Origin of the sequence: Sphingomonas alba, from assembly GCF_023516555.1 — a bacterium.
Lineage (GTDB): Bacteria > Pseudomonadota > Alphaproteobacteria > Sphingomonadales > Sphingomonadaceae > Sphingomicrobium > Sphingomicrobium album.
In genome coordinates, this window is sequence record NZ_JAMGBD010000001.1 from 1,494,651 (window position 1) to 1,549,353 (window position 54,703).

The following is a 54,703-nucleotide window of genomic DNA, read 5'->3' on the forward strand; positions in this document are numbered from 1 at the left end:
GCTGGCCGGGGCGATCCTGTTTCCGCGCGCGCAATTGCCGTTGCACATCTTTGAGGATCGCTATCGCTCCATGGTTGAAGACGCGTTGGCCGGTAGCGGACGCATCGCCATGATCCAGCCGCTGGACGAGAGCGAGCGGCCGCCGCTCTACAAGGTCGGCTGCGTCGGCGAACTGGTCGGCGTCGAAGAACTCGAGGACGGCCGTTACAACATCATGCTGCTGGGCTCGAACCGGTTTCGGCTGATCGCTGAAGCGGACGTGCCGACGGTTTACCGCCAGGCCGATGTCGATCTCGCCGCCTTCGACGATGACGAACCGCCGGCGCTCGCTAGTATTCAACGCGCGGAAGTTGAACGGGAGGCCCGCAAGTTCGGCGACGCCCTTGGCCTGGCGGTCGATTGGGAAGCGGTCAGCCGCCTAGATGACGAAATGCTGGTCAACGCCATTGCCCAGGTCGCGCCGTTCGACACCGGAGCCAAGCAGGCGCTGCTGGAGGAAGTCAGCCTCGCGGGACGGGCCGATCTGGTCGTCCAATTGATGCAGTTCCAGCGCCTCGCCCCGGGCGGCGCCGACATGGGACAGACCCTGCAATAATCAGATAGGCAGGCCGCGCAGAAGCAGCGGCAAGTCGCCGCTGGTGCCGCGCGCTTCGCTCATTAGACGTTCCCGAAGCGGTTTGATGCGACCCGTGACTGCCATTCCGAACCGGCGGACGGCCGAAGGCAGCTTGCCGGGAACTCCGTAGATACGGGTGAGGCCATCGGTGGCGGCGGCCACCATCAACGTGTCGAGGCTGCGCCAGCGCTGGTAGCGGTCCATCAGCTGGCGGTCGCCAAGATCGAGGCCGAGCCGCGCACCTTCGACCAGGACCTGCGCCAAAGCGGCGGCGTCGCGGAAACCGAGGTTCAGACCTTGCCCTGCGATCGGATGGATAGCGTGGGCGGAATCGCCGACCAGCGCCATTCGCCGATCGGTGATGCGCGCGGCATGGTGGAAGCCCAACGGATAGGATTGCCGCGGCGCCAGCAGCTCGATCTTGCCGAGAAAGCCACCCATCGCCGCCTGCGCCTCGGCTGCGAACTGCTCGTCGCTGAGTGCGAGGAATCCGGCGGCATCCTCCTTCTGCACCGACCAGACGATGGCAGAGCGGTGGCCGCCCTCGTCGTCCGTCATCGGCAGCAAGGCGAACGGACCCGTGGGATAAAAGATTTCCCAGGCGATATGCTCGTGCGGCTGTTCGTGACGGAGCACGGATACGATCGCCGCATGGTCATATTGCCAGCGGGCAATGCGAATGCCGGCCTCCTCCCGACTCGGGGAGTTGCGGCCTTCGGCCACGGCCAGCAAGGGCGCGCGTATTTCGCCACCGCCCTGCAATCGAACCATGACGCCATGTTCGCCGCGATCGATGTGGGCGGCGCGCGATTTCCACCGGAGGTCGATCTTGGCGCCTTCCTCCGCGCGAGCCCGCAACGCCTCTCGCAAATGCCGGTTCTCATGCATGAAGCCCAAAGGCTCATCGTCGTCCTCGGGTGCTTCGAAAGCGAGATGGCCCGGCTTGAGCCCATCGGCGACGCGGATGGTGCGGATTGGACAGCCTGGTTGCGGGAAGCGCGCCCCGACGCCGATCGTATCGAGCATCCGCCGGGAGGAAGAGGATACGGCGCTGGTGCGGCCGTCGAACTTGGCGTCCTTCCAGGCTTCCGGGTCGACAGGATCGATCACGGTGCAGGAAAGGCCGCTGGAATCCAGCGCCGCGGCCAATGCGAGGCCGATCAATCCGCCGCCGAGAATGATGACGTCCGACCGTGTCATGGTTGCCGCGCTTAGCGGCTAATCAGCGACGGGGCGAGTGCACTCTCGCTTGACCGGTGAGTCCACGAGAGCGCATTGTGCGTCAAAGACTTACCGGGGGAAGACAATGGCGACCGCTGCCGAGCGGGCCCGCAAGCGGGACCTGGGGCCCGACTGGAGGGAAAAGCTCCGCGATTCCGTTCGCATGTTTGCAGTACGGACGATCGGCACGCTGCTGTTGGCAGTCAGCCTGGCCCTCGCCGTAGCTTTGGCCACCCACCACAGCGTCGATCCAAGCTTTTCGACCGCGGCTGGCGGACCGCCGGTCAATTGGGTCGGCACGCCAGGGGCCTATGCGAGCGACCTCCTGCTGATCCTGTTTGGGCCGGCGTCGGGATTATTCCTGCCGGTCCTGGCGCTCGCGGGTTTGAGGATGATGCGCGGCGATGGCGCCGGGCGGCTTGGCCGCTCTTTGTTGTTCACCGGGATCGGCATCTTCCTGGTTGGAGTCGCTCTATCGATGGTTCGCGACACGGCCGTGTCGGGACTTCCGGCGGGATGGGGCGGCGCTTTGGGATTTGCCGGGGCGCACGGGATCGACGCAGGCGTAAACCTGATCGGCGACCGCAATATCGCCGGGCCATTGCGCATGGCGCTGATGGCGGTGCTGGCGCTTGGCGGCCTGATCATCACCTGGTTCGCCCTCGGCCTGCGCGAGGAAGAGAAGGGCTGGGTCGGCGGATTGTTCAAGCGCGATCCCGACCGGATCGTCCGGCCGCCGCGCCGTACCGTCGAAGAGCGCGAGGCGCGCGATATGCCTGCGGCCCCGCCGCGCTCGCGGCCCGCCGTCGCCGTCGCCGAGCCCGCCAAGGCCGTCGCGCCCGCAACCCAGCGCAAGGCCGACGGCCGCAAGCGGAGCCCTCATCAGGCGAGCCTCGCTTTGGGCGACGACTACGTCCTGCCCTCGCTTGACCTGCTCAACGCCCCACCGCCGCATGGCAAAACCCAGGTTGACCGCGCCGGGCTGGAGCGCAACGCTCGCCTGCTTGAAAGCGTGCTTGAGGACTTCCATGTCCGCGGCGACATCGTCGAGGTCCGCCCCGGGCCGGTCGTGACCATGTACGAACTGGAGCCGGCGAGCGGCATCAAGGCCAGCCGCGTCATCCAGTTGGCCGACGACATTGCCCGCAACATGTCGGCCTTGTCGGCGCGCGTGGCGACGATCCCGGGCCGCAGCGTCATCGGCATCGAATTGCCGAATCCCAAACGCGAATCCGTCAGCCTGTCGGAACTCATCGGCAGCCAGGCGTTCGAGGACCAGGCGATGTCCTTGCCGCTCATCCTCGGCAAGAACATCTCCGGCGACCCGGTCATCGCCGACCTTGCACCTATGCCGCACCTTCTCGTTGCCGGCACTACGGGGTCCGGCAAGTCGGTCGGCCTCAACTGCATGATCCTGTCGTTGCTCTACCGGATGAGCCCGGACGAGTGCCGGATGATCATGATCGACCCGAAGATGCTGGAGCTCAGCATCTACGACGACATTCCGCATCTGCTCTCCCCGGTCGTTACCGAGCCAGGCAAGGCGATTCGCGCGCTCAAGTGGACGGTCGAGCAGATGGAGGAGCGCTATCGCATGATGGCGAGCCTCGGTGTCCGACAGCTCGCCAGCTTCAACGCCAAGGTCCGTGACGCCAAGGCCAAGGGCGCGCAGCTCGGGAGGCGGGTGCAGACCGGCTACAATGCCGACACCGGCCAGCCGGTTTATGAGACCGAAGAGCTGGAGTATGAGGTGCTGCCGCAGATCGTCGTCATCGTCGACGAGCTCGCGGACCTGATGATGACGGCGGGCAAGGAGGTCGAGTTCCTAATCCAGCGTCTGGCGCAGAAGGCGCGCGCCGCCGGCATCCACTTGATCATGGCGACGCAGCGGCCGTCGGTCGATGTCATCACCGGCGTCATCAAGGCCAATCTGCCGACCCGCATCAGTTTCCAGGTCACCAGCAAGATCGATTCGCGCACCATCCTCGGCGAGCAGGGCGCCGAACAGCTGCTGGGCAAGGGCGACATGCTCTACATGCCGGGCGGCAAGCAGATCGTCCGTGTGCACGGCCCCTTCGTGTCCGACGAGGAAGTCCGTCACGTCGCCGAGCATTGGCGGCGGCAGGGCGTGCCCGACTATATCCAGGCCGTCACCGAGGAGCCCGAAGACGGCGGCTATCTGTTCGACGGCCAGCCGACCGGCGATGACGATCCGGAGACCCAGCTCTACCGCAAGGCGATCCAGATCGTCGCCGAGAGCCAGAAGGCCTCGACCTCCTACCTGCAGCGGCAGCTGCGCGTCGGATACAACAGCGCGGCCCGCCTCATCGAACGGATGGAGAAGGACGGTTTGGTCGGCCAGCCGGACCATGTCGGCCGCCGCGAAGTGCTGATCGACACCGACGGTCACCCCCTCTAACGGCCGTTTTGAACCCTGAACGAACGGGAACCCACGGGTTCAGTCCGCATTCAATGGCGAAACGCCACCACCGGCGGCAAAATTTTCCAGGAGTTTGTGACCATGGCTTTTCCGACCCTTCTTGCCCGCGCGCTGGCGCCCGCCGCCGCCATCGCCATGCTGGCCGGCCCCGCGATTGCAGCGTCGGCGGGCGAGTTGGCGCAGGTCGAACAGCATCTTGCGGCCGCCCAGTCGATGACCGCCAACTTCGTCCAGACGGACAGCAAGAACCACCAGTTGGCCGGCACCATGCAGTTGAAGCGCCCGGGCCGGATCCGCTTCGAATATGGCCGCGGCGCCAACATGTTGCTTGTCGCCAACGGCAAGACCCTAACGTTTATCGACTATGACGTCGGCCAGAAGTCGAGCTGGGCGATCGCCAAATCACCACTCAGCGTTCTGCTGTCGGGCAATCCCGATCTCGACCGTATCGCCCGCGTCCTACCGAGCGCCGACAGCCGTATCCTGCTGGTCCGCGCCCGCGATTCGCGGCGGCCGGAATTCGGGACGATGATACTCGCTTTTGTGAAGACCCCCGGTGCCCCGGCCGGCCTGCGCCTTGAAGGTTGGACGGCGATCGACGCGCAGAACAAGCGCACGACGGTCAAGCTGGACGGCCAGCGTTACAACGTTGCGGTGGCTGAAAGCGCCTTCAGCTACGCCGAGCCCGCCAAGAAGGCGAAACGTTAAAATACGTAGCAAAGTAAAACTGTTCATCATGCGGTCAGCATCGCGCGCGTAAAGCGGCCTGGATTGCTGCACTTAGCCGGGGTTTCCCCCTGTTACCCGGGCAGCAGCAATCGCCTTGCGTGACGAACGCTTGGTCGGCCCTCGCTCCAATGCCCCCGGAGCGGGGGCCTTTTGGCATTTAGGAACATTCGGCTAAGCGGACTCGCGTGACCAACCTCAAGATCGCCTCCTGGAACGTCAATTCCGTCCGCGCGCGCATCGGCATCGTCGAGCGGCTACTGCACGAGGAGGCGCCGGACATCCTCTGCCTCCAGGAGACAAAGGCCGAGGACAAGTCATTCCCGTCCGACCTGTTCCGCCAGATGGGTTACGTCCACCAGAAGCTGACCGGCCAGCGCATGCATCATGGCGTCGCCATATTGTCGAAACTGCCGCTGCACGACGAAGGCCGGCACGACTGGCAGGACAATGGCGAGGCCCGCCATGTCGGCGCCCGCCTCGACTGCGGCATCCGGCTGGAAAATGTCTACGTTCCGGCCGGGGGGGATATTCCCGACCGCACGGTCAACCCGAAATTCGGTCAGAAGCTCGACTTCATCGAGCGCATGACGCGCTGGTCGGAAAAGTTGGCTGAGCCGACTTTGATCGTCGGCGACTTCAATGTCGCTCCGCTGCAATGCGACGTCTGGAGCCACAAGGCTTTGCTCGACGTCGTCAGCCACACGCCGATCGAGGTCGATGCCCTCACCAGGCTGCAGCAGGCCCATGACTGGGTCGACATCGGCCGCGCGCATATTCCGGCGCCGGCGCGCAATTTCACCTGGTGGAGCTACCGTTCGCCCGACTGGACGAAGAACGACCGTGGCCGGCGCCTCGACCATATGTGGTGCAGCCCTGAGGTGGCGTCGCTGGCGGTCGCCCATCGCGTCCTCGAGCCGTGCCGCAATTGGGAGCGGCCTTCCGACCATGTGCCGCTGATCGTGGAGCTCGCCGTTTGACGGCCAGCCCGGTCGAGCGCGCCGTTGCCGCCCTTCGGGCCGGCCGCCCGGTCGCGGTCGGCTCGGCAACCATCCTCTCCGTCGAGACCGCCACTGGCGCGATACTCGACCTGCTAGACCCGCAAGCCAAGGCACCCCTGCTGTTATCGGGTGAACGCGCGGCGGCCCTGGGTCTCGGCAATTTGCGTGAGGTCGGCGATCTCAAGCACGCGGTGCAGGTTCATCGTGCGCCATGGCTCGACCGCGAAACGGCGCGCTCGCTGGCGGACCCTTCCCGCGACTTCGACCGCGGCCCGATCGGACCGCTGGGCGCCGAAGCGGTACGCTGTCCGGGCGAGGCCGAAGCCATACTGACTCTGCTGCGGCTTGCCGGCGTATTGCCGGCGGCGTGGCTGGTGGGGGTCGAAGCGGAAGCGAAGGTAGGCGTGGAGGCAATCATGGCCGCCGTTCATGCCCCTCAGGTACAGCTCGTCACCCGGGCGAAGCTCCCGGTCGAGGGACTGGAGGGCACGCAAATCGTCGCCTTCCGCGACACCGGAACCGGCGAGGAACATGTGGCGCTCGTCGTTGGAGCCTTCGGCGGTCGCCCGCCGTTGGTCCGCCTCCACAGCGAATGCCTGACCGGCGACGTCTTCGGCTCCCTGAAATGCGACTGCGGGCCGCAACTGAAGGAAGCGCTGCGGCTGATCGGCGCTGCAGGTGGCGGGGTGTTGCTCTATCTTCGCCAGGAAGGCCGCGGCATCGGCTTGGCCAACAAATTGCGTGCCTACGCACTCCAGGACCGCGGGCTCGACACGATCGAGGCCAATTTGCGCCTTGGATTCGCCGACGACGAGCGCGGCTATGGCGTGGCGGCGGCGATGTTGAGGGCGCTGGGTGTGGATAGTGCCCGGCTGCTGACCAACAATCCAAACAAGGTCGCGGGGCTTGAAGCGGCGGGGGTCCACGTCGTCGAGCGCGTCGCGCATCATATGCCGACCAACCCCCACAATGCCGATTACATCGCTACCAAGAAGGCCAAGAGCGGCCATCTCGATTAGGCTTCGAAAAGCGCACTCCCGACTCTGACCGCCGTCGCGCCCAAGCTAACCGCCACTTTGTAATCGCTGCTCATCCCCATGCTGAGCCCGGTGACGTCATGACGCCGCGCCAGTTCCGCAAGCAAGGCGAAATAGGGATCCGGCTGCTGCTCGTCGGGCGGGATGCACATGAGCCCGGCCAGCGGCAGCGGCGAGGCGCAGACCTCATCGAGGAACGGCCCGAGTTCAGCGACGGCGACACCGCCCTTCTGGTCTTCGGCACCGATGTTCACTTGTACGTACACCGGCGGGAATCGACCCGCCTTCTCGCCAGCCTTGACCAGGGCCGCCAGCAAGGACGGACGGTCGAGCGAGTGGATGACGTCGAACAGGGCCACCGCCTCGTCCGCCTTGTTCGACTGCAGCTGGCCGATCATGTGCAGCAGGACATCCGGATAGCGAAGGCGCAGCGCGTGCCATTTGGCTCTGGCTTCCTGCACGCGGCTCTCGCCGAAATCGCGTTGACCCGCCTTCAGCAGCGGCTCGATCTGGTCTGCGCTCCGGCCCTTGGTCACCGCAATCAGTGTCACGTCTTCCGCTTTACGGCGCGCGACCTTGCATGCCTCGGCAATGCCGTTGCGAATTTCAGCTAATCTGGAAGCGGAATCGAGCGTCAGAACTTGAAAGCGGTCCCGACGTAGACCGCCTGGCTGTCGCGGCGCTCGTCGCGGGTGGCGGAGACGCGGTCCTGCTCGATCTTGTAGCGAACGCCGCCGGTGACCGCGATGCTGCGGGTCAGGTTGTACGCACCGCCGACATCGAGGGCATAGCCGCGCTCGCGGCCGATAACCGGGGCCTGGGTGCCGTCACTGCGCTCTGCGGTTGCGGCGAGGCGGCCGGTAAAGCGGTTAAGCGAGTAATTGACGCCGACCACTGCGGTTTCACGCCCGCCCAGCGCCAGGTTGGTGCCGCTGGTCTTGGCGACATCGCCGGTTACGGCAAAGCGGCGCCAGCCGACAGCGACGCCGAGGTTATAGGTTGATGGAGCCAATGCTCCGATCGCCGAATTGGCGGAGGCGGAGGCGAGATCGGCATTGCGGCCCGCGGCGGCATCGGCACCCCGGGCTCGGATCGCAACCCGGACCTGCGACGGCCGGTTCTTCGGCGCTGCAGGCGTGAATTTGAAGTCGGCGACTGCCGGCCGATTACCGAATTCCGCGGCAAGGCGAGGATCTGCAGTGGCTGGCGTGAAACTGGTCACCCGGTCGAAAGAAATCGCGACCGCAGGCGGGCGCTTCTTCGCCTCAGGTTTGGCCATGGCGATGGCGGGGACGAGCAGCAGGGCGCCCGCAGCAAACGCTGCAGCGACCGTTCCGCTGTTCTTGCCCCACTTCAACACCGACTCACACTCCTTCGCACGAAGGATATAGCGATTCACCCGCTTTGGTTCCAAGGGTCCATCAGGATTCCCCCGATGCCTGTTGCGATAAGAGCACAACCCTGTCCCACGGCTGAACAGTGATGCCCCCGAAACGAGGTGCCGTTCAGGTACGAGACAGCGCTTGCGGGCCTTGGGTGAGTGCCTATAACGGCCTCAATTCTTGCCTTGGACGGGAAACCCTATGCTCCGCCTGCCGATCACTACCGTGGCTGTCCTTGCTGTTGCGCTGAGCGCCTCGGCCTGTTCGCGTAACAAGGAAGCGCCGGTCAATCTGGCTCCTTCGCGCATGACCTCGATTGGCGTGAACGCCTATCTGTGGCGCGCGGCCGTCGATACCGTCTCGTTCGCCCCACTCCTGCAGGCCGATGCCAACACCGGCATCATCATCACCGACTGGTATTCCAACCCCAAGTCGCCGGGCGAGCGCATCAAGCTGACCGTCACCATCCTCGACCAGGACCTGCGCGCCGATGCCCTTCGCGTCGCCGCTTCGCGGCAGGTCAACCAGTCGGGCGTTTGGGTCGATGCGCCGGTGGCCGCCGCCACCGTCCAGAAGCTTGAGGACATCATCCTCACCCGCGCCCGCGACCTTCGCCGCACCACCGTCGCCGGGTAGAGCTATCGGGACATGACCGACCGCTTTGATCCGGCGGCTGCCGACCCGCGCTGGCAGAAGCGCTGGGAGGAAGCGAAGAGCTTTTCCGCCGACAGCGCGTCGCCGAAGCCCAAGACCTACGTCCTCGAGATGTTCCCCTATCCCTCGGGGCGCATCCACATGGGGCATGTTCGTAACTACACAATGGGCGATGTCCTCGCCCGCTATCGCCGGATGCAAGGCTTCGAAGTGCTCCACCCGATGGGTTGGGACGCGTTCGGCATGCCGGCCGAAAATGCGGCAATGGAAAAGGGCGTCCATCCGGGCGGCTGGACGCGGGCCAACATCGCCACCATGCGGGCGCAGCTGAAGCGCCTCGGCTTCGCGCTCGACTGGGACCGTGAGCTCGCCACCTGCGAGCCTGATTATTACGGCCACGAGCAGGCGCTGTTCCTCGACCTGATGGGGGCCGGCCTCGTCACCCGCAAGGAAAGCGAGGTCAATTGGGACCCAGTCGACATGACCGTGCTCGCCAACGAGCAGGTGATCGACGGCAAGGGCTGGCGGTCCGGAGCTCCCGTCGAGCGCCGCAAACTCAGCCAGTGGTTCCTGAAAATCACCGACTTCGCCGACGATTTGCTCGAAGGGCTCGAATCCCTCGACCAATGGCCAGACAAGGTACGGTTGATGCAGGAAAACTGGATCGGCAAGAGCCGAGGCTTGCAATTCTGCTTCCGCTTCGTCGGCACCCCGCCCGGCGGAGCCTGCGACGTCGAGGTCTTCACGACCCGCCCGGACACCATTTTCGGCGCGAGCTTTGTCGCCCTGTCGCCGGGCCATCCGATCGCCGAAGCCCTCGCCGCACAGGATCCGAAAGTCGCCGAATTTATCGCCAAATGCGCGGCCGGCGGCACCAGCGAAGCCGATATCGAAACCGCTGAAAAACTCGGCTTCGATACCGGGCTGGAGGTCGTCCACCCGTTCGATCCCGAATGGCGCCTTCCGGTCTGGATCGCCAACTTCGTCCTCATGGAATATGGCGCGGGCGCGCTTTACGGCGTCCCCGCCCACGACGCGCGCGACTTCGAATTCGCGGTCAAATATGACCTGCCGATCCGCCGCGTCGTCGCCGCTCCGACCCAGGACGGCTTCACGCCGGTCACTGAGGCCGAGACCGAGCATGGCGTCGCCGTCAACTCGCGTTTCCTCGACGGACTCAGTACCGCCGAGGCGATGACCGCTGTCATCCGCCGCGCGGAGGAGGCCGGCTGGGGCAAGGGCACCACCCAGTATCGCCTGCGAGACTGGGGCGTTTCACGGCAGCGCTACTGGGGCACACCGATCCCCGTGATCCATTGCGACAAGTGCGGCCCGGTCGGCGTCCCGCGCGACCAATTGCCGGTTGTCCTCCCCGAAGACGTGACCTTCGACGTTCCGGGCAATCCGCTCGACCGGCATCCGACCTGGAACAAGGCCAACTGCCCGAAGTGCGGTGGCGCGGCCCGGCGCGAGACCGACACGCTCGACACCTTTGTCGATTCGAGCTGGTACTTCCTGCGCTTCGCCAGCCAGCCCGCCGACAAGCCGTTCGACCGCCGCGAGGCCGAGCAATGGCTGCCGGTCGCGCAATATATCGGCGGCGTCGAGCATGCGATCCTGCACTTGCTCTACGCCCGTTTCTGGACCCGCGCCCTGGAACACATGGGGAAGGTCGGTTTCGCCGAGCCGTTCAAGGGCCTTTTCACCCAGGGAATGGTGACCCACGAGACGTACAAGTCGCAGGACGGCCGCTGGTTGTCCCCCGACGAGGTCGAGGCCGGCGAGGGCGGAAGCCTGCTCGAGCGCGCAACCCATTCGTCGGTCCAGCGCGGCCGCGTCGAAAAGATGTCGAAGTCGAAGAAGAACACCATCGACCCGGAGCCGATCGTCGACCGCTACGGCGCCGACGCAGTGCGCTGGTTCATGCTCTCCGACTCACCCCCCGAGCGCGACCTCGAATGGTCGGAAAGCGGCATCGAAGGCGCGGCGCGCTTCACCCAGCGCGTCTGGCGGCTGGTGCAGAGCGTTTCCGGCGCATCCGGCGCATCCGGCGAGGATGAGGAACTCGATCGCAAGGTCCATCGCGCCGTCGCCGCCGCCGGCGCCGCGATCGAAGGCCTGCAGTTCAACAAGGCGGTTGCGGCTCTCTACGAACTGACCAACGCCATTGAGCGCGCCAAGCCCTCGGCAAGCCGCGACGGGGCGATCCGGACTTTGGTCCTGCTGGCCGCGCCCATGGCCCCGCACTTGGCCGAAGAGGCTTGGGTCGCGCTCGGCGAGCAAGGCATGATTGCCGACGCCGATTGGCCGAAGCACGACCCGAGCCTTCTGATCGACGAGACTGTGACCTTGGCCGTGCAAGTCAACGGCAAGCTCCGCGACACGATTCCGGCCGCCCGCGGCCTCCCCAGGGAGGAAGCTGAGGCGCTGGCGCTCGCTTCGCCGAAGGTGCAGGCGCAGCTCGGCGGCAAGGCTCCGCGCAAGGTGATTGTGGTTCCCGACCGGCTAGTGAATATCGTCGCATGATGCGGTTCCTGCTCCTCGCCTGCGCTCTCACCCTTTCGGCGTGCGGCCTGAGGCCGATGTACGCAGGCGGCGAGTCTGGCGTCGCCGCGACGTCGCTGCGCTCGATCCAGGTGCAACCAATCCCCGGCAAGGCGGGGTGGCTGGTGCACAAGGCCCTCGTCCAACGGCTCGGCGAGCCGGGGAGAGGCGCGGCCACCTACCGCCTTGAGGTTGAGCTCGACGACAATATCACCGGTTACGGTATCCGCGGCGACAGCGCCGCCACCCGCGAGCGCCGGACGTTGCGGGCGCGATATCGCCTGGTGGATTTGTCGACGGGCGGAGTCGTGCTCGACGCGACCGCCGGGTCGGACGCCGGTATCGATGTCGTTTCGTCGCAATATGCGACCGTCGCCGCCGAGCAGACAGCGCTCGAGCGGCTTTCCGAAGTGGTTTCCGACCAGATGGTCGGCCGCCTCGGCCTCTACGTCACACGGACCCACGGCGCGCGGTGAAGGCGCAGCGCGGATCCATAACCCGCTCGGTCGAACAGCCCGACCGCTCAATCCGCTTCTACCTCCTCTATGGACCCGACGATTCGGGATCGCGCGGACTGGCGAACAAGCTCCTGAAGGCACTGGATGCGGAGAAACTGGCTCTGACCGGCGCAGCCGTGAAAGCCGACCCCGCCCTTTTAGCCGCGGAAGCCGGTGCCATCTCGTTGTTCGGCGGCGCGCGGCTGATCTGGGTCGATCCCGCCGGCGATGATATTGTCGAGGCGGTCGAGGGGCTGCTGGAGGCTCCCGCAGTGGAAAGCCTGGTGGTCGCTATCGGCGGAGCGTTGCGAAAGACGTCGGCGCTGGTGAGACTGGCCGAATCCCATGGCGCTGCGCTCTCTTATGCTTCTTATGCCCTTGAAGGCCGCGACGCCGACCGCATGGTGATCGAGCTTGGCCGAGGCGAGGGCCTACAGATGGATCCCTCGGTCGCTTCGGCCGTCGCAGCTGCCTGTGACGCCAACCAGTCGATCGTCGCGCACGAGCTGGCGAAGTTCGCCCTCTATCTGGGCGCCTCGGCCGATCGCCCAAAGGAACTCACCCGTGAGGTGGTCGACCTGCTTGGCGCGGAGTCTGGTGAAGGCGACATGATGCGGCTGGGCGATTTGGCCCTCGCGGGTCAGGCAAACAAGTTGTTCGAGGAACTGGACCGCGTCGCACTCAGCAACAGTGAGGCGATTCCCGTTATCCGGGCGCTCCAGCGACGGCTAATCCAGTTGACCGGTCTTCGTGCCCAGATTGACCAGGGCAAGGGCGTTGATGCCGTCATGACGTCGATGGGCAAGGCACTGTTCTGGAAGGATAAAGCTCTGATGCAGCGGCTCCTGTCCGGTTGGACGTCGGAGCGGCTGGCGGCGATGCTCGAACGCAGCTCGGCGCTGGAAAAGGCAATCTTCTTTTCCGACGAACCACCTGTGGCTGCGCTTGAAGAAGAGCTCGTGACCATCGCCCGCGCTGCCCAGCGGCGCGGTTAGATCGGTTCGCCGCTGAGGCGCTGGCAGATCATGTCGAGCTGATCGAGGCTCGAGTAGGTCAAATTGACCGTTCCACCCTTGCCGCCATGCTTCACCTGGACTTTGAGTCCCAGCATGTCACTCAACTGGCGCTCAAGTGCCGCGAGGTCGGTGTCGACGGTGCGCGCATTGCGGGCCGACGCTCTTGCGATGTCATAGCCCGCACCGGGCTTGACCAGCTTGGCAAGCTCTTCGGCCTGGCGAACGCTGAGGCCCTTATCAGCGATTTCCGCAGCGAGAGCTTCTGGCTCTTCGGCAGTCAAAACCGCCCGCGCATGCCCCATACTGATATCGCCTCGCATCAGCATTTGTCGGACAGAATCAGGTAAACCCAATAATCTCAACAAGTTGGCGACGTGGCTGCGAGACTTGCCGACCAGCTTGGCGACATTGTCCTGGGTATGACCGAAGCGGCCGATGAGGGTCTGGTAGCCCTCAGCCTCTTCGATCGCATTAAGGTCCGCGCGCTGGACATTCTCGATCAGCGCCAGCTCGGCGCTCGAACTATCGTCATGCTCGCGGACCAAGGCAGGAATCGTGTGCAGCTGCGCCCGCTGCGACGCCCGCCAGCGCCGCTCGCCGGCGATCAGCTCGTAACCGCCCTCGACGGGGCGCAGAAGGATCGGCTGCAGCACGCCATGCTGGCGGATCGATTCGGCCAATTCGGCCAGCGATTCCTCGTCAAAATGCTGGCGAGGCTGGGCCGGGTTTGGCCTGATCTGGGCAATATCGACTTCGCGGACGCTGTCACGGCGCCCTTGTGCGTCCTCGGCAGGCCGCGGCGCATCCCCGAGCAACGCGCTAAGGCCCCTGCCCAGTCCCTTCTTCTGCTCGCTCATGCAGCCACCGGTTCGGCGCGCAGCCGGTTCAGCTTCGCCATGACCTCCCGAGCCAGGCCGATATAAGCCTCCGAGCCAGGGCATTTGAGATCGTAGATCAGAGCCGGCAGGCCGTGACTGGGCGCCTCTGACAGCCGGACGTTGCGGGGGACGATCGTTTCGAACACCGCATTCCCCAGGCAGGCGCGGACATCTTCCGCCACCTGGCTCGACAACCGGTTGCGACGATCGAACATGGTGAGGACGACGCCGAGAATCGACAGGCCCGGATTGAACGCCACTCGTACGCGCTCAACTGTTTGTAAAAGCTGGGAAAGTCCTTCCAGAGCGAAGAATTCGGTCTGGAGCGGCACCAGTAATTGCTGGGCGGCGACCATGGCATTGAGGGTCAGCAAGCCGAGCGAAGGCGGGCAATCGATCAGGCAGACGTCCCACCGACCCGGAATCGCTTCGTTGAGCGCATGTTCGAGCCGATGCGTGCGGTTCTCGAGGTCGACAAGCTCGATCTCGGCCCCCGACAGGTCGACTGTCGCCGGCACGAGATCCAGTCGCGGTACGCGTGTCGCCACTGCTGCCTCGCTGACGCTGGCGCGACCGATCAGCAAGTCGTAGCTGCTGCGAACTCGCGCCGACTGGCCGACTCCAAGCCCGGTCGAGGCATTGCCCTGCGGGTCGAGATCGACCAACAACACCTTCCAGCCGATCGCGGCCAGGGCCGTCGCCAGATTGATGGCGGTCGTGGTTTTTCCCACTCCGCCCTTCTGGTTGGCGACCACAATTCGGATCATCCCCGTCCCTTTCGCCGGACTTGCGAGGCAACCAAGATGGCGGCCTCGTCGCTCGTCACACTCGGAACGAGCTGGAAGCTACCCTGCCATGACCGCTTCGCTTCCTCCAGTTCCAACTGCGCGCTTTTCCCCTTTGGGAACAGCCACAGCGTTTTATCTGTGGACAGATGGCGGGATATGCTGAGCAAAACCTCGAGTGAGGCGACCGCCCGGGCAGTGATGACATCGAACTTGCCCGTGATTCGTTCTGCTTTCGCGACGCGGACTGTAACGCGCCCACCAAGACCCAAAGCCTCCGTCGTACGCTGCAGGAATTCCGCGCGTAGCTTGCGGGGTTCCACCAGAGTCACCGGACCCTCTGTCAGTATCGCGATCACCAACCCAGGAAGACCCGCCCCTGAACCAATGTCCAGCCAACTTGAGTCGGGTCGTGGCGCGAAGCGGACGAGTTGGGCGCCGTCGGCGATGTGGCGCTCCCATATCTCTTCGGTTGTGGACTTTGAGATAAGGTTTTGGCGCTCGTTTTCCTCTAGCAGGAGGGCCACGTAGCGTTTTAGCAGGTCGAGTGTTTCACGTGGAACATCGCGGCCGACAGCCGCTTCTATCAACTCGATCATGCCGCCCGACGCGCGGCGGCGACGTGAAGCGCGGCAAGCGCAGCCGGCGTAATCCCAGCGATTCGCGATGCCTGGTCGAGGTTCTCGGGACGCGCGGACGTGAGTCGCTCGACCGCCTCGTTCGACAGGCCCGGTACGACGCCGAAATCAAAGTCCGTGTCCAAGAGCACCGAAAGATCGCGCTGCACCGCCGTCCACTCGCGCCGTTGCCGTTCAAAATAGGGGGAATAAAGGGTGTCTGCCTGCCCCTCCTCAGTTTCGCCCCATGCCGGCGTCTCACGCAGATCCAGATGCGCTTCGATCTGGTCACATCGCCGGCTCGTCACACAGCCAGCCGCGAGTGCCTGAGGCCCCAGTCTGCTAGTCGCGTTGTCCGCGCGCAGGTAGAGGCGATATTCTGCACGCGCAGTCATCATCCGATACGGCTCGTTCACCCCCTGCAAAGTGAGGTCGTCTATCATCACACCAATGTAAGAGCTGCGTCGGTCGAACCGGACTTCCTCCAGGCCAAGCGCGTGCGCCGCTGCATTGAGTCCGGCGGCGAGCCCTTGCGCCGCCGCTTCCTCGTAGCCGGTGGTGCCATTGATCTGGCCAGCCAGGAAAAGGCCTTCGACGGCTTGGTGTTCCAACGTCGAACCCAACTTCCGCGCATCGGCATATTCATACTCGACCGCATAACCGGGACGGACGATCTCGGCCCTTTCCAAACCCTCGATAGTCCGCAGAAAACCTAGCTGAACATCCGCAGGCAATGAGGTGCTGATCCCGTTCGGATAAACCACATGAGTGTCCAGCCCTTCCGGTTCCAGGAAGATCTGATGACCCTCCCGGTCGCCAAAGCGGCGGATCTTGTCCTCAATCGAGGGGCAGTAACGGGGTCCCCGCCCCTCGATCGCGCCCGCAAACAGCGGAGAGCGATGGAAATTGTCACGAATGACGTCGTGCGTAGCGTCATTTGTGCGCGCAATGGCGCAGGCCAGTTCCGGAGGCCGGACTTGTGGCACGATAACGGACATCGACCAATCGTCGCCGTCGCTCGGTTGTGGCTGCAGCCGTGCCCAGTCGATCGTTCGGCCATCAAGGCGTGGCGGCGTCCCCGTCTTCAGCCGTCCTTGCGCGACACCCCACTCCCGGAGCTGCGACGCAAGCGCGACAGATGGCTTTTCCCCGGTGCGGCCTCCCGCAACGCGTTCCATCCCGCAAAAGAGCGCCCCATCTAGAAAGGTCCCAGTGGCAATGACCACCGCGGCCGCCGCGATCGTGTCCCCATCGACGACGACACCCTCCACGTGGCCGCCCCGGACGGCTAGCTCGGTCGCCTCGCCGACCAGAACTTCGACGCCGGACTCTCCAAGCAGTTCAACGACGCCCTTGCGATACAGCATCCGGTCGGCCTGGACACGCGGCCCCCAAACGGCGGGACCCTTGCTGCGATTGAGCATGCGCCGGTGGATTGCGGCGCGATCCGCCGCGCGGGCCATCAGCCCGTCAAAGACGTCAAGCTCCCGGACTAGATGACCCTTGCCCACACCGCCGATCGACGGATTGCAGCTCATCTGGCCAATGTCTTCGGCGCGGAAGGTTACCAATCCAACACTCGCGCCACGGCGCGCCGCTGCAGCAGCAGCTTCGCAACCGGCGTGGCCGCCGCCAATGACGATAACGTCGAACATTGCGTCGCCTTAGCCGAAAGCACCTTGCAGCGAAACGGCTGGCGTCCCGGCCGGTGTTTCACGTGAAACATTCGGCCATCGTCTAATAGATTCAATCACTTACCCAGGCAGAAACGTCCGAACAAGGCATCGAGGACATCTTCCACGCCAGAACGCCCACCGAGCCGATCGAAGGCCGAACGAGCCGAGCGCAACCCTTCCGCCAACATGACCAGATCGGCGCCTCCGGCTCCTGCCAGTCCTTCGCGGGCCAGTTCGATCTCCTGCGACTGGCGTCGATTGAGGGCCAGTTCTCCTTCGGCGGGCAATATCGCCCTGGCGGCCGCCACGATCGCCTGAACAAGGGCCGCCAACCCTTTGCCGGTGACACTTGAAACAGGGAGCGACCCTTCGGGCCCATCGCCCCTACCCGGATCGTCGGCTCGCGCGTGCACCCGGATGACCCGTGGCAGGTCCGGTGCGGATGCCGGTTCTCCCAGCCATAGAATCAGGTCCGCGCATTGCAATTGGCCCTGGGCGCGATCAACGCCGATGGCCTCAACCGCATCCCTGCTCTCCCGTAAGCCGGCGGTGTCGACAAGGACTATCGGAATACCGTCAATAGCCAGCGGCACCTCAATCACGTCGCGAGTCGTGCCGGCAACATCCGTGACGATGGCTTTCTCGGCCTCCGCCAAGGCATTAACCAGGCTGGACTTTCCCGCATTAGGAGGGCCCGCCACGACGACCCTGACGCCTTCCCGTAATGGCTCAGCACGCGGTCGAGCCAGCCACAGCGCCAATTCGGCCGCCAGCTCCTTCGCTTCCTGGCCGAGCACATGCTCGTCGGCCGCTGTCTCGTCCTCATCCCCAACATAGTCGATGGCCGCCTCGGCTCGGGCCGACAGGTCCACCAGCCGCTGCCTCCAGGCTTCGATCTGCTTGCGAAGGCCGCCCTCGGCCATCAGCAGCGCCGCCCGTCTCTGGCTCTCGGTCTCGGCCTCGAGCAGATCAGCAAGGCCCTCAGCCTCCGTCAGGTCTATCCGGCCATTGGCGAAGGCCCGCCGCGTGAACTCGCCCGGTTCGGCTTGCCGCATGCCGGGAAGTGACGTCATGACGCCAAGCAATGAGTCGACCACGGCGCGGCTGCCATGACACTGATATTCAACGACATTCTCGCCAGTAGCCGACTTCGGCCCGTCAAACCTCAGGACGAGTGCCTGATCGATCTCTTCTCCGCTTTTCGGCGAACGTAATGTCTTCAGCACCGGCCGTCGCGGAGCCGGCAACCGCCCCGCGATTGCCTCACAGGCCGCGAACGCCTGCGGTCCGCTGGTGCGGATGATCGCCACGGCCGCCGGCGGTCGGCCGCTCGACAAGGCAAAGATGGTGTCGCCGCTCAACATAAGCGGCCTCTTGTCAGCTTATCGTCGGGAAGCCCAGCACCGGCGCGACATTGTGATAGCCGTCCCAGATCATCTTCAACGCCACCCACAGGATGACGACGAGGCCGAGATAAGCGATCCACCGGTAGCGCTCGATGTATTTGGCGATGACATTGGCGGCGACACCCATCAGCGCCACCGACAAAATGAGACCGACAATCAGGATGCCGGGATGCTCTCGGGCTGCGCCGGCGACAGCGAGGACGTTGTCCAGGCTCATGCTGACGTCGGCAATGGCAACGGCCCAGGCGGCCGAGGCGAAGGACTTGGAAGCGGAGATACCGCTGTCTTCGTCGCCCTCGACCTCGGGGGATCCCGGGCTCTCGTTGTCGTCACGGATCTCGCGGTACATGCGCCATGCGACCCAGAGCAGCAGCAGGCCGCCCGCAAGGATGAGGCCGACGATCTGCAGCAACTGGCTGACGACAAGTGCGAAGCCGATGCGCAGGACCAGCGCGGCAACGACGCCAAGCAGGATGACCTTCTTGCGCTGCTCCGCCGGCAACCCGGCCGCCAATGCGCCAACGACGATAGCATTGTCGCCCGCCAGCACCAGGTCGATCATCAGGACCTGGGCGAACGCCGCCAGCGCGCCTGCCCCGAACGTTCCCAAATTGGAAAAATCGTGGACGATGGCGTTCCAGATTTCGGCAGGACTGCCGAGGCCTGCCGAATGGGCTACGACCAGAAGCAGGTTGTCGAGCAAGTGATCCCCCTCGCGCTCCGTCGATCTCGTTCAGCGCCCGACGAGCAGCGCGGTCATTGGTTCCTTGCTAGCCGAGGTGGAGGGCGGTCCTCAACCCCAGCACATGCTCGCCGCCGACCCAGCCTTCGTAAATCATCGTGGCCGCGACATAGAGAATGACCGCAAGACCGATGTAGTTGATCCAGTGGTAACGCTGGATGAGCTTGGCGACGTAGTTGGCGGCGATCCCCATGAACAGGACCGAAAAGGTCAGCCCGATGAACAGCAATGCCGGGTTCTCGCGGGCGATCGAGGCGACGAGCAAGACATTGTCGAGGCTCATCGACAAGTCCGCGACCATGATCTGGACCGCGGCCCGGAAGAACGTCTTGGTCGCCCTCGGGCCCTCGACTACCTCCGTCTCCGGATCGTCGTAGGTCACTGAATCCGTTGGCGGATGCAGCTCTCGGAAGATGTTGTACGCTACCCACAAAAGTAGCAGCCCGCCCGCGAAGACCAGCCCCGTGACCTTGAGCAACTGGGTTGCCAGCACCGCGAAGGTGATGAGGAAGACGAGCGCCATGGCGACGCCCAGCAGCAGTACCTTCTTGCGCTCGCGGTCGGGCAGGCCGGACGCCAGCGAGCCCATGATGACGACATTGTCGCCGGCCATGGTCAGGTCGCCAATGATGATCTGGCCAAGCTTGGCCATTCCACCGGCTGTAAAAATCGCCTGGAAGTTGAGGCTGGCGAGCATCGGCCTTGAACGCTCCTAGGCCCTCAACGGCCCATTACTGGTTCATCGAAGCGAAGAAGTCTTCGTTCGACTTGGCGTCCTTCATCTTGTCGAGCAGGAACTGCATCGCGTCGACCGTGCCCATCTGCATCAGGATGCGGCGCAGGACCCACATCTTCGAAAGCGTGCCCTGCTCGACCAGCAGCTCTTCCTTGCGGGTGCCGGACTTGCCGACATCCAGGGACGGGAAAATGCGCTTGTCGCTGACCTTGCGGTCGAGGACTATTTCGCTGTTACCGGTGCCCTTGAACTCTTCGAAGATGACCTCGTCCATCTTGGACCCGGTGTCGATGAGTGCGGTGGCGATGATGGAAAGCGAGCCGCCTTCCTCAATGTTGCGGGCGGCGCCGAAGAAGCGCTTCGGCCGTTGCAGGGCGTTGGCGTCAACACCGCCGGTCAGAACCTTGCCCGAACTCGGCACGACCGTGTTGTAGGCGCGACCGAGGCGAGTGATGGAGTCCAGGAGGATGACGACATCCTTCTTGTGCTCGACCAGGCGCTTGGCCTTCTCGATCACCATTTCGGCGACCTGCACGTGGCGCGAAGCCGGCTCGTCGAAGGTCGAGGAAATCACCTCGCCGTTCACCGAGCGCTGCATGTCGGTCACCTCCTCGGGACGCTCGTCGATGAGCAGGACGATGAGGAAGACTTCCGGGTTGTTGTCGGTGATCGCCTTGGCAATGTTCTGCAGCAGCACCGTCTTGCCGGTGCGCGGCGGAGCGACGATCAGCGCGCGCTGGCCCTTGCCGAGCGGTGCGACGATGTCGATGACGCGCGCCGACTTGTCCTTGATGGTCGGGTCGAGCGTGTCGAGCTTCAGCTTCTCGTCCGGATAGAGCGGCGTCAGATTGTCGAAATTGACCCGGTGCCGGACGGTTTCGGGATCATCAAAGTTGATCGAGCTCACGCGGGTCAGCGCGAAATAGCGCTCGCCCTCCTTGGGGCCGCGGATCTCGCCTTCGACCGTGTCGCCGGTGCGTAGGCCGAAGCGGCGCACGAGGCTCGGCGCGACATAAATGTCGTCGGGGCCAGCCAGATAATTGGCCTCGGGGCTGCGCAAGAAGCCGAAGCCATCGTTCAGCACCTCGATCGTGCCCATGCCCATGATCTCGGCGCCAGCTTCGGCGCGGACCTTGAGGATGGAGAACATGAGGTCCTGCTTGCGCATCGTCGATGCGCCTTCGACGCCCATCTCCTCGGCCATGGCGACCAGGTCAGCGGGGCTTTTTTGCTTTAAGTCTTTTAAATGCATAGGATTATTCGCTTGAGTACGATTGGAAATTTGGTTCGTGCGGCAGGACGCCGCAGAAAATCGGATGGGGACACACCGGCGAAGGGGAATACGGGCCGGCGCGGCCGTTTGAATCGGGCGTTAGGTCTGGCTCAACCCTGAGTCAATCGGGACAGGCCGTCAAAACGGACGAACAATCACCAACACTGCGATCAGCGCCACGGCAATGCCGGGAATCTCGTTCATGATCCTCAGAGTCCGGTTCTCGAGCGGCCGCATGCCATTGGCCAGCTTCTTGCCATAGGCGCTGATCCAGCCCTGGTAGCCCGACAGGCCCACCACCAGTGCGAACTTGGCGATGAACCAGCCCTGGTGGAACGCATCCACATGGACGGCCAGCATCAGGCCCAGGACCCAGGTCACCAGCATAGCAGGGCCAAGGATGATGGTCCGCGCCCGGTCCTCACGCTCGATCCAGGCGCGGTCCTCGGCTGAGCCGGGGGTCGTCGCATGGTGGTAGACGTAGAACCGTGGCAGCAGGAACAGGCCCGACATCCAGAAGATGACGAACGTGACGTGCGCCGCCTTCACCCATGGATAAGCCGCGCCCAGGAAGCCGATGAACTGACTCATTCCCCGCCCTTCACCTGGCGCATCAACTCCTCGACATGGGCGAGAGGGGTATCCTGCTGAATGCCGTGCCCCAGGTTGAATATGTGGGGGCGGCCGGAAAAAGCGTCAAGGACGCGCTGCACCGCGTCCGAAAGTGGCGCGCCGCCACCGATCAGCGCCAACGGGTCGAGGTTCCCCTGCACCGGCATGCCTTGCGGCAGTTCGCGGTTCGCCCAATTGGGGTCCGCAGTCTCATCCACGCCGATCGCATCCACGCCAGTCTCGCGCGCATAGGCTCCGAGCTTGCCCCCGGCACCTCGCGGGAAGCCGATCACCGGGATCTTGGGATGGCGCTTTTTGAGCTCCGCCACGATCCAGGCAGTGCGGGCGATGACGAAGCGCTCAAACTGTGCCGGCGCGAGGCTTCCCGACCAGCTGTCGAATAATTGCACCGCATCGACGCCCGCTTCGATCTGGCCGCTGAGATAATCGACCGTCACCATTGCGATCATATCGAGGATGGCATCGAACTTGCCGGGATCGGAATAAGCCAGGCGCCGCGCTTCGGCCTGCTCGCGGCTGCCCTGGCCGGCGATCATGTAGGTGGCGACGGTCCAGGGACTGCCGGCAAAGCCCAGGAAAGTCGTCTGGGGCGACAACTCCGCCTTCACCCGTCGCACCGTCTCATAGATGGGCTGGAGGCGCTCCATATGCGGTTCCAGGTCCCGCATGCGCGCATCGAGCATCGTCGGCGCCAGTCGCGGCCCTTCGCCGGCGACGAAGCTCAGTTCCTGTCCGATCGCGAACGGGACGATGAGAATGTCGGAAAACAGGATTGCGCCGTCGAGCTGGGGGTAACGACGCAGAGGCTGGAGCGTGACCTCCGCCGCCGCCTCACTGTCATAGACGAGGTCGAGGAAGCCGCCCTTGTCGGCCCTCAACGCGCGATATTCGGGCAAGTAGCGGCCGGCCTGTCGCATCATCCAGATGGGTGGCGGGTCGCGGCGCTCACCCTTGAGCACGGCGAGCAATGGCTTGTCGCTCGGGCTGGGAGGAACGGACTCTGGCAAGGGCGCCAACCTCTTTCTTTCTTAGATATATATTTAAAGGAGAGATGATGTTGTTGATGGGGCCGAAGTCGCGGGGTTTAAGCAGGCCTCCGCGATTTGCCAACAGAGAGGCAAAAGGCGCGAATCGCGCGATTCCGGCGAGTCGCGTGGCGCCACTCCCATGATTCACAGCTTGGGGGCGATTCCTCTCTGCCTGTGGGCGGAATCGGGAGCCGAACCCGGCTTATGCTGCGGCGCACGCAGGTTTGGAGCGTCCCCACTTCCGCGCTAGGGCAGCGCACTGGCTTATCCACAGGGTTATTCCTCTCGCGCCATGACACTGATCCTTGCCTCTTCCAGCGCCATAAGGCGTGCCCTGCTGGAGCAAGCGGGCGTCTCCTTTAGGGTCGAGCGACCCGATGTCGATGAAGCGCGGATCGAGGCGACCCATGCCGGCCATGACTTCGAACTGGCATTGTCGCTCGCCGAAGCCAAGGCCGCCGAGGTCAGCACCAGGCACTCTGGCGACTGGGTCATCGGCGGCGATTCCGTTGTGTCGGTCGAAGGCCGGCGCTTCATGAAGCCGCGGGATCGTGACGATGCGGCCGACCATCTCCTTCACTTCTCAGGAAAGGCGATGCGGCTGGTGAGCGCCGTCGCGCTGGCCCGCAATGGCGAACTCGAGTGGAATCATATTTCGGATGCCGTCTTGCACTTCCGACCACTGAGCGAGGAATTCATCCAGGCCTACCTGGACGCGGAATGGCCCGATGTTTCCTATTGCGTCGGCGTGTTCCGAATGGAGGGACTCGGCGTCACCTTGTTCGACGAGGTCGAGGGCGATCATTTCACGATCCTTGGCCTGCCGCTACTGCCTCTGCTCGGCGCGCTGCGCGAGCGCGGCCTGATGGCGTCATGACGTCAAACCTTGGGTTCGCTGAGGTCATTGGCGATCCGATCATCCAGTCGAAATCGCCGGCGATCCACAATTTCTGGCTCGCGAAGCTGGGACTGGCAGGCGAATATAGATCGACGAGAGTCACCCGTGACGGGCTCGAGGACTTCATCGCCGGTCGCCGCCAGGATCCGGCGTGGCGCGGTTGCAATGTCACCATGCCGCTGAAGCTGGACGCTATCATGCTGGCGGAGGAAGCCAGCGACCGGGCAATCGCGGCCGGCGCCGCCAACCTGCTGGTTGCCAAGGAGGGCAAGCTGCTGGCCGGCAATACCGACGTCGGCGGCGTACTGCAGGTCCTTGGCACGCGGATGAAGCAGGGTGTTCCCGGCGGCATTACCCTGCTCGGCAATGGCGGAGCAGCTCGCGCCGTGCTCGTTGCGGTGCGCACTTTGGGATACACGGGCGTCAGGATTCAAGCACGGGACATGTCAGCGGCTTACAAGCTCGCAGTCGAATTCGGGCTGGCGATCGAGCCATCGCCTTTCGACCGGCCGATCGACACCGAGGGTCTCATCAATGCCACCCCGCTCGGAATGGTGGGCGTCGAGCCCTTCACCATCGACATTTCGCGCATGCCGGCCAAGGGCTTCGTCTTCGACCTGGTGACCGACCCGGTCGAAACGCCGTTGTTGAAGTCGGCACGCGAGCGTGGGCTGGCGGCGACGGACGGGATCGCCATGCTCGTCGAGCAGGCCGCGGCGAGTTTCATGCTATTATTCGGGGCTCAGGCGCCGCGGCAGTTCGACGGCGAGTTGGTGAAGGCACTCAGGCCATGATCAAGATTGCGCTCACCGGCTCCATCGGCATGGGCAAGTCGACGGTCGCGGCGATGTTCGCCGAAGCGGGAATTCCAGTTTTCGATGCCGATGCGGAAGTGCGCCGCATGCAGGGCCCGGGCGGTAGCCTGGTCGGACCGATCGGCCAGCGTTTTCCCGACTCCGTGGTTGACGGCGGCGTCGACCGGGAACGGCTTTCGGCACTGGTGCTGGCCGACCGCGACGAGCTGGCTGCACTGGAATGTATCGTCCACCCGGCGGTGGCGCAGGCTCGCGAGGACTTCATCGAGGCGAACCGACATGCGCCGGCTTTGTTGTTCGAAATTCCACTGCTGTACGAGACTCACGGCGAGAGGGCCTTCGACAAGGTGGTTGTCGTCTCCGCTCCGGCCGAGGTTCAGCGCGAACGCGTCATGCAGCGCGACGGCATGACCGCCGCCAAGCTTGAAGGGCTGTTGGCGCGACAGCTTCCCGACGAGCAAAAGCGCGAGCGAGCGGACTTCGTGGTCGACACCGGCGTCAGCCACGAGGAAACCCGCAATCAGGTCAGGACTATCCTTGCTTGCCTCGGCCTCTCCGGAGCGCGATAAGCACGATATGCGGGAAATCATTTTCGACACGGAGACCACCGGCCTCAACCCGGCGGGTGGCGACCGACTGGTCGAAATCGGCTGCATCGAAATGATCAACCGAGTCGAGACCGGCCGCACGTACCATGCCTATTTCAACCCGCAGCGGCCGATGCCGAGCGAAGCTGAGGCGGTGCACGGCCTCTCCGACATTTTCCTCTCCGACAAGCCACTCTTCGCCGACAAGGCGGAGGAGCTGCTGGAGTTCATCGCCGATTCGCCGCTGATCGCGCATAACGCGAGCTTCGATTTTGGCTTCCTGAATCACGAGCTGGAGCGCTGCGCCCGCGATCCCGTCTGTCTCAGCCGCATGATCGATACTCTGGTCCTGGCGCGGTCAAAGCATCCTGGCGCCAAACACAGTCTCGATGCCCTGTGCACGCGTTTCGGCGTCGACCGCAGCCAGCGCGTCAAGCACGGCGCCCTGCTCGATGCCCAGCTGCTCGCCCAGGTCTACGTAGAGCTCACGGGCGGCCGTCAGATCGGCCTGTCGCTTGGTGCGACGACCGCTGCTGTCGAGATTGAATCCGTCGCGACCGTGCAAGTGGAACGAGTCGTGCGTGAACCGCGCCCGCATGCGCCTTCGGAAGAGGAACGGACGCGGCACCGCAGCTTTATAGCTAAGCTGACCAGTCCTTTGTGGGAGCGTTTCCTCGCTCCGATTTGACGGCAGCGCGGACGGCGGCTTTTTCGCCGCCCGCTGGACGCAGAAAGGAACGCAAAAGGTGCAGGTTCGAGTGGCGGGCCATCAGGTCGAAACCGGCGAAACTTTGCAGTCGAGGGTGAACGAGCGGATCGAGGCGATTGCCGACAAATATTTCGATCGCGCCATCACCGCCAACGTCACGTTCGGAAAGGGCCCGTACGGCGATTTCACCTGCGAAATTGTCGCACCTGTTCCCCAGGGCGTGGTGTTGAAGGCATCGGGTCGGGCGGACGAAGCCCGCATTGCTTTTGAAGGTGCCGCTGAAAAGATTGAGCGGCAGTTGAGCCGCTATATGAAGCGCCTTCGCGAGCGCCGAAACGGCAATGACAACGCCGTTCCCGAACTGGTCGAGGATGCCGGCTACACCATCTTCGCGCCGCCGCAGCCGGCGGAAGAACCGCCGACGAGCCCGGCGATCATAGCCGAGACTCGGGTCGACATTCCCGACGCTACGGTATCGGACGCGGTGATGATGCTCGACCTCAGGAACACCAATGCGCTGATGTTCAAGAACATGAAGAGCGGCGCACTGAACATGGTCTATCGCCGAGACGATGGCACGATCGGGTGGGTCGAACCGCGCACGGAATGACATTCCGCCACGTCGGTCCTAAATGACGATCCGGCGCGTTATTGCCGGTCCTTTGAAGAATGTCCTGAACGATGCATCTCACCGACTTTCTCGACTTCGAAGCCATTCGTGTCGGACTGCCAGGCGGCAACAAGCGCAAGCTGCTGCAGATGCTTGGCCAGATGGCGGGAACGCGCCTGGAACTTGAACCGGACGCGATCATCGAAACGGTCGCGGAACGCGAGCGCCTGGGCTCGACTGGGTTCGGCAATGGCGTCGCCATTCCGCACGGCAAGGTCGACGGACTGAAGCGTATCTATGCGATGGTCGCGCGCCTGTCCGAACCACTCGATTACAAGGCGATCGACGGCCAGCCTGTCGACCTTGTCTTCCTGCTGTTGTCGCCGCCCGAAGCGGGGGCAGAGCATCTGAAGGCGCTGGCCGCGGTCAGCCGCGTCGTACGCCACGGACCGACACTGGAGAAACTGCGGGGCGCACGCAGCCGGGACGCTTTCGCGGCCGTGCTCATGGGTGCCGACGAGCGCGATGCCGCCTGAAGCGACGGGCGCCGAGGCCCATTTGCGCGCGCTCGAGGCGCTTTATGATTCGGCGCCGATCAACCACCTGTTCGAATCGCGGATCGAGCTGCCCAAGGCGGGCCAGTCCCTGATCAAATTTGAGGTGAAGGGCGACGCTTTTCACGCCGCCAACGCCGCGCACGGCACCCTCTATTTCAAGATGCTGGACGACGCCGCCTTTTACGCGGCCAATGGCCTGGTCAGCGACCGGTTCCTGCTGACGACCGCCTTCAACTTGCACTTCACAAAGCCGTTGAAGGCAGGCGGGGCCGTTGCAGAGGGCCGCTGGATTTCGGGTCGCCGCCGCGTATTTGTCGCCGAGGCGCGGATTGTCGATTCCTCAGGTGAAGAGTGCGCACGCGGTACCGGCACATTCCTCCGCTCGCACATCGCGCTGACCAGCCTCAAGGGATATCGCGCGTCTTGAGTGAGCGGCTGCCGTCCGGGGTGGAGGTGTCGGCGCTGATCCGCCGCGTGCAGGGAGAAGGCGGGTTCGCTTCCATCCTCCACAAAGGGGATACTGATCGCGGCACCATCAGCCTTTTGATCGCAGAGCGCGGCGAAATGCGGGCCCTGCTGGAGCGACGCATGGCAGCCGACTTTTCCTATCGCTGGACGGAAGTTCCTTCATCTGTCGTGGAAGAAGGCTCGGATTGGCGCGAATGGGTGAAAAAAGCGTCCCAGATCGACCCGGATTGCTGGATTCTGGAACTGGACATCGCGGATGCGCAACGATTCATCGCTGAAACGACCGCTGCGGGTTGATACTTAGGGAATGCCAGCCGAAACGGGGGCAACACCAGAGCGGGGGGCACCCATCCGGCAATTCGGCCTTTGAGGTGCCACGCAGACGGTAAGACGCCCAGGCGCACAAAAGGGACGCGTTAGATTGTCCCAGCGCTAGTCGGGCCGACGACCGCCACAAAGATCAAGCTTAATGACGTTTTCCATCCGGTCGGCCATCACCGTGCTCGCCGCGCTGTCCGCTTCATCGGTCGCGCCGGCACAGGTCACTCAGGACGCTGAGCCGCTGATCGCAGCAGGTTCCGGCGTGATGCCCGTCCCGGCTGTCGTCCAGACGCTCGACAATGAAATGCTGACATCGCCCGATCCTCTCGCTCCGTTGGCGAAGGAGGACGGCGACGATTCGGACCAAGACAATGACACGGCCAAGCCGAGCATGGATTTGGCCAGCCTCGTCGCCCAGTACCGCAATGACGATCCCGGCAGCCGCGAACGCGAGTGCCTGGCCGTCGGCATCTATTTCGAATCGAAGAGTGAGCCGCTGGCTGGCCAGCTGGCCGTCGGCGAAGTGATCGCCAACCGCGCGCACAGCGGCGGCAGGTTCCCCTCGTCTTATTGCGGAGTGCTCTTCCAGCGCGGCCAGTTCAGCTTCGTGTCCGGGCGTTCATGGCCTGCGATCGCGCGGAGCAGCCGCCAATGGCAAAATGCGGTTGCGATCGCCCAGATCGTCGATCAGGACCTGAAGGATTCGGCAGCTCCCGGCGCCTTGTTCTTCCACGCCAAGCGCGTGTCGCCGCACTGGCGCCTGACTCGCGTTGCCAGCATCGGCAACCACGTCTTCTACCGCTGATTGAGGGCTAAAACGGGGACTCGCTAATCCTCTCGGATTGGCTGCGTTCCCGTTTTATTCTAATCAGGGCGTATGAGTTCCGCCCCGATTCCCGATTGCTTCGTCGACCAGCCTCCCGTCGCCGCCGAAGTTGCGCGCGGCGTCACGCGGCTGTTTTGCCGGCGTGACTGGTTCGCCATGTGCGAGGTTCCGCTGCCAAACGGCCGGCGCGCGGACCTCATGGCGATCGACTCGAAGGGCCAGCTGGCGATCGTCGAAATCAAGGTCAGCAAGGCGGATTTGGTCGGCGATGCCAAATGGCGGGACTATCTCGACTATTGCGATCGCTTCTTCTGGGCGGTGCCGGAACACCTCTGTGCGATCCTCGAGAGCGAGCATTTCCTGCCGGGTGAGGCGGGGTTGCTTGTTGCCGACCGCTATGACGCGGTCATCCTCCGCGAAGCCATGGACCGCCCGCTGGCGCCGGCCCGGCGAAAGGCGGAGACCTTGCGCTTTGCACGCCGTGCAGCACGGCGCCTGTCGGCGCAGATCGATCCGACGCTCGGCGAAGGAAGCTAGGGCCTAACCGGACCTACGGTCGCCTTCTTGGCTGATTTCACGGTCTCGATCAGCGTAACGATGTCTTTCGACCGATTGTCGCGTTTCGCATATTCGCGAGCAGTGTAGCCGCTCGCATGGTCCGCCAGGTCCGGGTCCGCGCCGGCCTCGAGGAGCATCTTGACGATTGGGGACTGGCGGGCCTGGACCGCCACGATCAGCGCCGTCTCTCCAAGCTTGTTGGTCTTATCCACCTGCGCATGTTTCATCAGCATGCGCGCCGCGCCTTCGGTAAAGCCGATGCGCGCGGCAATGATCAGCGGCGTGTCGCCATTCTTGTCGCCGATGTCTGGATCGGCATCCTTTGACAGCAGGAAGCCCACCCAATTCGGGTTGCGATTGTGCATGGCGATGTGGAGCGCGGCATCGCCGTCGCCGCCACGGTAATTGACCACGGTCGAGCCAGGCTTGTTGATAAGCTCGAGAGCCTTGCCGCCATCGCCGTCGTGCATTGCCTTTACGAACGCCTCGCCGTCGGATCCCCCATATTGTGCAGCGGTGGGGGCCGACGCCAGCAAAGCCCCGGCTATGACGAAAGATCGGACGAGACGATGCATACTTACCAAACCCCGTTTGCTCTTGATTGCGCTTCCTTGGCACCGCATGGCTACACCGTCGATGAACGAGCGAAAACCCTTTTGGGAAAAGCCCTTGTCCGCGCTCGATCGCGGTGAGTGGGAAGCCCTGTGCGACGGCTGTGGTCGCTGCTGCGTCCATAAGCTCGAGGACGAGGACACCGGCGACCTCTACGCGACCAATGTCGCCTGCGAACTACTCGACCGTCGCAACGGCCGTTGCACCGATTACGCGCATCGCAAGAAGCGCGTCGCCGACTGCGTCGTCTTGAAGAAAGACAAGCTTGAGGAGCTTGAATGGCTGCCATCGACCTGCGCCTACAAGTTGCGTGCGGCGGGAGAACCACTGCCCGACTGGCACTATTTGATCTCGGGTAGCCGCGAGACCGTGCATGAGGCGGGGCAGTCGACCCGTGGCTGGACGGTCAGCGAAGTCGATGCGGGCGACCTGGAGTGGCACCTTGTCGACCGGCCGCTCTGAATCCCTGTTCCACGACCCTCGACTACCATTGCCGATTGCGATTCGGGTTCATCCACGCGCCCGACGCTTGAAGCTGAGGCTGGACGAACGACGCGAGCTGCTGTTGCTGACGGTGCCGCCACGCGGAAGCCGGCGATCCGCGCTTGACTGGGCGGCCAGCCAGCGCGCCTGGGTCGATGCCCAGCTCTCGAACAGAACGGCCCCTGTCGGCTTGGCTCCGGGCGCAATGATTCCCGTGGAGGGTTCGGAAGTGCGGCTCGAATGGATCGACGGCGGGCCGCGCACCCCTGCGTTTGCAGTAGGAAGACTCTCCTGCGGTGGCCCTGTCGAGTCCTTTCCCCAACGGATCGAGCGTTGGCTTCGGACTCGAGCGCGTGACCTCCTCTCGGACGACACCGCGGATTGTGCCCGGCGCGCCGGTGTCAGTGTTCGCCGCGTGAGCATCGGCGACGCTGGGTCCCGCTGGGGCAGTTGCTCAGCCTCGGGCAGCATCCGCTACAACTGGCGGTTGGTGCTTGCCCCGCCAGCGGTTCGCCGCTGGGTGGTCGCGCATGAGGTCGCGCACCGCATTCACATGAACCACGGTCCGGCCTTCAAAGCGTTGGAGGCGGAGCTGTTCGAGGGCGACGCCGAAACGGCGCGGCTATTGTTGCGACGGATCGGGCCGGGGCTGAAGCGGATCGGCAGCGTTTGACGGTGGCTGCTGCTGCGGCGGCGGCGGCGGCGGCCGTTGTTCACGGGGTGGCAGCGGGCTGTTGAAGATCCGGTCCAGTTCGGTCTGGTCCGGCGCGCCCTGCTGGCCAGGCTGAGGCACGGGTGCCAGCGGGTCAGACGGCGGCGCTATGCTCATGCCATTCTCATCGACCTGGGCATTGCCTTCATATTGATAGGGCGCGTCCCAGCCCTCTTCGTCCGGCTCGAGCTGCCAGTCGGGCATGGGAACATTGGTTTCGAACTGCTCGACCGGGCGATTGGCGACGGCGGCGGACATGAAGCTGGCGAACGCGCGCGCCGGTGCGGTGCCGCCCTGCAGGCCAGGGATTGCCTTTGCGTCGTCGCGTCCCATCCAGACGCCTGTTGTAAGTCCGCTGGAGAAACCGATGAACCAGCCGTCGCGGTTCGACTGCGTCGTGCCGGTCTTGCCGGCCACCGGGCGCCCGATGTTGGCGGCACGACCGGTCCCGGACAAAACCGCCGACTGCAGCAAGTCGGTCATACCGGCCGCGACCCACGGCGCGACCAGCACGCGGCCTTCTGATCGATCATGCTGGTAAAGCAGCCGTCCGTCGGCGGTGACCACCTTGCGGATTGCATAGGGCATCACCGAAACGCCGCGATTGCTGACGGATGCAAAGGCTCGCGTCATATCGATCAGCCGGACATCGCTCGTTCCCAGCACCATCGACGGATAGGTCGAAATCTTGCTGCCGATGCCGAAGCGCTGCGCCATGTTGGCGATGGTGCTGAAGCCATATTGCTGGCCGATCTGTGCGCTGATCGTGTTGATCGAGCGGGAAAACGCCTCGCGCAGTGTCACCGTGCCGGCGAAGCTGCGGGTCGAGTTGCGTGGCCTCCAACCATCAATGTCGACCGGTTTGTCGACCATCGTGTCGGTCGGCTTCATGCCGTTCTCGAGCGCGGTCAGGTAAACGAACAGCTTGAACGAGGAGCCAGGCTGGCGCTCGGCCTGGGTGGCCCGGTTGTAGATGGAATCGACATAATCGCGGCCACCGATCATGGCTCGGACGGCGCCGTCCCGGTCGATGGAAACGAGTGCACCCTGCGCCCCACCGGGCGCGAAGCCATTGATGGCGCGGTCCGCCGCCGCCTGCATGCGCGTGTCGAGCGTCGTCCAGACATCGATCGGCTCGGACGAGTCGTCGATCAACGTATCGAGCTGGGGTAGCGCCCAGTCGGTGAAATAGCGAACGCTGTTCTGCTTGGCCGCGGGTTGGACCCGGATCGCCGCGGTGTCGACGCCTGCAGCCGCGGACGGCGAGAGGAAGCCATTCTCGACCATCGAATTCAAGACTACGCTGGCGCGGCCACGGGCGGCTTCGACGTCCGCGGTCGGCGAATAGTTTGACGGCGCTTTGACGAGGCCGGCGATGATCGCCGCTTCGCCAAGGCTCAAATGATCGGCGCCATGGCCGAAAAAGGTGCGGCTGGCCGCATCGATGCCGTAGGCGCCGCCGCCGAAATAGACGCGATTGAGGTAAAGCTCGAGGATTTGGTCCTTCGAATATTTCCGCTCGAGCGCGAGAGCTAGCACGCCTTCCTTGATCTTGCGGCCGAAGGTGCGGCTGTTGGTCAGGAAGATGTTGCGCGCGAGCTGTTGGGTGATCGTAGAGCCGCCCTGCCGCCAATGTCCGGTCTGGACACGAACCTTGACGGACCGGGCCATGCCGATCGGATCAACGCCGAGGTGGCTGCGAAATCTTTTGTCTTCGACCGCGATCATTGCCGAGCGCATCGTCGCCGGAATCTCGTTGTAGGTAAGCCAGCGGCCGAGATTTGGGCCCATCGACACCAGCACCGTTCCGTCGGAGGCGCGGACGCGGATCATCTGGCCGAGGTTGCTGCGCTTCGTCAGCTCGCCATAATCGGGCAACTGCCCGACGGCGACGAAGACGGCAATGCCAAGCGCCAGGACGCCGAGGACGCCTACCGCCAGCACATATTTCAACGCGGTCTTGAACAGTCCGCTCTTGGTCTTGGCGGTTCGGGCCATGCAGTAGAATCGATAGAAAGCTTGTGACTGCGCCGCAAGCGGCAGGCGTCCACGGCTGCTGCATTCATGGTGAAGGGCGCCTTAACCATTTGGCAAAGCTGTCCGGCGTAGGGCTCATCCCATGACGGGCCGACGTATTGCCCTGCTGTCGTTTGGCGCCCTGCTTGCCGGGGCGCTTGGCATGTCCGGGCCGGCACCGGCTCAATGCCGTCTTTGCGCGACTCCCTCGACCCAGACGATCACGAGCGCCGATTCGGACAATATGCGCATTGAGATCGAGGCCAGGCTGGACTTCGACCAGCTGGTCGTTCGCGACAATAGTCCGGGGTCCGTCCAGTTGCAGCCGGACGGCTCATCGACGATATCGGGATCGGTCGGCGCCATATCCGGTCGCGCAATGGTCGGCACGGCGATGGTCCATGGTGAGCCGGGCCGGTTCGTGCGGGTCGATATGCCAACCGCAATCACGCTCCACGGAATTCGCGGCGGGACGATCCGGCTCGATTCGCTGGTCACCGACCTGCAATCGGCGCCGAGGCTCGATTCGGAAGGCATGCTGCAATTCCGTTTCGGCGGCGCGCTGCACATTGAATCCAATGCTGACGGCGACTTCCGCGGCGACATCCCGATCACGGTTGATTACCTCTGAGGAACAGACTGGTCCGGAACGGTGGAAAACCTAACAGTCCTTTAACCATGTCGCTGAGCAAAGCCGTAAGCGGTCTAGGTTAATTCCGAAATCACGGATGGACGGGTCGACCGTCGGCCCGTTCTATTTTGGAATCACGTGGGGAAATTGCCATGACCAAGTTTGTGAAGATTGCGGCCGTTGCCGCTGCTCTGCTGGGCACCGCCCCGGCGTTTGCCGCGACGTCGGTTACCGGCGCTGCGCCGTCGGCCACGGCTCGCATCATCCGGCCGTTGACGCTGACCGCCACCGGTTCGCTCAACTTCGGCACGATCGTTATGAACAATGTGACCGCCAACCGCACGGTTACGGTCAACCCGGACGGCTCGATCACCTGCGCCGTCGAGCTGGTGTGTGACACGACCGGTTCGTTCGTCACCTACAATGTGACGGGCACGAACGGCCAGACCGTCAACATCATCAAGAACACCTCGACGCTGACCGGTTCGAACTCCGGTTCGCTGACGCTGACCCCGGTCGGCGCCAACAGCGTTGTGCTGACCAACTCGGGCGCCCCGGGCAAGGACTTCCCGATCGGCGGCTCCATCGACATTGCTCCGACCACGATTGACGGCGTCTATACCGGCACCGTCGACGTCCAGGTCGACTACAACTAAGCCGCAGACCAGGAGGCCGGTTCGCCGGCCTTGCGCGAGGGGCCGCCGGAGCGATCCGGCGGCCCCTTTTTTCATACCTGCCGCATTCGGCGGCAATACGGCTTATGGTTAGCCCAAAATAAACCATTTCCGGTCAATGTTCCCTCCGAAACGGATCGTTCGGAGTTGGCTTACATGACCATCGTAAATCGGATCGCCGCCGCACTCGCTTTGCCGCTGGCCCTGTTGTCCTCGATTCCCGCCCAGGCCGGCATCGGCGACCTGCTGGTCGCTCCGACCCGCATTATCCTCAATGGCTCGCGGGGAGCCGAAGTTGTCCTCAGTAACATTGGCGACGAGGTGGCGACCTATCGCATCTCTGTCGAATTCCGGAGGATGAAGGAGGACGGCAGCCTGGAAGAGGTCGCCCAGCCCAATGATCGGGAAAACGCCGCGAAGGACATGATCTTCTACGCGCCGCGCCGGGTGACCATCGCACCCAACGAACCGCAAACCATCCGCATTTCCGCTCGCGCCCCCCAAGGGCTGCCCGACGGCGAATATCGTGCGCACCTGCTGTTCCGCGCCGTCCCCCCGCCGCGCCCGGTCACCGCGCCCAGGGAAGTGAAGGGCATCGCGTTCGAGCTGATCCCTGTCTACGGCGTTACCATCCCCGTCGTCATCCGAATGGGCAACCTGCAGGCGAAAGCCGGCATCGCCAATGTCCAATTGACCCAAAAAGATGGGAAATCCGCCGTTTCCTTGGACCTTACGCGGGCCGGCGATCGATCCGTCTTCGGTGATGTCCGTGTTTTCAAGGCCGGCGTGAAGGACCCAATCGCGATCCAGCGCGGGGTCGCCGTCTACACCGAGGTTGGCGTGCGGCACATGACCATTCCGGTCAATCCAGACTATGCCGGGCCCGCCGCCGGTCCGGTCACCGTCGATTTCGTCGAAAGCAGCGACGCCGGCCCGGTCTCGCTCGCCGAAACCAAGACGGTCCTCCGCTAGGTTCTCGGGAGGACGGGGGAACGGCCGTGGGCCGCATCCGCGACTGGGGGCGCACCGCGCTTACCTTCATGGCGCTGGCTTCTGCCGGCGCCATTGGCGCGTCTACACCTAATCTCAGCGGATGGGCGGCCGAGCCGGATGACCAGTTCCTCCTCGATGTCAGCATCCGCCAGCAACGCCTGGGCGACGGTGTCCGCGCCTATCCGACGCCCGAAGGGACCTGCATCATCCTCGGCGACTTCCTGACCACGCTCGACGTGCCGATGCACATCGATCTCGATTCGAAGACGGCCAAAGGCTGGGCCTTCAAGGAGGCGAATCGGATCTCTATCGACCGCGCGGCCGGCAAGGTGCAGTTCGGCACGCTGAGTGAAACGCTACCCGCCGGCGCCATCCGCGACGTACCGGAAGGCTGGTGCGCCGACACCAATGCGCTCAGCCGCTGGTTTGGGATCAAGGTCGTGCCAAGGACCGGCGGATCGGTTCTTCTCCTTGAATCACAAGCGAAATTGCCGGTCGAAGAAGCCATCGCGCGACGGAAGCGGGCAGCTTCGATCAAGAAGAATGCGTCCCTTGAGCTTTCGTCGCTGCCGCAGGTCAAGCTGCCTTACCGCCTGTGGCGCGCGCCGGCGCTCGACTTTGTCGTCAGCGGCGGCGTCACCTATCGCGCCTCGACCGGGACCGAGATCGACCGCCGTGCCGCCGTCTACGCTGCAGGCGAGATCGCAACCTTGTCCTACACCGCCCAGGTCGGCAGTGACGACAAGGGCGAACCCCAGGTTTTCCGTTTCCGAGCCTTCCGGTCCGACCCCGACGGTGGCCTCCTGGGTCCGCTCAATGCGACCCATTTCGAGGTCGGTGACGTCACCGGCCATGACGACAAGCTGCTTGGTCCGGGAATCAACGGCCGCGGTGTCGCTGTCACCAACCAGCCGCTGTTCCAGCCGGCCGCTTTCGACCGCACGCGATTCGAGGGCGATTTGCCGGCGGGTTGGGAGGCGGAAATCTATCGCAACGGCCAATTGTTGGGCTTTGCCGAGGCGGGCGATGACGAGCGTTACCATTTTGACGACGTCCAGCTGGTCTATGGCGACAACCAGGTCGACATCGTCCTCTACGGGCCGCAAGGGCAGATTCGGACGCGGACTGAAAACGTCAACGTCGGCCAGGACAACGTCCCCAAGGGCGAGACCTGGTACTGGGCCGGCGTCAATCAACCCGGCAAGGATATTATTAATTTTCAGGATGTTACCGACGATCCCAACAGGCCGAACCTTCAGGCAACGGTCGCTGTCGCGCACGGCATTGACGCCAAGACGTCAGTTGCGCTGCTGGTCCAGGCGGTCATGCTCGACGATGAGAACCTCACCTATGTCGAGGGTTCGGTGCGCCGTTCCGTCGGCCGGGCGCTGGTCGAAGTCTCGGCTGCGCGCGATACAAAAGGCGGCACCGCAGCCCGCGCCCAGGTCCTGACCAAGCTCGGCGACGTTGCGCTGAGCGCCGAAGCCATCGCTACCAACAATTTCCGTTATGAAGGCGACAGGCGCGAGAGCGTCCACGAAGCGCGGCTGTCCGCCGATGCGCCCATCAAGATCGGCCGTGCCAGCATCCCGGCCCATGCCGACGTCCGTTACACAGAAAAAGCAGATGGCACCTCCTATCTTGAGGCGGCCGGGCGATTGTCCACGCATATCAACCGTTTCAACCTGTCTGGCGAAGTTCATTATCTGCGAAATTATGCGTCTACCGACAGCGGGCCGGATCCGCCCGGCGAACTCGAGACCTCGTTGATCGGATCGGGCCGCGTTGGCCCGGTACGGTTGCGCGGCACGGCGACCTGGGAGTTCCAACCTCAGTCGCGGTTCAAGAACGCGGAAGGTTCCGCATATTGGTCGGCGTCGCAAAACGCAGATTTCGAAGCCGGCGTGTCTTACGATGCGCTGACCCGTGTCGCGCGCGCCCGGCTGACGCACATCCGCCGTTTCGACACCATGGCTTTGTCCGTCACCGGTGAAGCGGCGAGCGACGGCGCGCTGGCGCTGGGCTTCAACCTCAATTTCTCGCTCGATCCGAGCCACGGATTCGGCTTGTCCCGACAGACGCTGGCCAATGCCGGTGCCGTAAAAGCGCGTGTTTACCGTGACTTGAACGACAATGGCCGCCGCGACCTCGATGAGCCGCTCGAAAAGGGCGCGCTCATCACCACCGGCTCCCGCCTGGCGGAGCACGGCACGGACGCGCACGGCGAAGTGATGGTCGCCGGGCTCTCCAATTACGTTCCGGTGGCGGTCGGGATCGATACGTCCAGCCTGTCCGATCCCATGCTTGCGCCCCGCCAGGCGCTACAGGTGGTCACGCCGCGGCCGGGCATCGCCGCCGAGGTCGACATTCCGCTGGTCGGGGCCGGCGATATCGAGGGCGCGATCGTCCGTGACGGCGGGGATGGGTTCGAGGGGCTTGATGTCGAACTGCTCGACGCATCCGGCAAGGTTGTCGCGACCGCCCGGACCGACTTTGACGGCTTCTTCCTCTTTGAGAGGGTCGCCTACGGCCACTATGGCGTGCGGATTGCCGCTGAATCCGCCCGCGTCGCCAAGGTCGCCCAGGCGCTGAGCGCCTCCGCCGACATCACCAGCGCCAGGCCGGTCGTCCGGATGGGCGCCATTCGGGTAGTTCCCGCACAGCAAATCGCCAGCGCAGACATGGTTAAAGAGTCGTCTAACACGACTTTGCACTAGGCTTCACGAGATTGCGACGCAGTTGCAGGAATATTCCGCAGCAACACTCAGTCGGTTACACCGTTGCCTTTTGTAAGAGGAGCACACGGTCCGACATTCCCCCGGAATGCCGGCTGGGTGTGCTGGTGCGGTCGAGAAGACTCGAACTTCCACGGCCTTTCGGCCACAGCGACCTCAACGCTGCGCGTCTACCAATTCCGCCACGACCGCACTCGTGAAATGCGCCGCACTGAACCGCGCGGCGCCTTGGCAGGACGCGGCCCCTAGCAAAGCACTTCCCGCCGCGCAATGGCACCGCTTCCGTCCCATTCGGGGACAAATGGTAAACAGCCTGCTTACCACACTGACTGCGGTGCTTTATGCCTGCCGCCATGTCCATTTGGCTCGCCTTGCCGCTGATGGCAGCCGGTGCCGGCGCACCCGTCCCTACGGATGTCACGCGCAGCCCGGTCACGGCCAGTGCTCGGGCGACCGTGATCATTCTGTCGGGCGCCAAGATTTCCCTGAGCGAGGCCCCACAACCGGAGGGCTACAAGGTGACGGCGGCCGTGATTACCGACCAGGACGGCAATCGCCGTCCAGCCAAACTCGTGGAATTCCAGTAATTTAGGCTAGGCGTTATTCTCGCCGAGCGTGACTCGCAGGTAGACGCCGCCCTCGGGTACGTCGACTTCGGCACTGTTGAAGCTGGCGCTTGCGCCCGGCGCCAGCGTTGCCGCCGGCCGTTCGATCATCCAGCTGTAGACCACTTTCTTGCGAGAGGCATCGAGAAGCTCGGCCTTGATGGGCGGCACCGCCTGGTCCTTGTCGGTCGGATTGATGACCCGGCCGCTCACCGCGAACAATTGGTTGCCGCTGGCCAGGCGCTGGCGGTCGTTATTGGTGACCATGACCTCCAGGTCGGTATCTCCCGTCGCCAGGCCAAGTCGTTCACGGACCGCGTCAGGGGCCAGGAACCAGCCGGCGGCAGCGAGAATGGCCACGACCAGCAGGATCCACACCAGCACCGGAACACGCCGCTTATGGGCGCCGACCGGCTCCGGTTCGTAAAATGGTTCGAATTCCTGGACTTGCTCGGCGCCAGCAACCCACTCGGACGCGGGTTCCGGGCCCAAAGCGGCGGCAGCTTCCGCGCCGGTCACCCGGTCCTCTTCGCCCGCCCACTCGTCTCGCTCTGGCGGCGCCGCCGGATCGGACTCGCCGACCGTGTCCGCAGCCTCGGCCGCGACCTCATGCTCGTCGGCAACCGCCGCAGTTTCTTCGTCGCTTGCCAGTTGCGCTTCCTCATAGGCGCGCTGCTCGGCTTCAGGTCCACTGCTCGGATCGATCATCGCCGCTTCGGCAATGCTCTGCTCTTCGGGGTCCGGCACATTGGACGTCTCAGGATCCTGGTGCCAGCTATGCTTGCATGATGCGCAGCGGACCTGGCGCCCGCCGGGCGGGATGGCGCCGTCCTTGACGACATAGCGGGTGTCGCAGGCTGGACAGGTGAGGATCATCTTGGGCCGAATACTCCCCTGTTCGGTGAATCCATCTGGTAAACAGCATGTTGCCGCCATTGGCAAGGCGGGCGCGCCTGTGCGAGGAACAGCTTTGAGCGCAGCGCGCGAGTAAGGGGTTGGGGAAGCTGGCAACGATCGTCGAATTCGACCGGGTAGGCCTTCGCTACGGGACTGGCGCGGAAGTGCTCCGCGACCTCGACTTCCGGCTGGCCGCGGGCGGCTTCTATTTCCTCACCGGCCCGTCGGGCGCCGGCAAGACGTCGCTTTTGAAGCTTCTTTATCTAGCCCAGCGACCGACGCGCGGCCGCATCCAGTTGTTCGGCGACGAGTTGACGGACGCCCCGCGGGAAGCACTGCCGCCCTATCGTCGGCGCATCGGCATCGTCTTCCAGGACTTTCGATTGATCCGGCATTTGTCTGCCTTCGACAATGTCGCCTTACCGCTGCGGATCGCCGGCAAGCCGGAAGCGGAAGTCGAAAGCTCGGTGCGGGAGATGCTGGCCTGGGTTGGTCTCGCCGACCGGGCCAGCGCTCGCCCGCCAACGCTGTCGGGCGGCGAGCAGCAGCGTGTCGCCATCGCCCGCGCCGTGATCGCCCGGCCGGAGCTGTTGGTCGCTGACGAGCCAACCGGCAACGTCGATGCCGAAATGGCGAAGCGCATCCTGCACCTGCTGACGGCGCTCAACCGCCTCGGCACGACGATCATCGTGGCGACCCACGATATTTCGCTGATCACCGCGACGCCGGGCGCCCAAATGATCCGGCTCGACAATGGCGCAATGGTTGATCCGACCGGTTCGCTGAAGAACCCGCCGGCACAGATGGGCCGCGCCGATGCTTGACTGGGTCCGCGCGACACCGGCCGAACGGCGGCTGCTCCCCGGCGGCCGGATGCAGGGTCCGACGCCCTGGGTGATCGCCATCATGATGTTCGTGATGGTCGTCATCGCCGCGGCCGGATTGTCGCTGGCGAATGCTGCGGGCGTCGTCTCGCGCGGCGTCGAGAACCGCTATTCGGTGCAGGTTGCCAACGGCGCGGCCAGGGCGCCGGCCGCAGAGGCCGCGCTGCGCAACGCGCCAGGGGTCGCGGCTGTCCGCCCCGTCCCTGAGACCGAGATGCGCAAGACTCTCGAACGCTGGCTGGGCCCCGAAGGCGCCAAGGCCGACTTGCCCTTGCCGGCATTGATCGATGTCGACCTCAAGCCCGGCGTTTCGCCTCAAGCCATTGCTACAAAGGTAGAAGCCGCAGTCCCGGGCGCGCGTTTTGTCGCCCATAGCGCGACCTTGAAGCCGATGTTGCGCGCGATCCATTCGCTGACATGGGTCGCTTTCGCCATTGTCCTGATGATCGCTTTGGCAACTGCGGCAGCAGTCGTGCTTGCCGCACGCAGTGCACTCGCGGCCAATCGCCCGACGATCGAGGTCATGCATGGTGTCGGCGCCACCGATGACCAGGTCGCCCGCCTGTTCCAGCGCCGTATCGCCATCGATTCCCTGAACGGCGGCGCTGCCGGGGCACTGGCAGCCGGCGTCGTGCTGCTCGTCATCGCCGGTGGCCGGGCCGCTTGGGTGGAAGATGTCGCCGGCGGCCCGCTTCTGACCTTCCTCGATCTCGTTGCCCTCGCTCTACTGCCCCTGCTCGGCACATTGCTGGCGACCCTGGTTGCGCGCATCGCCGTGCTTCGCGCATTGCGGGAAGCGCTATGATCCTGCGCTTCGGCTCGTTGCTGTTGATCCTGTACGGCCTGGGCTTCGCTTTGTTCGGAGTGACCCTCGGCAAGCCGGCCAAGGATAAAGTCGCAAACACCGACGGAATCGTCGTCATCACCGGCGGTGCGGGGCGCATCGAACATGGCGTGGAAATTCTCTCGGAGGGCAAGGGGCAGCGGCTGCTGGTCGCCGGCGCGGACCCTTCCGTCACCAAGGCCGATCTCGTCCATCGCCTCGGCGGCAGGAAAAAGCTCGTGCAATGCTGCGTCGACCTCGGCTCGGAATCGGTCGACACCCGCTCTAACGCCGAGGAAACGCGCCGCTGGCTGCAGAAACAGCATTTCCACTCGGTTCGCCTGATCACCAGCGACTGGCACATGCGCCGCGCCCGCTACGAGTTCCGCCGCGTTCTTGGTGAAGACTTCAAGGTCGTGCCCGATGCCGTTCGCACCGAGCCGGGTTTCATGACCTTGTTCGCCGAATACAACAAATACCTCCTGCGCCGGGTCGCGGTCTGGCTCGACATCTGATGACCTTGATCCGCTCGCTGCTGTTCGCTTTCCTCTTCTATCCCGGCACCGCGGTTTACGTGACGGGGGTGATCCTCCTATCGCCGTTCGGCGACCGCACCGTCCGCGCCATCGTCCACGGCTGGTCGGACTATCATCACTGGCTCGTCCGCAACGTCCTCGGCATCCGCATGATCTTCGACGGCCATGTTCCGGAAGGCGCCTACCTTATCGCGGTCAAGCATGAGGCGATGGTCGAGACGATCGAGGGCCTGCGCCTGGCGCGCACCCCGGTCGTGGTCATGAAGCGCGAGTTGACGCAAATCCCGTTCTTCGGCTGGGTGACACGACGCTATGGCGTCATCGGTGTCGATCGAGAGGCCGGGGCCAAGGCTCTCCGTACGATGCTGGCCGAGGCAAAGCAGGCCGCGGAGCAGCGCCGCCCCGTCATCATCTACCCCGAAGGTACGCGCGTGCCGCATGGCGAGAAGCCTGATCTCAGGCCCGGCTTTGCCGGCCTCTACCGTGCGCTCGGGTTGCCCGTGGTGCCGGTCGCGCACGATAGCGGCCGGCTGTGGAGCCGCGGCCTCGTCAAGCGGCCCGGCATCATCCGTTTCAAGGTCGGCGAAGTCATCCCCTCGGGCCTGAAGCGAGAGGAGATCGAAGCCCGCGTGCGCGACGCGATCAACGCCCTGAACGACTAGCTGCGGAGCTTCGCGCCCAGTTTCTCGGCCGCACCGACGATTGTCTTCGAAATCTCGGCGATCTCGGCCTCGGTGAAGCTGTGTTCGCCGGGTTGCAGGACAACCTCGATCGCCAGGCTCAACTCACCGCCCTCCGGCTGGTAGCGATCGAACACCCTGACGTCGGTGATCGCCTGCTTGTCGGCACCGCGAATGGCACGGACCAAAGTGTCCGCCGCAAGCTCGCCCGGCACCACAAACGCATAGTCGCGAGTCACCGACTGCAGCGCGGGCGGCGAATAAGCGACGCGGGCATGGCCGCTCGACCGCGCTTCGGGAATGGCGTCCAGATAGATTTCCGCGGCGACCGTTCCCGGCAGTCCGCGGGCGATCGAAGGGTGCAGCTCACCGAAAACGGCCAGCACATTCTTGCCAAGGCCCAACTTGGCCGATCGGCCTGGATGCCAGTTTGGTCCGGCGTCCATCGTCAGCTGCAAGCTCTGCACGGGTGCTCCGGCAGCTTCCAGCAGCGCCAGCGCCTCGCCCTTGGCGTCGTGGGCGCTGAAGTCCTGCGGCTTGCCGGCGATCCAGCTGCGCGGCGTCTTGTCGCCGGCCAGGATGAAGCCCGCGGTGCGGCGCTCGCCTTCCTGCAAATAGCGTCTGCCGATTTCGAACAGCCGGACGCTCGCCGCGCCGCGATCGAGGTTGCGGCGCGCAGCAGCGATCAGTCCCGGCAGCAGCGACGGGCGCATATGGCTCATGTCGGCGCTGATCGGATTGGCGACCACGTCAGCGGCACCGCCGAACGTGTCAGCTTCCTCTTCGCTGATGAAGCTCCAGGTGACGGCTTCCTCGAACGCGCGTGCGGCGGCGGTTCGGCGGATGCGGCGCTCGGCGACCTGCGCCTTGGTCGCGACCGGCTTGGCGACGCCATCGGCGCGCGGCAACGCCGTCGAGGGGATTGCGTCGAGCCCGACCATCCGCGCGACTTCCTCGACGAGGTCGGCGGGCCCGTCGACGTCACGCCGCCAGCTCGGAACCGTCGCCTCGCCATTCGCAACCTCGAAGCCAAGGCGTTCGAGGATGGCTTCCTGCTCATCCGCGGGCACATCGAGACCGCCCAGTGACAAGGTGCGCGCCGGATCGAACTTCACGCGCTTCTCGGCAACCGGCGCCTCGCCGGCGCGGACAACACGGCTCGCTTCCCCGCCGCAGATGTCGAGGATCAGGCCGGTCAGGATGGCCAGGCCATCCTCGAGGAATGCCGGGTCGACACCGCGCTCGAAGCGGGTGCGCGCATCGCTGGTTAGCTGCAGCTTCTGGCCGGTGCGGGCGATCCGGTCCGGATCGAAATAGGCGATTTCGAGCAGCGTGTCGGTCGTCGTGTCGGCGACGCCGCTATGCTCGCCGCCCATGATCCCGCCGATGTCGTGGACCTGCGCCTCATCGGCGATCACGGTCATCGTGTCGTCGAGCACATACTCTTTCTCGTTGAGCGCCAGCACCTTCTCGCCGTCTTTGGCGCGCCGGGCGGTGACGGCTCCGTTCAGCTCCTTCAGATCGTAAGCGTGCGCGGGCCGCCCGAGGTCGAGCATCAAATAATTGGTGATGTCGACCAGCGCCGAAATCGGCCGCTGCCCCGCGCTCTTGAGGCGTTGCTTCATCCACTCGGGCGAAGCGCCGTTGGTGATGCCGCGCACTGTCCGGCCGAAGAAGGCCGGGCAGCCTTCCGGGTCCTCGGTGCGAATGTCGACCGGGCAATCGAAACTGCCCTCGATCGCCGGCACATCGAGCGGCTTCAGCGTCCCAAGCCCTGCTGCCGCAAGGTCGCGGGCGATGCCGCGCACGCCCATACAATCCTGGCGGTTGGGGGTGATGGCGACGTCGAACACGGCATCGTCCAGCCCGGCCCATTCGGCATAGAAACGTCCGACCGGCGCATCCTCGGACAGCTCGATGATGCCGTCATGCTCTTCGCCGAGCTGCAACTCGCGAACCGAGCACATCATGCCGCGCGATTCGACGCCGCGGATGGCGGCGATCTTCAGAATCATGTCGCTGCCCGGCACATAAGCGCCCGGCGGACCGAAGACACCGACCAGCCCGGCTCGCGCATTGGGAGCGCCGCAGACCACCTGCACCGGCCCTTCGCCGGCATCGACCGAAAGCACCTGCAGCTTGTCCGCCTGCGGGTGCCGCTCGGCAGACAGCACCTTGGCGATGCGAAATGGCCCCAGCGCCTCCGCGGGGCTGGAGACGCCTTCGACCTCGAGGCCGATGGCGGTCAGCCTTTCTGCCACCTCATGCGGCAAGGCCTCGGTGTCGAGATGCGCCTTCAGCCAGGACAAGGAGAACTTCATGCGCCCACTCCTGCGCTGAGGGTGGGCACGTCGAGGAAGCTGAACCCGTAATGCTTCAGCCAGCGCAAATCGCCGTCGAAGAAGGCGCGAAGGTCATCCATCCCATATTTCAGCATCGCCAGCCGGTCGACGCCGGTGCCGAAGGCGAAGCCCTGCCATTCGTCAGGGTCAAGTCCCGCGGCGGCGATCACGCGAGGATGGACCATGCCGCTACCCAGCACCTCCATCCAGCCTTCCTGACCGCCGACGACGCGGCGGCCCTTCTCCATCGACCAGCCGATGTCGATCTCGGCCGACGGCTCGGTGAAGGGGAAGTAGGATGGGCGCATGCGGATGGCGACGTCATCGCGCTCGAAAAAGGCCTTGAGGAACGTCTCCAGGGTCCACTTGAGATGTCCCATGTGAATATCGCGGTCGATGACCAGGCCCTCGATCTGGTGGAACATCGGCGTATGGGTGGCATCGCTGTCGCTACGATAGACGCGTCCCGGCGCGATGATCCGCAAGGGTGCGCCCAGCGCCTGCATAGACCGGATTTGCACCGGCGAAGTGTGGGTGCGCAGCACGCGCGGCTCTTCGCCCTCATTGCGCGGCTGGACGTAGAAGGTGTCCTGCATTGCCCGGGCCGGATGCGCCTCCGGCATGTTGAGCGCGGTGAAGTTGTGCCACTGATCTTCGATCTCCGGCCCTTCGGCGACGGCGAAGCCGAGGTCGGCGAAAATCTCCGCCAGTTCATCCATGACCTGGCTGACCGGATGAACGCTGCCGACCGGGATGGCGTCGGAGGGAAGCGACAGGTCCACACGTTCCGTCGCCAGCCTTTGTTCTAGCACCGCCGCTTCCAGCGCGTCCTTGCGGGCGGCAATGGCATTGCTGACCGCCTCGCGCTGGGCGTGAATCTTCGGAGCTTCCTTCGTCCGGGTATCCGCGTCCATCGCGCCCAACGATTTCAGCAGTGCGGTAATACTTCCGGATTTGCCCAGCGCCGCCACGCGCAGCGCATCGAGCGCCTGCAGGTCGGGCGCGTCTTGAATTTGCTTGATCAGGTCATCGGCCATTGCGTCGCGGCTCTAGCAATGCCGCGCTGCAAAATGCAAAGGGAAGCATGGCCAACTGGCCCAGACTCGATGCCGGCGATGCACCGACACTGGCGATCCTTCACCTCGCCAGCCAGATGCTCGGCAAGATGCGAGTCGCCCACGCACCGTGGGTCAATCACGGCTGGCACGCGACGCTCCATCCTGTCGCGGAGGGCCTCGCGATCGAGCCGATCGCTTCGGACGCCGGCAATTTCACGCTGACGCTCGACCTGTGCCGCCACGCCATCGTCCTTCACGTCGGCGACGGCGAACGCGACCTTTTGCCGCTCGACATCGGCAGCATCGCTGCCTTGCACCGCAATCTGGTCGTCATGCTCGAATCGCACGGCCTGCCGTCAACCTTCCACAACCGCCCGAACGAGATTCCGGGCGCGCCGCCCTTTGCGGAGGATGTCGCGCCCCGCGATTATGATCCGGACGCCGCCGAGCGCCTTCACGCGGCCCTGTGCCGCATCGAGCCGGTGTTCGAGCGTTTCCGCGCTGGTTTCCTGGGAAAATGCAGCCCGGTGCATCTCTTCTGGGGCAGCTTCGACCTTGCCGTGACCCGCTTCTCGGGCCGTTTGGCGCCCGAACATCCCGGCGGCATCCCGGGCCTACCCGACCGAATCACCCGAGAAGCCTATAGCCACGAAGTCTCCAGCGCCGGCTTCTGGCCGGGCGGCGCCAGCGCTCCGCCGGGCACCGAGCCCTTGTTCTACAGCTACGCCTATCCCGAACCGCCCGGTTTCCGCGACAGCGGCAACGACATCAGCGGCGGCATCTTCGACGCGACGCTTGGCGAATATGTGCTGAGTTACGAGCACGTCCGCCGATCGCCCGACCCGGATCGCGCGCTGCTGATGTTCCTGCAATCCACCTACAACCGCGCCGCCAACCTGGCGCATTGGGACCGCGCTGCGCTGGAACGCGACCCGGTCGCTCCCTGACACGAGAAGGGCGCCGAGATCGCTCTCGACGCCCCTTTCCGTTGTTCCGTTGAAGAGGTGGCTTAGGCCGCCTTCTTCTCCAGCGCCGCTTTCGCCTGGGCGATGATGGCGGTGAACGCCTCGCCCTCGTGCATGGCGATGTCGGCCAGGACCTTCCGGTCGAGGTCGATGTTCGCCAGCTTCAGCGCGTGGATGAACTCGCCATAGGTCAGGCCTTCGGCGCGGACAGCGGCATTGATGCGCTGGATCCACAAGGCGCGGAAGCTCCGCTTCTTAACCTTGCGGTCGCGATAGGCGTACTGACCGGCCTTTTCGACGGCCTGGCGGGCGATACGGATCGTGTTCTTGCGACGGCCATAATAGCCCTTCGCATTGTCGAGGATCCGCTTGTGCTTGGCGCGGGTGGTAACGCCGCGTTTGATGCGTGCCATTGTCTATCCGCTCCTTACTTGAGGCCGTACGGGGCCCAGCCCATCACGCGCGCCTTGTCGGCGTCGGCGAGGACTTCGGTGCCACGGTTCTGGCGGATGTACTTGGCGTTGTGGCTGATCAGCCGGTGGCGCTTACCAGCGACGCCGTGCTTGATCTTGCCGGTGGCGGTGAGCTTGAAGCGCTTTTTGACGCCGCTCTTCGTCTTCAGCTTGGGCATTTTGTCTCCTTTTGCGCCAACAGGCGCGACTTTATCGAACAGCCACGGCAGCCCTTACTGGCCGGGCCGTTCTTGTTTCTCCAATCGCTTGGAAGCGCGCGCCTCTAAGGGGAAAGCGCCAAAAAGGCAACCTCTAGTCGAAGAGCGAGCTGACGCTGGCCTCGTCGGCGATGCGGCGGATGGCCTCGCCGAACAAGGGTGCGATGCTGAGGCGGCGGATCTTGCCCTTGGGGTCATCGGACTCGCCCGGAAAGATGGTGTCGGTCACCACCAGTTCGCTAAGCTCCGACGACTGGACGCGCGCCGCGGCACCGCCCGACAGCACGCCGTGGCTGCAATAGGCATAGACGTCGGTCGCGCCCTGGCTCTTCAGCGCGGCGGCGGCATTGCAGAGCGTCCCCGCCGAATCGACGATGTCGTCGACCAGGATGCAGCAGCGCCCCTCGACGTCGCCGATGATGTTCATGACTTCCGATTCGCCGGCGCGCTCGCGGCGCTTGTCGACGATTGCCAGCGGGGCATTGTCGAGGCGCTTGGCAAGGCTGCGGGCGCGTACCACGCCGCCGACGTCGGGCGAGACGACCATCAATTGCTTGTTCGCCAGCCGTGCCTGGATGTCGGCCGCCATCACCGGCGCTGCCCACAGATTGTCGGTCGGTATGTCAAAGAAGCCCTGGATCTGGCCCGCGTGCAAGTCCATGGACAGCACGCGGTCGGCGCCGGCAGTGGTGATGAGGTTAGCGACCAGCTTTGCGGAAATGGGCGTGCGCGGGCCCGGCTTCCGGTCCTGCCGCGCATAGCCGAAATAGGGAATGACCGCGGTGATCCGCTTCGCCGACGCACGCCGCAGCGCATCGATACAGATCAGCAGTTCCATCAGGTTGTCGTTGGCCGGGTAGCTGGTCGACTGGATGACGAACACGTCCTCGCCGCGGACATTCTCATTGACCTCGACGAACACTTCCTCGTCGGCGAAGCGGCGCACGCTCGCCTCGGTCAACCTGATCTCGAGGTAGTCGGCGATCGCCTTGGCGAGCGGAAGGTTCGAGTTTCCGGCCAGCAGTTTCATTGAGTTTCCCTTGAATCCCGAGGCCCTCCTAGCGGCGGTAAGCGTTGCACGGAAGGGCGGCGTCGCTAAATGCGAAGCACAATGACCGATCGCCTCACCATTGCCCTCGCCCAGCTGAACCAGCGCGTCGGCGATCTCGACGCCAATGCCGAGGCCATGCTCGAGTGGCGGGCGAAGGCGAAGGGTGCGGACCTGATCCTGTTCCCCGAGCTTCAGCTGACCGGCTACCCGCCCGAAGACCTCATCCTGAAGCCAGAGTTCGTCCGCCGCGCCCATGAAGCGACCGACCTCCTCGTCGCTGCCAGTGCCGAGCCTGGTCCGGCAATGCTGATTGGCACGGTCATCAATGAGGGCGGCTCCGTCTACAACGCCTTCATCCTCGCCGAGGGCGGGCAAATCGTCGGCCGGACGCTGAAGCACGAGCTGCCGAACTACGGGACGTTCGACGAGAAACGCGTCTTCGCCTCGGGGCCGCTGCCGGAGCCCATCGAGTGGCGTGGCGTTAAGATCGGCCTGCCGATTTGCGAGGACATCTGGCAGGACCGCGTCTGCGCGCATTTGGCCGAAGCCGGCGCCGATTTCCTTCTCGTCCCCAACGGTAGCCCGTTCGAAATCGACAAGGACGAAGCCCGCCAGCAGCTGGTGCGCAGCCGCGTCGTCTCGACCGGCCTCGCGCTCGCCTATCTGAACCGCGTCGGCGGACAGGACGAACTGGCGTTCGACGGCTCGTCCTTTATCGTCAACGCCGACGGCGAGCGGGTCGTACAGATGTGCGACTGGGAAGAGTCGCTGCTCATCACCGAATGGGCGAAGGAAGACGGTCGCTGGGGCTGCGCCACCCGAAAGCAGTGCGAGCTCGATGACTTTCCCGAGGGCATCTACCACGCAATGATGATCGGCCTACGGGATTACGTTGGCCGCAACGGCTTCCCCGGCATCATCCTTGGCCTTTCCGGTGGCATCGACAGCGCGCTTTCCGCCGCCGTGGCCGTCGACACTTTGGGCGCCGACAAGGTCTGGGGCGTGATGCTCCCCTCGAAATACACGTCGGGCGAAAGCCTTGAAGATGCACGGGAAAATGCCCGTTTGCTCGGTTGCCGTCATGACGTCATTTCCATCGGCAAGGGCGTCGACGCCCTGCATGAGACGATGCCGGACCTCAGCGGTCTCGCCGCCGAGAATATCCAGGCGCGCCTGCGCATGGTGACGCTGATGGCTTTGTCCAATTCGGGCGGGCAGATGCTGCTGACCACTGGCAACAAGAGCGAGATGAGCGTCGGCTACGCCACCCTCTACGGCGACATGGCCGGCGGCTATTCGGTGCTGAAGGACGCTTACAAGACGACCGTCTTCGCCCTCTCGCGCTGGCGCAACGGCAAGAAGCCCAAGCATGCGGTCGGGCCCGACGGTCCAGTGATGCCGCAGCGGATCATCGACAAGCCGCCGACCGCCGAACTGCGCCCGAACCAGAAGGACGAGGACAGCCTGCCGCCCTACAGCCTGCTCGACCGCATTCTCGAGGCCTTGGTCGAGAAGGAAATGTCGGTGCGGGAGGCCGCCGAGGCCGTTGGCGCCGAGGAAAGCCTGGTCGCCGATATCGAAAAGAAGCTGCTGCGCGCCGAATACAAGCGCCGCCAGGCTCCTCCCGGCGTGAAACTAGGCCGGCGCAACTTCGGCCGTGACCGCCGATACCCCATCACCAACGCCTTCCACACGGGTCAATGAGCGGATAGACATTCCGTCTCCGAAACGGGTGGAGGGGGCATGTTCCACGCGGTGCGTCAATGGTGGGGCGAAGGCCGCGGCAAGGCCACCGCGCGGCTGTTCGCATTCGAATTCCTCGTCGTCGTCGCCGGCGTATTGGTGGCCCAGGCGCTTGCCAACTGGGTCGCGGAGCGCGGCCAGCGTGCCGAGGGCGAACGATTGCTGGCGCAAACGATGGAGATAGGGCGGGGCCTGCAGCGGGACCTCAATTATTGGCAGCGCTATGGCCGGTGCCTGCGCGGCCACGTGGCAAAGATCAGCAGGGCCGCGGCGGATGGCCGCCTCCTTTCGGCAGAGCAGATCGGTCGGCCGGCCTTGCCGTCGCCGCCCGATCTGGCCTTGAGCAGCGACGACTGGCGCAAGATTCGCGACGTCATCTCCGACGAACGGGCCGGAGCGCTGATTTCCCTCACCAACACGGCCGAGACCTACAACTTATTCACCGGCCAGATAGCGGAGCAATGGCCGACGTTTCGCCTGCTTGACGGAGCGACAGGATCGCCTTCGCCGGCCGACCGCGCCCAAGTCCGGCTTGCCGCGACCAAGGTCGACAATAACCTGCGGTGGGTGATGTTTCAGGGTTCGACCGGATCGGTCGAGAACATGCACGAGGCCGGCCTGGAGCCAAACGGCGATCTTCCGCCGTCGGCGCGGTTCGTCGACGATTGCGGCCTGCTCAAGGATTGGCGCTGATGTTCCGCAGTGTCAGGCATTGGTGGGGAAGCGGCCGCGGCAAGGTCTCCGCGCGGCTATTCTTGTTCGAGTTTGTCGTCGTGGTGGCTGGCGTGCTGACTGCGCAGGCGCTCGCCAGCTGGGTCGCCGGTCGCGCCGAGCAGCGTGCCGTGAGCGATGAAGACAAGCGCGTCCGCTATGAGATTGGGCGAGCCAGGCAGGTCGCGGGCGTTTGGTCCGCGGCCGTTCCTTGCCTGGTGCAGCGCGTGGAGAGCGTTGCACGTCAGGCCGCGACCACCGATCCGATCGATGCCGACGAACTGAAGGTGCCGCGTTTCTTCGGCTATACCGTCGAGCCTGTCTCAGCGGACATGGATCGTGAGTTTCACGCCCAATTGGGCAATGAGCGCGTGGACAATTACGCGGTCATAATTTCAGCGAGCGCGACCATCCGGGATTCGTATCGCGAGGTGCGCCGAGGATGGGACCGTCTTGCCTTGCTGGATCCGGCGCTCGGATCGCCGTCGGACGCGGATCGAAGCACCGTGCGCGATGTCGCCATCCAGTTACGTTCGCAGCTCGAGCTCATCCGTACTGCGGCGGAGTCGATTGACTCAACCGCGGCGGGACTTGGGATTGCACCGCTTACGTCCGGCGCGGACTTTGGCGCGGTCCTGCCGGTGAAGAACTGCAGCGAGATTTGGCGCACCGGGCAAATTTGGCGAGAGGACCGGCGCTAGCCAGCGCCGGCTTCTGCCTCTAACCGGACGCAAATGAGCGTCACTACCCGCTTCGCCCCCTCGCCTACGGGCCGGCTGCACGTCGGCAATATTCGCACGGCGCTGCATAATTTCCTCTTCGCACGGAAGCATGGCGGCCGTTTCCTGCTGCGCATCGACGACACGGATCGGGAGCGCTCGACGGCGGAATTCGACCAGGCGATCCGCGACGACCTCGAATGGCTTGGCCTCCGCTTCGATGACGTCGTCCGTCAGTCGGACCGCTTCGCCCTCTATGAGCGCGAATTCGAAAAGCTAAAGGCCGCAGGGCGCGTCTATCCCTGCTACGAGACGCCCGAAGAGCTGGAGCTCCGCCGTAAGGTACTGCTCGGCCGCGGGCTGCCGCCAGTCTACGAACGCAAGCCCGAAGGCTCCCCGGTCCCCGAAGGCGTCGCGCCGCACTGGCGCTTCAAGCTCGATCACGAATCGCCGATTGCCTTCACCGATCTCATCCGCGGCGAGCAGCATTTCGACCCGAAGCTGATCAGCGACCCCGTCATCCGCCGCGCCGACGGCAGCTGGCTCTATTTGCTGCCCAGCGTCATCGACGACATCGACCTGGGCGTCACCCACATCGTTCGCGGCGAGGACCATGTCTCGAACAGCGCCGTTCAGAAGCAGATGTTCGCTGCCCTCGGTGCCGAGCCGGCTGCTTTCGCGCATGAGGCCTTGCTGGTCGCGGCCGAGGGCAAGCTCTCCAAGCGCCTCGGCTCCTATGGCGCCGAACACCTGCGCGATGAGGGAGTCGAGCCCATGGCTTTGCTGTCCCTGCTCGCTCGGATCGGCACCTCGCAGCCGGTGGAGGCCGTCGCCAGCCTCGATGCGCTCGCCGCCGACTTCGATTTCTCGCATTTTGGCCGCGCCCCGGCGCACTTCGACCCGCACGATGTCGAACTGCTCAACGCCAAGCTGCTCCACCATCTTGAATTCGACGATGTCGCCGACCGCCTTCCGGAAGGGGCCAGCGAGGCCGACTGGCTGCTCCTGCGCGGCAATCTCGCCCGGCTCGACGATTATGCCGACTGGCAGCCGGTGCTGGATGGCCAGATCGACAAGCCCGTTCTCAACCGCGACGACCGCCTCTTCATCCATGATGCCTGGGCGGTTGCCGGCGCGATCGACTGGTCGGACGAACCCTGGCGGGCGCTTACCGAGGGGCTCAAGGAGAAGACCGGCCGCAAGGGCCGCCCGCTGTTCATGCCGCTGCGGCTGGCGCTGACCGGCCGCGAATCGGGCCCGGAAATGGCGCCTTTGCTCGCCCGCATCGGCCGCGAGCGGGCCATCCACCGCCTCGACGCCATTTCCTTCGACTGATCCGGCAAGGGCGCTGCAGCGCAGCAACTTTTCTGCTTTGGTTGGTAGATGTAATGATGTAACATTGCATTTCTTGACCGTAGAAGGAGGGTTTCATGCTTGCTTATGCCCCCCGCCCCGAGCGCCGCCGCATCAGCCCGACCGCGCTCGCCCTGATCATTGGCGCCCACGCCGTCGCCATCGTCGCGGTGATGAGCGCGAAAATGGAGATAGAAAGGCATCGCGAGCCACCGATATTCGTTGAGAGCCTTCCAAATCCCCCAGTGCCCGAGCCACCGAAGCCGCACCCAAAGGCCCAGAAAACCCCAAAAACGACATACACAACGACAGATCCTATCGTTCAGACCCGGCAGACGGGGCCGAAAACCGATCCGCTACCGTCCCTGCCGCCAGTCGTGGGCGGTGGGACGATCGACCCACCGCCGCCGCCGCTTAAGCCAGAGCCGATCGTGCGCAGCGGCCCGCACTTCGCCACGCCGCCCGGCGAAATCCGCCCACCCTATCCGGAAGCGATGCGGGCCGCAGAGAAGGAAGCGGTCCTCCGGCTTCGCCTTGCCATCGACGAACATGGGCGGGTCATCAGCGTCGATCCGGTCGGCAGCGCCAACCCGGCCTTCCTCGCTGCCGCGCGTCGGCACATTCTCAAGTCGTGGCGCTACGCACCGGCGATGGAGGGCGACCGCGCCATCGCCTCAAGCACGGTCATCACGCTCGAATTCAAGCTCGACTCCTGATGCAACGGGGGCGGGGGTGGCGGTTACGTCATCCCCGCCTTATCTAGGCCGCTTATGGCCGTCCTCCCGCCCATTCACCGCCCAAGCGTCGCCATCCGCGACCTGATGGCCTTCATGCGCCAGCGCAGCCGGGAACAAGTTATCGGGGCAATGCTGGCCGTGCTGGTGACGATCATCATCGTCATCCTTTTCCTCGTCGACCCGCAGATCAACACCGCGCCCCCGCAGCAGGTCATCTATGTCGAACAATGGCCGGCCAACCGTACCGACGACCAGATCAAGGCCGACCAGAAGAAGGACCAGGCGGAGCGGGACGCCGCGCTGAAGGAACGGCAGCGGCAGTTCCAGAAGCTGGAAAACCAGCTTGGCATCGAGTGATGCGCGCCGGATGGCCGAGGCAGTCGCTTTAGGCGACGGCGCTCGCGGCCGGACCGCACCCAATCCCAATGTCGGCTGTGTGATCGTCCTCGACGGCGAAATTGTCGGCAAGGGCGCGACCGCTCCAGGCGGCAGGCCCCACGCCGAAGCCGTCGCTCTCAAGCAGGCTGGCGCGAGAGCGAGAAGCGCGACCCTCTACACAACGTTGGAACCCTGCGCCCATGTCAGCACCCGCGGTCCGGCCTGCTCCAACCTGATCGCGGACGCCGGGATCGCCCGTGTCGTTGCCGCCATCCAGGATCCCGACCCCCGCACCGCCGGCCTCGGCTTCAAGATCCTCCGCAAGGCGGGCGTGAAGGTGAAGACCGGCGTCGGCAAAGTTGCGGCTGAAGCCAGCATGGCCGGCTTCCTCACTCGCCTCGCTTTTGGCCGCCCGCGCATCACGCTGAAACTGGCCCT

The 54,703-nt window shown here is 64.4% G+C and carries 59 protein-coding genes and 1 tRNA gene (2 of these 60 only partly in view); 38 read left to right on the top strand and 22 right to left on the bottom strand.

Annotated features, from left to right (window positions below; translation table 11 throughout):
• Window positions 1-595, top strand: partial view of an LON peptidase substrate-binding domain-containing protein gene (locus LZ536_RS07845; RefSeq protein ID WP_249847856.1) — the 3' portion only. It extends 35 nt beyond the left edge of the window; the window shows 595 of its 630 coding nt (coding positions 36-630); its start codon lies beyond the left edge, outside the window; its stop codon occupies window positions 593-595.
• Here LZ536_RS07845 and LZ536_RS07850 read toward each other — a convergent pair whose 3' ends face one another.
• The gene (locus tag LZ536_RS07850; protein WP_249847858.1) at window positions 596-1,816 is read right to left on the bottom strand and encodes an FAD-dependent monooxygenase; all 1,221 of its coding nucleotides are present in this window, start codon (window positions 1,814-1,816) and stop codon (window positions 596-598) included.
• A gap of 106 nt (window positions 1,817-1,922) precedes the next feature.
• Between LZ536_RS07850 and LZ536_RS07855 the strand changes: the two genes are divergently transcribed.
• From LZ536_RS07855 to ribA, 4 genes are all read left to right on the top strand, one after another.
• Entirely contained in the window at window positions 1,923-4,256 is a 2,334-nt protein-coding gene (locus LZ536_RS07855; protein WP_431357920.1) for an FtsK/SpoIIIE family DNA translocase, read from the top strand.
• 102 nt (window positions 4,257-4,358) lie between these two features.
• Window positions 4,359-4,985, top strand: coding sequence for a LolA family protein (locus LZ536_RS07860; protein WP_249847860.1), 627 nt, complete (start codon window positions 4,359-4,361; stop codon window positions 4,983-4,985).
• A 206-nt stretch (window positions 4,986-5,191) separates the two neighbouring features.
• The gene (locus LZ536_RS07865) at window positions 5,192-5,983 is read left to right on the top strand and encodes an exodeoxyribonuclease III (RefSeq protein ID WP_249847861.1); all 792 of its coding nucleotides are present in this window, start codon (window positions 5,192-5,194) and stop codon (window positions 5,981-5,983) included.
• Complete coding sequence (ribA, locus tag LZ536_RS07870) at window positions 5,980-7,023, top strand: GTP cyclohydrolase II (RefSeq protein WP_249847863.1); 1,044 nt, start codon at window positions 5,980-5,982, stop codon at window positions 7,021-7,023. Before LZ536_RS07865 ends, ribA begins: the two co-directional genes overlap by 4 nt.
• Here the strand turns inward: ribA and LZ536_RS07875 are convergent.
• Together LZ536_RS07875 and LZ536_RS07880 are read right to left on the bottom strand one after the other, a co-directional pair.
• Window positions 7,020-7,679 carry a YggS family pyridoxal phosphate-dependent enzyme gene (locus tag LZ536_RS07875; RefSeq protein WP_249848589.1) on the bottom strand — a complete coding sequence of 220 codons (660 nt, stop codon included), beginning with the start codon at window positions 7,677-7,679 and terminating at the stop codon, window positions 7,020-7,022. The genes ribA and LZ536_RS07875 overlap by 4 nt on opposite strands.
• Window positions 7,676-8,401 (bottom strand): hypothetical protein, encoded by a 726-nt coding sequence (locus LZ536_RS07880; protein ID WP_249847865.1) that lies wholly within the window; start codon window positions 8,399-8,401, stop codon window positions 7,676-7,678. Before LZ536_RS07880 ends, LZ536_RS07875 begins: the two co-directional genes overlap by 4 nt.
• Window positions 8,402-8,624: 223 nt before the next feature.
• Here LZ536_RS07880 and LZ536_RS07885 point away from each other — a divergent pair, with 223 nt between their 5' ends.
• The 4 genes from LZ536_RS07885 to holA are packed head-to-tail and all read left to right on the top strand — an operon-like array spanning window position 8,625 to window position 13,113.
• Window positions 8,625-9,059, top strand: coding sequence for a DUF3576 domain-containing protein (locus LZ536_RS07885; protein ID WP_249847867.1), 435 nt, complete (start codon window positions 8,625-8,627; stop codon window positions 9,057-9,059).
• Window positions 9,060-9,071: 12 nt separating this feature from the next.
• Window positions 9,072-11,603: a leucine--tRNA ligase gene (gene leuS / locus LZ536_RS07890; RefSeq protein ID WP_249847869.1), complete on the top strand. Its 2,532-nt coding sequence runs from the start codon at window positions 9,072-9,074 to the stop codon at window positions 11,601-11,603.
• The gene (lptE, locus tag LZ536_RS07895; protein WP_249847871.1) at window positions 11,600-12,097 is read left to right on the top strand and encodes an LPS assembly lipoprotein LptE; all 498 of its coding nucleotides are present in this window, start codon (window positions 11,600-11,602) and stop codon (window positions 12,095-12,097) included. Before leuS ends, lptE begins: the two co-directional genes overlap by 4 nt.
• A complete protein-coding gene (gene holA / locus LZ536_RS07900; RefSeq protein ID WP_249847873.1) occupies window positions 12,094-13,113 on the top strand; it encodes a DNA polymerase III subunit delta in 1,020 nt (339 codons plus the stop codon). The genes lptE and holA overlap by 4 nt, the downstream gene beginning before the upstream one ends.
• On the opposite strand, the gene LZ536_RS07905 is transcribed toward holA, so the two are convergent.
• The 10 genes from LZ536_RS07905 to hemE form a co-directional block, all read right to left on the bottom strand.
• Window positions 13,110-13,991 (bottom strand): ParB/RepB/Spo0J family partition protein, encoded by an 882-nt coding sequence (locus LZ536_RS07905; protein WP_249847874.1) that lies wholly within the window; start codon window positions 13,989-13,991, stop codon window positions 13,110-13,112. The genes holA and LZ536_RS07905 overlap by 4 nt on opposite strands.
• A complete protein-coding gene (locus LZ536_RS07910) occupies window positions 13,988-14,779 on the bottom strand; it encodes a ParA family protein (RefSeq protein WP_249847875.1) in 792 nt (263 codons plus the stop codon). Before LZ536_RS07910 ends, LZ536_RS07905 begins: the two co-directional genes overlap by 4 nt.
• On the bottom strand, window positions 14,776-15,396 hold the full coding sequence (rsmG, locus tag LZ536_RS07915; protein WP_249847876.1) for a 16S rRNA (guanine(527)-N(7))-methyltransferase RsmG: 621 nt from the start codon (window positions 15,394-15,396) through the stop codon (window positions 14,776-14,778). Before rsmG ends, LZ536_RS07910 begins: the two co-directional genes overlap by 4 nt.
• Complete coding sequence (mnmG, locus tag LZ536_RS07920; protein ID WP_249847877.1) at window positions 15,393-17,069, bottom strand: tRNA uridine-5-carboxymethylaminomethyl(34) synthesis enzyme MnmG; 1,677 nt, start codon at window positions 17,067-17,069, stop codon at window positions 15,393-15,395. The genes rsmG and mnmG overlap by 4 nt, the downstream gene beginning before the upstream one ends.
• A 95-nt stretch (window positions 17,070-17,164) precedes the next feature.
• Complete coding sequence (gene mnmE / locus LZ536_RS07925) at window positions 17,165-18,454, bottom strand: tRNA uridine-5-carboxymethylaminomethyl(34) synthesis GTPase MnmE (protein WP_249847878.1); 1,290 nt, start codon at window positions 18,452-18,454, stop codon at window positions 17,165-17,167.
• A 13-nt stretch (window positions 18,455-18,467) separates the two neighbouring features.
• Window positions 18,468-19,199: a YjbE family putative metal transport protein gene (locus LZ536_RS07930; RefSeq protein ID WP_249847879.1), complete on the bottom strand. Its 732-nt coding sequence runs from the start codon at window positions 19,197-19,199 to the stop codon at window positions 18,468-18,470.
• Between the two features lie 67 nt (window positions 19,200-19,266).
• Window positions 19,267-19,935, bottom strand: coding sequence for a YjbE family putative metal transport protein (locus LZ536_RS07935; RefSeq protein ID WP_249847880.1), 669 nt, complete (start codon window positions 19,933-19,935; stop codon window positions 19,267-19,269).
• 34 nt (window positions 19,936-19,969) lie between these two features.
• Window positions 19,970-21,226 (bottom strand): transcription termination factor Rho, encoded by a 1,257-nt coding sequence (gene rho / locus LZ536_RS07940; protein ID WP_249847881.1) that lies wholly within the window; start codon window positions 21,224-21,226, stop codon window positions 19,970-19,972.
• Between the two features lie 159 nt (window positions 21,227-21,385).
• A complete protein-coding gene (locus LZ536_RS07945; RefSeq protein ID WP_249847883.1) occupies window positions 21,386-21,838 on the bottom strand; it encodes a CopD family protein in 453 nt (150 codons plus the stop codon).
• A complete protein-coding gene (gene hemE / locus LZ536_RS07950) occupies window positions 21,835-22,896 on the bottom strand; it encodes a uroporphyrinogen decarboxylase (RefSeq protein WP_431357921.1) in 1,062 nt (353 codons plus the stop codon). The genes LZ536_RS07945 and hemE overlap by 4 nt, the downstream gene beginning before the upstream one ends.
• 304 nt (window positions 22,897-23,200) lie before the next feature.
• Here hemE and LZ536_RS07955 point away from each other — a divergent pair, with 304 nt between their 5' ends.
• The 10 genes from LZ536_RS07955 (at window position 23,201) to LZ536_RS08000 (ending at window position 29,236) form a co-directional block, all read left to right on the top strand.
• Window positions 23,201-23,785, top strand: coding sequence for a Maf family protein (locus tag LZ536_RS07955; protein ID WP_249847887.1), 585 nt, complete (start codon window positions 23,201-23,203; stop codon window positions 23,783-23,785).
• Window positions 23,782-24,600, top strand: a complete 819-nt coding sequence (locus LZ536_RS07960) for a shikimate dehydrogenase family protein (RefSeq protein ID WP_249847889.1) — start codon at window positions 23,782-23,784, stop codon at window positions 24,598-24,600. Before LZ536_RS07955 ends, LZ536_RS07960 begins: the two co-directional genes overlap by 4 nt.
• Window positions 24,597-25,190: a dephospho-CoA kinase gene (coaE, locus tag LZ536_RS07965; RefSeq protein ID WP_249847891.1), complete on the top strand. Its 594-nt coding sequence runs from the start codon at window positions 24,597-24,599 to the stop codon at window positions 25,188-25,190. The genes LZ536_RS07960 and coaE overlap by 4 nt, the downstream gene beginning before the upstream one ends.
• 7 nt (window positions 25,191-25,197) lie before the next feature.
• On the top strand, window positions 25,198-25,896 hold the full coding sequence (dnaQ, locus tag LZ536_RS07970) for a DNA polymerase III subunit epsilon (RefSeq protein ID WP_249847893.1): 699 nt from the start codon (window positions 25,198-25,200) through the stop codon (window positions 25,894-25,896).
• Window positions 25,897-25,954: 58 nt separating this feature from the next.
• Window positions 25,955-26,527 carry a ribosome hibernation-promoting factor, HPF/YfiA family gene (hpf, locus tag LZ536_RS07975; protein ID WP_249847895.1) on the top strand — a complete coding sequence of 191 codons (573 nt, stop codon included), beginning with the start codon at window positions 25,955-25,957 and terminating at the stop codon, window positions 26,525-26,527.
• A 71-nt stretch (window positions 26,528-26,598) separates the two neighbouring features.
• The gene (locus LZ536_RS07980) at window positions 26,599-27,063 is read left to right on the top strand and encodes a PTS sugar transporter subunit IIA (protein WP_249847897.1); all 465 of its coding nucleotides are present in this window, start codon (window positions 26,599-26,601) and stop codon (window positions 27,061-27,063) included.
• The gene (locus tag LZ536_RS07985) at window positions 27,053-27,511 is read left to right on the top strand and encodes a PaaI family thioesterase (protein WP_249847899.1); all 459 of its coding nucleotides are present in this window, start codon (window positions 27,053-27,055) and stop codon (window positions 27,509-27,511) included. Before LZ536_RS07980 ends, LZ536_RS07985 begins: the two co-directional genes overlap by 11 nt.
• Window positions 27,508-27,849, top strand: a complete 342-nt coding sequence (locus tag LZ536_RS07990; protein WP_249847901.1) for a DUF1491 family protein — start codon at window positions 27,508-27,510, stop codon at window positions 27,847-27,849. Before LZ536_RS07985 ends, LZ536_RS07990 begins: the two co-directional genes overlap by 4 nt.
• A 172-nt stretch (window positions 27,850-28,021) precedes the next feature.
• Window positions 28,022-28,678 carry a cell wall hydrolase gene (locus LZ536_RS07995; protein WP_249847903.1) on the top strand — a complete coding sequence of 219 codons (657 nt, stop codon included), beginning with the start codon at window positions 28,022-28,024 and terminating at the stop codon, window positions 28,676-28,678.
• Window positions 28,679-28,750: 72 nt separating this feature from the next.
• The gene (locus LZ536_RS08000; RefSeq protein WP_249847905.1) at window positions 28,751-29,236 is read left to right on the top strand and encodes an MmcB family DNA repair protein; all 486 of its coding nucleotides are present in this window, start codon (window positions 28,751-28,753) and stop codon (window positions 29,234-29,236) included.
• Here the strand turns inward: LZ536_RS08000 and LZ536_RS08005 are convergent.
• The gene (locus LZ536_RS08005; protein WP_249847907.1) at window positions 29,233-29,832 is read right to left on the bottom strand and encodes an ankyrin repeat domain-containing protein; all 600 of its coding nucleotides are present in this window, start codon (window positions 29,830-29,832) and stop codon (window positions 29,233-29,235) included. The two genes, LZ536_RS08000 and LZ536_RS08005, sit on opposite strands and share 4 nt — an antisense overlap.
• A gap of 61 nt (window positions 29,833-29,893) precedes the next feature.
• Here LZ536_RS08005 and LZ536_RS08010 point away from each other — a divergent pair, with 61 nt between their 5' ends.
• Both LZ536_RS08010 and LZ536_RS08015 read left to right on the top strand, forming a co-directional pair.
• Entirely contained in the window at window positions 29,894-30,331 is a 438-nt protein-coding gene (locus LZ536_RS08010; RefSeq protein WP_249847910.1) for a YcgN family cysteine cluster protein, read from the top strand.
• Window positions 30,288-31,025 carry a M48 family metallopeptidase gene (locus LZ536_RS08015; protein WP_249847912.1) on the top strand — a complete coding sequence of 246 codons (738 nt, stop codon included), beginning with the start codon at window positions 30,288-30,290 and terminating at the stop codon, window positions 31,023-31,025. Before LZ536_RS08010 ends, LZ536_RS08015 begins: the two co-directional genes overlap by 44 nt.
• Here LZ536_RS08015 and LZ536_RS08020 read toward each other — a convergent pair.
• A complete protein-coding gene (locus tag LZ536_RS08020) occupies window positions 30,975-33,062 on the bottom strand; it encodes a transglycosylase domain-containing protein (RefSeq protein WP_249847914.1) in 2,088 nt (695 codons plus the stop codon). The two genes, LZ536_RS08015 and LZ536_RS08020, sit on opposite strands and share 51 nt — an antisense overlap.
• Window positions 33,063-33,183: 121 nt before the next feature.
• Between LZ536_RS08020 and LZ536_RS08025 the strand changes: the two genes are divergently transcribed.
• The 4 genes from LZ536_RS08025 to LZ536_RS08040 all read left to right on the top strand — a co-directional run bounded on the left by LZ536_RS08025 (window position 33,184) and on the right by LZ536_RS08040 (window position 38,095).
• A complete protein-coding gene (locus tag LZ536_RS08025) occupies window positions 33,184-33,711 on the top strand; it encodes a DUF4402 domain-containing protein (protein ID WP_249847916.1) in 528 nt (175 codons plus the stop codon).
• A gap of 152 nt (window positions 33,712-33,863) precedes the next feature.
• Window positions 33,864-34,367, top strand: coding sequence for a DUF4402 domain-containing protein (locus LZ536_RS08030; RefSeq protein WP_249847918.1), 504 nt, complete (start codon window positions 33,864-33,866; stop codon window positions 34,365-34,367).
• A 174-nt stretch (window positions 34,368-34,541) separates the two neighbouring features.
• Window positions 34,542-35,357: a fimbrial biogenesis chaperone gene (locus LZ536_RS08035; RefSeq protein ID WP_249847919.1), complete on the top strand. Its 816-nt coding sequence runs from the start codon at window positions 34,542-34,544 to the stop codon at window positions 35,355-35,357.
• Window positions 35,358-35,383: 26 nt separating this feature from the next.
• A complete protein-coding gene (locus LZ536_RS08040) occupies window positions 35,384-38,095 on the top strand; it encodes a carboxypeptidase regulatory-like domain-containing protein (RefSeq protein ID WP_249847921.1) in 2,712 nt (903 codons plus the stop codon).
• Between the two features lie 123 nt (window positions 38,096-38,218).
• Here LZ536_RS08040 and LZ536_RS08045 read toward each other — a convergent pair.
• Window positions 38,219-38,305 (bottom strand) — tRNA-Leu (locus LZ536_RS08045).
• 161 nt (window positions 38,306-38,466) lie between these two features.
• Between LZ536_RS08045 and LZ536_RS08050 the strand changes: the two genes are divergently transcribed.
• Window positions 38,467-38,700 (top strand): hypothetical protein, encoded by a 234-nt coding sequence (locus LZ536_RS08050; RefSeq protein WP_249847923.1) that lies wholly within the window; start codon window positions 38,467-38,469, stop codon window positions 38,698-38,700.
• 6 nt (window positions 38,701-38,706) lie between these two features.
• Here the strand turns inward: LZ536_RS08050 and LZ536_RS08055 are convergent, their stop codons facing one another.
• Window positions 38,707-39,594 carry a zinc-ribbon domain-containing protein gene (locus LZ536_RS08055; RefSeq protein ID WP_249847925.1) on the bottom strand — a complete coding sequence of 296 codons (888 nt, stop codon included), beginning with the start codon at window positions 39,592-39,594 and terminating at the stop codon, window positions 38,707-38,709.
• A 128-nt stretch (window positions 39,595-39,722) separates the two neighbouring features.
• Here LZ536_RS08055 and ftsE point away from each other — a divergent pair, with 128 nt between their 5' ends.
• The 4 genes from ftsE to LZ536_RS08075 are packed head-to-tail and all read left to right on the top strand — an operon-like array spanning window position 39,723 to window position 42,520.
• Window positions 39,723-40,439: a cell division ATP-binding protein FtsE gene (gene ftsE, locus LZ536_RS08060; protein ID WP_249848590.1), complete on the top strand. Its 717-nt coding sequence runs from the start codon at window positions 39,723-39,725 to the stop codon at window positions 40,437-40,439.
• On the top strand, window positions 40,432-41,304 hold the full coding sequence (locus LZ536_RS08065; protein WP_249847932.1) for a cell division protein FtsX: 873 nt from the start codon (window positions 40,432-40,434) through the stop codon (window positions 41,302-41,304). The genes ftsE and LZ536_RS08065 overlap by 8 nt, the downstream gene beginning before the upstream one ends.
• Window positions 41,301-41,837, top strand: a complete 537-nt coding sequence (locus LZ536_RS08070) for a YdcF family protein (protein WP_249847933.1) — start codon at window positions 41,301-41,303, stop codon at window positions 41,835-41,837. The genes LZ536_RS08065 and LZ536_RS08070 overlap by 4 nt, the downstream gene beginning before the upstream one ends.
• Window positions 41,837-42,520, top strand: coding sequence for a lysophospholipid acyltransferase family protein (locus tag LZ536_RS08075; protein ID WP_249847935.1), 684 nt, complete (start codon window positions 41,837-41,839; stop codon window positions 42,518-42,520). The genes LZ536_RS08070 and LZ536_RS08075 overlap by 1 nt, the downstream gene beginning before the upstream one ends.
• Here LZ536_RS08075 and pheT read toward each other — a convergent pair.
• Both pheT and pheS read right to left on the bottom strand, forming a co-directional pair.
• The gene (pheT, locus tag LZ536_RS08080) at window positions 42,517-44,859 is read right to left on the bottom strand and encodes a phenylalanine--tRNA ligase subunit beta (RefSeq protein WP_249847937.1); all 2,343 of its coding nucleotides are present in this window, start codon (window positions 44,857-44,859) and stop codon (window positions 42,517-42,519) included. The genes LZ536_RS08075 and pheT overlap by 4 nt on opposite strands.
• The gene (gene pheS / locus LZ536_RS08085) at window positions 44,856-45,917 is read right to left on the bottom strand and encodes a phenylalanine--tRNA ligase subunit alpha (RefSeq protein ID WP_249847939.1); all 1,062 of its coding nucleotides are present in this window, start codon (window positions 45,915-45,917) and stop codon (window positions 44,856-44,858) included. The genes pheT and pheS overlap by 4 nt, the downstream gene beginning before the upstream one ends.
• Before the next feature lie 47 nt (window positions 45,918-45,964).
• Between pheS and LZ536_RS08090 the strand changes: the two genes are divergently transcribed.
• Complete coding sequence (locus LZ536_RS08090; RefSeq protein WP_249847940.1) at window positions 45,965-46,885, top strand: DUF5996 family protein; 921 nt, start codon at window positions 45,965-45,967, stop codon at window positions 46,883-46,885.
• Window positions 46,886-46,947: 62 nt separating this feature from the next.
• On the opposite strand, the gene rplT is transcribed toward LZ536_RS08090, so the two are convergent.
• The 3 genes from rplT to LZ536_RS08105 all read right to left on the bottom strand — a co-directional run bounded on the left by rplT (window position 46,948) and on the right by LZ536_RS08105 (window position 48,603).
• Entirely contained in the window at window positions 46,948-47,316 is a 369-nt protein-coding gene (gene rplT / locus LZ536_RS08095) for a 50S ribosomal protein L20 (protein WP_249847942.1), read from the bottom strand.
• Between the two features lie 14 nt (window positions 47,317-47,330).
• Window positions 47,331-47,534: a 50S ribosomal protein L35 gene (gene rpmI, locus LZ536_RS08100; protein ID WP_249847944.1), complete on the bottom strand. Its 204-nt coding sequence runs from the start codon at window positions 47,532-47,534 to the stop codon at window positions 47,331-47,333.
• Window positions 47,535-47,667: 133 nt separating this feature from the next.
• Window positions 47,668-48,603: a ribose-phosphate pyrophosphokinase gene (locus LZ536_RS08105; RefSeq protein WP_249847946.1), complete on the bottom strand. Its 936-nt coding sequence runs from the start codon at window positions 48,601-48,603 to the stop codon at window positions 47,668-47,670.
• Between the two features lie 81 nt (window positions 48,604-48,684).
• Between LZ536_RS08105 and LZ536_RS08110 the strand changes: the two genes are divergently transcribed.
• From LZ536_RS08110 to ribD, 7 genes are all read left to right on the top strand, one after another.
• Window positions 48,685-50,328, top strand: a complete 1,644-nt coding sequence (locus LZ536_RS08110; RefSeq protein WP_249847948.1) for an NAD+ synthase — start codon at window positions 48,685-48,687, stop codon at window positions 50,326-50,328.
• Window positions 50,329-50,367: 39 nt separating this feature from the next.
• The gene (locus LZ536_RS08115; RefSeq protein WP_249847950.1) at window positions 50,368-51,060 is read left to right on the top strand and encodes a hypothetical protein; all 693 of its coding nucleotides are present in this window, start codon (window positions 50,368-50,370) and stop codon (window positions 51,058-51,060) included.
• Entirely contained in the window at window positions 51,060-51,779 is a 720-nt protein-coding gene (locus tag LZ536_RS08120; RefSeq protein ID WP_249847952.1) for a hypothetical protein, read from the top strand. The genes LZ536_RS08115 and LZ536_RS08120 overlap by 1 nt, the downstream gene beginning before the upstream one ends.
• Before the next feature lie 33 nt (window positions 51,780-51,812).
• Complete coding sequence (gltX, locus tag LZ536_RS08125; RefSeq protein WP_249847954.1) at window positions 51,813-53,132, top strand: glutamate--tRNA ligase; 1,320 nt, start codon at window positions 51,813-51,815, stop codon at window positions 53,130-53,132.
• Window positions 53,133-53,227: 95 nt separating this feature from the next.
• Window positions 53,228-53,866, top strand: coding sequence for an energy transducer TonB (locus LZ536_RS08130; protein WP_249847955.1), 639 nt, complete (start codon window positions 53,228-53,230; stop codon window positions 53,864-53,866).
• A gap of 54 nt (window positions 53,867-53,920) precedes the next feature.
• A complete protein-coding gene (locus LZ536_RS08135) occupies window positions 53,921-54,244 on the top strand; it encodes a hypothetical protein (protein WP_249847957.1) in 324 nt (107 codons plus the stop codon).
• Window positions 54,245-54,254: 10 nt separating this feature from the next.
• On the top strand, window positions 54,255-54,703 hold the start of the coding sequence (gene ribD, locus LZ536_RS08140) for a bifunctional diaminohydroxyphosphoribosylaminopyrimidine deaminase/5-amino-6-(5-phosphoribosylamino)uracil reductase RibD (protein ID WP_249847959.1). Its footprint extends 502 nt past the window's final position; 449 of the gene's 951 nt are visible here — the first part of the coding sequence; its start codon is at window positions 54,255-54,257; its stop codon lies off the right edge, out of view.

What these genes read in the sequence shown, in the direction of transcription:
- LZ536_RS07850 (WP_249847858.1), bottom strand. Translation starts at nt 1,816, where the DNA reads ATGACACGGTCGGACGTCATCATTCTCGGCGGCGGATTGATCGGCCTC.
- LZ536_RS07855 (WP_431357920.1), top strand. Translation starts at nt 1,923, where the DNA reads ATGGCGACCGCTGCCGAGCGGGCCCGCAAGCGGGACCTGGGGCCCGAC.
- LZ536_RS07860 (WP_249847860.1), top strand. Translation starts at nt 4,359, where the DNA reads ATGGCTTTTCCGACCCTTCTTGCCCGCGCGCTGGCGCCCGCCGCCGCC.
- LZ536_RS07885 (WP_249847867.1), top strand. Translation starts at nt 8,625, where the DNA reads ATGCTCCGCCTGCCGATCACTACCGTGGCTGTCCTTGCTGTTGCGCTG.
- leuS (WP_249847869.1), top strand. Translation starts at nt 9,072, where the DNA reads ATGACCGACCGCTTTGATCCGGCGGCTGCCGACCCGCGCTGGCAGAAG.
- lptE (WP_249847871.1), top strand. Translation starts at nt 11,600, where the DNA reads ATGATGCGGTTCCTGCTCCTCGCCTGCGCTCTCACCCTTTCGGCGTGC.
- LZ536_RS07905 (WP_249847874.1), bottom strand. Translation starts at nt 13,991, where the DNA reads ATGAGCGAGCAGAAGAAGGGACTGGGCAGGGGCCTTAGCGCGTTGCTC.
- LZ536_RS07910 (WP_249847875.1), bottom strand. Translation starts at nt 14,779, where the DNA reads ATGATCCGAATTGTGGTCGCCAACCAGAAGGGCGGAGTGGGAAAAACC.
- rsmG (WP_249847876.1), bottom strand. Translation starts at nt 15,396, where the DNA reads ATGATCGAGTTGATAGAAGCGGCTGTCGGCCGCGATGTTCCACGTGAA.
- mnmG (WP_249847877.1), bottom strand. Translation starts at nt 17,069, where the DNA reads ATGTTCGACGTTATCGTCATTGGCGGCGGCCACGCCGGTTGCGAAGCT.
- mnmE (WP_249847878.1), bottom strand. Translation starts at nt 18,454, where the DNA reads ATGTTGAGCGGCGACACCATCTTTGCCTTGTCGAGCGGCCGACCGCCG.
- LZ536_RS07935 (WP_249847880.1), bottom strand. Translation starts at nt 19,935, where the DNA reads ATGCTCGCCAGCCTCAACTTCCAGGCGATTTTTACAGCCGGTGGAATG.
- rho (WP_249847881.1), bottom strand. Translation starts at nt 21,226, where the DNA reads ATGCATTTAAAAGACTTAAAGCAAAAAAGCCCCGCTGACCTGGTCGCC.
- LZ536_RS07945 (WP_249847883.1), bottom strand. Translation starts at nt 21,838, where the DNA reads ATGAGTCAGTTCATCGGCTTCCTGGGCGCGGCTTATCCATGGGTGAAG.
- LZ536_RS07955 (WP_249847887.1), top strand. Translation starts at nt 23,201, where the DNA reads ATGACACTGATCCTTGCCTCTTCCAGCGCCATAAGGCGTGCCCTGCTG.
- LZ536_RS07960 (WP_249847889.1), top strand. Translation starts at nt 23,782, where the DNA reads ATGACGTCAAACCTTGGGTTCGCTGAGGTCATTGGCGATCCGATCATC.
- coaE (WP_249847891.1), top strand. Translation starts at nt 24,597, where the DNA reads ATGATCAAGATTGCGCTCACCGGCTCCATCGGCATGGGCAAGTCGACG.
- dnaQ (WP_249847893.1), top strand. Translation starts at nt 25,198, where the DNA reads ATGCGGGAAATCATTTTCGACACGGAGACCACCGGCCTCAACCCGGCG.
- LZ536_RS07980 (WP_249847897.1), top strand. Translation starts at nt 26,599, where the DNA reads ATGCATCTCACCGACTTTCTCGACTTCGAAGCCATTCGTGTCGGACTG.
- LZ536_RS07985 (WP_249847899.1), top strand. Translation starts at nt 27,053, where the DNA reads ATGCCGCCTGAAGCGACGGGCGCCGAGGCCCATTTGCGCGCGCTCGAG.
- LZ536_RS07995 (WP_249847903.1), top strand. Translation starts at nt 28,022, where the DNA reads ATGACGTTTTCCATCCGGTCGGCCATCACCGTGCTCGCCGCGCTGTCC.
- LZ536_RS08000 (WP_249847905.1), top strand. Translation starts at nt 28,751, where the DNA reads ATGAGTTCCGCCCCGATTCCCGATTGCTTCGTCGACCAGCCTCCCGTC.
- LZ536_RS08005 (WP_249847907.1), bottom strand. Translation starts at nt 29,832, where the DNA reads ATGCATCGTCTCGTCCGATCTTTCGTCATAGCCGGGGCTTTGCTGGCG.
- LZ536_RS08010 (WP_249847910.1), top strand. Translation starts at nt 29,894, where the DNA reads ATGAACGAGCGAAAACCCTTTTGGGAAAAGCCCTTGTCCGCGCTCGAT.
- LZ536_RS08015 (WP_249847912.1), top strand. Translation starts at nt 30,288, where the DNA reads ATGCGGGCGACCTGGAGTGGCACCTTGTCGACCGGCCGCTCTGAATCC.
- LZ536_RS08020 (WP_249847914.1), bottom strand. Translation starts at nt 33,062, where the DNA reads ATGGCCCGAACCGCCAAGACCAAGAGCGGACTGTTCAAGACCGCGTTG.
- LZ536_RS08025 (WP_249847916.1), top strand. Translation starts at nt 33,184, where the DNA reads ATGACGGGCCGACGTATTGCCCTGCTGTCGTTTGGCGCCCTGCTTGCC.
- LZ536_RS08030 (WP_249847918.1), top strand. Translation starts at nt 33,864, where the DNA reads ATGACCAAGTTTGTGAAGATTGCGGCCGTTGCCGCTGCTCTGCTGGGC.
- LZ536_RS08035 (WP_249847919.1), top strand. Translation starts at nt 34,542, where the DNA reads ATGACCATCGTAAATCGGATCGCCGCCGCACTCGCTTTGCCGCTGGCC.
- LZ536_RS08050 (WP_249847923.1), top strand. Translation starts at nt 38,467, where the DNA reads ATGTCCATTTGGCTCGCCTTGCCGCTGATGGCAGCCGGTGCCGGCGCA.
- LZ536_RS08055 (WP_249847925.1), bottom strand. Translation starts at nt 39,594, where the DNA reads ATGATCCTCACCTGTCCAGCCTGCGACACCCGCTATGTCGTCAAGGAC.
- LZ536_RS08065 (WP_249847932.1), top strand. Translation starts at nt 40,432, where the DNA reads ATGCTTGACTGGGTCCGCGCGACACCGGCCGAACGGCGGCTGCTCCCC.
- LZ536_RS08070 (WP_249847933.1), top strand. Translation starts at nt 41,301, where the DNA reads ATGATCCTGCGCTTCGGCTCGTTGCTGTTGATCCTGTACGGCCTGGGC.
- LZ536_RS08075 (WP_249847935.1), top strand. Translation starts at nt 41,837, where the DNA reads ATGACCTTGATCCGCTCGCTGCTGTTCGCTTTCCTCTTCTATCCCGGC.
- pheT (WP_249847937.1), bottom strand. Translation starts at nt 44,859, where the DNA reads ATGAAGTTCTCCTTGTCCTGGCTGAAGGCGCATCTCGACACCGAGGCC.
- pheS (WP_249847939.1), bottom strand. Translation starts at nt 45,917, where the DNA reads ATGGCCGATGACCTGATCAAGCAAATTCAAGACGCGCCCGACCTGCAG.
- LZ536_RS08090 (WP_249847940.1), top strand. Translation starts at nt 45,965, where the DNA reads ATGGCCAACTGGCCCAGACTCGATGCCGGCGATGCACCGACACTGGCG.
- rplT (WP_249847942.1), bottom strand. Translation starts at nt 47,316, where the DNA reads ATGGCACGCATCAAACGCGGCGTTACCACCCGCGCCAAGCACAAGCGG.
- rpmI (WP_249847944.1), bottom strand. Translation starts at nt 47,534, where the DNA reads ATGCCCAAGCTGAAGACGAAGAGCGGCGTCAAAAAGCGCTTCAAGCTC.
- LZ536_RS08105 (WP_249847946.1), bottom strand. Translation starts at nt 48,603, where the DNA reads ATGAAACTGCTGGCCGGAAACTCGAACCTTCCGCTCGCCAAGGCGATC.
- LZ536_RS08110 (WP_249847948.1), top strand. Translation starts at nt 48,685, where the DNA reads ATGACCGATCGCCTCACCATTGCCCTCGCCCAGCTGAACCAGCGCGTC.
- LZ536_RS08115 (WP_249847950.1), top strand. Translation starts at nt 50,368, where the DNA reads ATGTTCCACGCGGTGCGTCAATGGTGGGGCGAAGGCCGCGGCAAGGCC.
- LZ536_RS08120 (WP_249847952.1), top strand. Translation starts at nt 51,060, where the DNA reads ATGTTCCGCAGTGTCAGGCATTGGTGGGGAAGCGGCCGCGGCAAGGTC.
- gltX (WP_249847954.1), top strand. Translation starts at nt 51,813, where the DNA reads ATGAGCGTCACTACCCGCTTCGCCCCCTCGCCTACGGGCCGGCTGCAC.
- LZ536_RS08130 (WP_249847955.1), top strand. Translation starts at nt 53,228, where the DNA reads ATGCTTGCTTATGCCCCCCGCCCCGAGCGCCGCCGCATCAGCCCGACC.
- LZ536_RS08135 (WP_249847957.1), top strand. Translation starts at nt 53,921, where the DNA reads ATGGCCGTCCTCCCGCCCATTCACCGCCCAAGCGTCGCCATCCGCGAC.